The organism is Pseudomonas sp. P7759 (genome assembly GCF_013386445.1).
Classification (GTDB): Bacteria; Pseudomonadota; Gammaproteobacteria; order Pseudomonadales; family Pseudomonadaceae; genus Aquipseudomonas; species Aquipseudomonas azotoformans_A.
In genome coordinates this window covers 1-55921 of the sequence record NZ_JACART010000020.1, presented here as the reverse complement: position 1 = coordinate 55921, position 55921 = coordinate 1, and the positions used below count along the sequence as shown (strand labels likewise).

Sequence of the window (55921 nt, the reverse complement as noted above, 5' to 3'; positions counted from 1 at the left end):
ATCAGTGTGACCGGCACGGCACCCAACTCACACCGAACTTTGAGTGGCGCCAGGATGCCTGGCAGTCCGACAGCCGTTACCTGGGCCACAACTGGTCATGGCGTCCGTACTTCTATCACCTGTTGGCCGAGGGCTGGGAGGAGCGGCGCCTGACCCTGTCCTCGACCTACCGCGACGCCACCACCAACCAGTATTGCCTCACCGCCGGACAATTCTTCGATAACGGTCAGCGCTTGCTGTTAATCGATATCGACGCGGCCGGGCTGTAGATTTTCGCTTGCCCAGGCCGCGCTGAACCGGGAAGCTGGGAGGGTCATTCACCGCACGGAGAGTACCCGCCTTGGATTGGCCCACCCTGTTGACTCGCGAACGTCTTGGCAAACCGCTGCACAGCCCGGAAGAACTGGGGCGTAGCCCGTTTCACAAAGACCATGACCGTATTATCTTCTCCGGCGCATTTCGTCGCCTGGGCCGCAAGACTCAAGTGCACCCGGTTACCAGCAACGACCATATCCACACGCGCCTCACCCACTCCCTGGAAGTGAGCTGTGTGGGTCGCTCCCTCGGCATGCGCGTCGGCGAAACCCTGCGCAGCGCCCTGCCCGACTGGTGCGACCCGAGCGACCTGGGCATGGTGGTGCAGTCGGCCTGCCTGGCCCATGACATCGGCAACCCACCGTTCGGGCACTCCGGCGAAGACGCCATCCGCCATTGGTTCCAACAAGCCGCAGGACGTGGCTGGCTGGACGACATGAGCAGCGCCGAGCGCAATGACTTCCTGAATTTCGAAGGCAACGCCCAAGGCTTTCGGGTGCTGACCCAGCTTGAGTACCACCAGTTCGACGGTGGCACCCGGCTGACCTACGCCACCCTGGGCACCTACCTGAAATACCCCTGGACCGCCCGCCACGCCGACTCCCTGGGCTACAAGAAGCACAAGTTCGGCTGCTACCAGAGCGAACTGCCAATCCTCGAACAGATCGCCCACAGGCTCGGCCTGCCACAACTCGAAGAACAGCGCTGGGCCCGGCACCCGCTGGTGTACCTGATGGAGGCGGCGGATGACATCTGCTACGCCCTGATCGACCTGGAAGACGGCCTGGAAATGGAGTTGCTCGAATACGCCGAAGTCGAGTCGCTGCTGCTCAACCTGGTGGGCGACGACCTGCCCCAGACCTATCGCCAACTGGGCGCCCAGGACTCGCGCCGACGCAAGCTGGCGATCCTGCGCGGCAAGGCCATCGAGCATCTGACCAACGCAGCGGCACAGGCCTTCGTCGAGCAACAGGACGCCCTGCTCGCCGGCACCCTTCCCGGCGACCTGGTGGAACACATGCACGGCCCGGCCAAGCGTTGTGTGCTGGATGCCAAGGACATGGCGCGCAAGAAGATCTTCCAGGACAAGCGCAAGACCCTGCATGAGATCGGCGCTTACACCACCCTGGAAATTCTCTTGAATGCGTTCTGCGGTGCGGCACTGGAGCAGCATGGCGGGCGTACGCCGTCGTTCAAGAACCGGCGCATTCTCGATCTGCTGGGCAACAATGCGCCGAACCCTGAATGGCCGCTGCACGCGTCGTTCCTGCGCATGATCGACTTTATCGCGGGGATGACTGACAGCTATGCCACCGAGATGGCCCGGGAAATGACCGGACGTTCCAGCCCTCAGTAACGACCATGATCAAGCCGCCTGTTTCTTGAAAGGAATCGACCTACGACGGGAACAGAGCGGCCTGATCGAATTCGCACAACCACTCGATGAATAATCACGCACGCTCCGGGCGACCCTGGCGAACTGGTCCTACGCGCCCTCCCTCGATACTTGACTCACCGTGTGGCCCCAATGCCCATTTACTCGCTCCGTATCCTGCTGGTGGAGGATCACCCGTTCCAACTCCTCGCCACCCAATGCCTGCTCAGAAGCTTTGGCTTCGCACGACTGACGCCGGCCGAAAGCGCCGAGCAGGCAATCTGCTTGATGTCGCAGGCCGAGGTGCCTTTCGACATCATCTTGTGTGACCAATGCCTACCCGACTTGCCGGGACTCGAACTGATTGAAATCGCCAGTCGCCGACGCTTTACCACGACCGCCATCCTGTTGAGCGGTTTACCGGTGGCGGAACTCGCCAGCCTGATCACTCAAGCCATGGACCGCGGCCTGCCACTGCTTGGCTATTTATCCAAGCCGCTGAACAAGGATGAACTTGCACATTTGCTCTGCCCATTGTTCAAGTTAGAAATGTAGGAATTAAACATTATGAGCCGACGAAGGACGTCGATACCGCATCAGTTAAATCCATAGCTGCAGCATTTAGTCCACTCACGTCCAAAGCACTGACACATCGCTTCACCAAGCCTGAGCAACCGGTAGGCTATTACCTTTTTTATTGTAGGATTTTTCCTGTTTTATATCTACTCACCCCTCGACTCATGCTCCTCTCTCCTCTTCTGAGCTAATGTGCCCGCTTTATTTGCACTTGCACGGAATCTGATCATGAACTCAGTTTTTATTATCGATGACCACCCGGTTATACGGCTCGCCATCCGGATGTTGCTGGAACACGAAGGCTACAAAGTAGTGGGCGAAACAGATAACGGGTGCGACGCCATACAAATGGTCCGCGAATGCCTGCCGGACCTGATTATCCTGGATATCAGCATTCCCAAGCTGGATGGCCTAGAAGTGCTCTGCCGCTTCAACGCCATGAACACGCCGATGAAAACCCTCATACTGACCGCCCAATCGCCCACCCTGTTCGCCACACGCTGCATGCGTTCGGGCGCCGATGGCTACGTGTGCAAGGAAGGCGACCTGAGCGAGTTGCTGAGCGCCATCCGCGCAGTGTTATCCGGTTACAACTACTTCCCCAGCCAGGCACTGAATACCAATGGTGTCGATAGCGTCGAATCCCAGGAGCTTGAACTATTCAAGACCGTCAATGACCGGGAACTGATGGTATTGCAACTTTTTGCACAAGGACGTACCAACAAGGAAATTGCCAAGGGTATGTTCCTGAGTAACAAAACAGTAAGCACTTATAAAAAGAGGCTGATGCAGAAACTTCAAGCCAAGTCCTTGGTAGAACTTATCGAGATGGCAAAACGAAACGCGCTAGTGTGAGAAAGCGGATGCCCAGGCGTATAAAGGACTATCTGATTATATTGAGTGCCGGCTTGTGCTTCAGCACCGTGGTACTTGCGAACCCGCCAACGGGCCCGGAACATTTCGCCTTGTTGAGTCGTGCAGGCTCGGTTCAACTGGAAACCCACCTGAACAAGGCTCAACGCCAGTGGCTGCAAAACAAGCGCGAGTTGGTGCTGGGCACTGCGGCGCCTGATTACCCCCCCTTCGACCTCACGTCCAGCGGACGTGACTACGAGGGTCTCACCGCTGATTACGCCGGCCTGCTGTCCAAGGCGCTGGCCTTGCCGGTGAAAGTATTGCGCTACCCCTCTCGCGAGGCCGCGATCCGCGCGCTTGAAACGGGGGCTATCGATTTGCTGGGATCCTCCAACGGTTTTGAGGCGGCCAACCCAAACCTCACGCTGTCAGAGCCCTACGCGGTGGACCAGCCGGTCCTCGTCACCCGCGAAGGAGAAACCCGCAGCCTGACCAATGGCCTGGCCGGCATGCGCCTGGCGCTGGTGTACCACTACCTGCCGTTGAGCGAGGTGGAAAAGCTGTACCCCAAGGCGACCCTACGCGCTTATCCCTCTTATCAAAATGCCTTGAATGCGGTGGCGTTCGACCAGGCGGATGTATTCCTTGGCGATACCATCTCTACTCACTACATGATCAACAAGGGCTACCTGAAGAACATCCGCATGGCCAACTTCGGCAAACACGAAGCCTACGGGTTCAGCTTCGCCATGCCCCAACACCAGCAGACGCTATTGAGCATTGTCGACGCCGTATTGACGGCCGTGCCCACCAATGAACGGGAAGCGATCGCCAAACGCTGGAGCGCCGGCAGCGATATCTTGCTGACCGACCAGAAACTACAACTGACACAACGCGAAGAACGCTGGCTACAGGAGCATCCAGTGGTCAAGGTGATCGTGAACGAGACCTTTGCCCCGCTGTCGTTCTTCGACGCCGATGGCAACTTCCGCGGCATCACCGCCGACCTGCTGGAACTGGTTCGCCTGCGCACAGGGCTGCGTTTTGATATCCAACGTGAGCGTGTCGTTCAGTCAATGATCGAACAGGTCGACGCAGGGAAGGCCGACATCATTGGCGCCATCGTTCCCAGCACGGAACGGGAAGCCCGGTTGAACTTCAGCCGTCCCTACCTGGAAAACTCCTACGTAATGTTGACACGCAAGGAAAACCAGGCGGCGACCAGCCTGGAAGAAATGGAAGGCAAGCGCGTGGCCGTCACTGAAGGCAGCCCAATGGCAGCGTTTCTGCACGAGCACTTCCCAACCATTCAGTTGGTCGCAACGGGTGATAACTTCAAAGCCGCCGAGCTGCTGGTGCAAGGGCACGTCGACGGTGCCGTGAACAGCTTGGTCATCGCCAACTATTACCTCTCGTCCTCCATGTTTCAGGACAAGGTCCAGATCAGTTTCAGTATCGGCACCACGTCCGCTAAATTTTCGCTGGCCACCTCACGCAACGCCACCGAACTCAGCTCGATTCTCGACAAGGCCATGCTGAGCATCGCACCGGATGAGCTGGGGGTCATCAACAGTCGCTGGCGCGGTTACACCGCCGCCTCCGATAGCTACTGGCGCAACTATCACCAACTGATCGCGCGCATCATCATCGGCACCGGGCTTTTGCTGCTGATCTCCCTGAGCTGGAACGCCTACATGCGCCGTCAGATCAAGCATCGCAAAATGGCCGAGCGCGCCCTCAATGATCAATTCGAGTTCATGCGGGCCTTGGTCAACGAAACCCCGCACCCCATCTACGTACGTGACCGTAAAGGCTTGCTGCAGACCTGCAACGACAGCTACTTGCAGGTGTTCAACGTCAAACGCGAAGACGTGATCGGCAAAAGCGCCATCCAGATGAGCGCCGCCCTTGAAACCGATGCAACGCAATACCATGCCGACTACCAGCGCGTGATGGCCGAAGGTAACCCGCTGATCCTGGACCGCACGCTGCATATCCACGGGAAGAAACTGACGATCTATCACTGGATCCTGCCCTACCGTGACTCGACTGGAGAGGTGCAAGGCATTATTGGCGGCTGGATCGACATCAGCGAACGACGCCAGCTGTTCGATGAAATCCGCGCGGCCAAAGAACGCGCCGACGAAGCCAACCGGGCCAAGAGCACGTTCCTCGCCACCATGAGCCATGAAATCCGCACGCCGATGAACGCGGTGATCGGCATGCTCGAACTCACCCTCAAGCGCGCCGACCAGGGTCATCTTGATCGCCCGGCCATCGAAGTGGCGTACAACTCGGCCAAGGACCTGCTCGAACTGATCGGCGATATCCTCGACATCGCGCGCATCGAATCCGGCCGCCTGAGCCTCGCGCCGGAGCGTGTCAACCTGCGGGAGGTGATCGAGTCGGTGGTGCGCGTGTTCGACGGCCTGGCACGCCAGAAAACCCTCAGCCTGTCGCTTGAGTTCAACCCCAACCTGGATGACACCGAAGTGCTGATCGACCCGCTGCGCTTCAAGCAGGTGCTGTCGAACCTGGTCAGCAATGCGATCAAGTTCACCGAGCGTGGCCAGGTGAAAGTCAAGGTCGAGGTGCTGCCCACCGAGCTGGCGCAGCAGGTCGAGATGAAACTGGTGGTCGAGGACACCGGCATAGGAATCAGTCGGGATGATCAGTTGCGCCTGTTCGAGCCCTTTGCCCAGGCCGACAATTCCGGGCAGCTTGCCAGGAGCGGCGCCGGCCTTGGGTTGGTGATCTGCCGCAGCCTGTGCGCGATGATGGGTGGGCAATTGAGCCTCAGCAGCGTGCCGATGGTGGGCACCCAGGTGCATATCAGCCTGAACATGACCCGTCTTCAGCCGGAACAGCCGGTGCTTGAATACAAGCCTGAGGCACCTGCAAGCGCGCCAGTGCTGAACGTGCTGGTCGTGGACGACCATCCCGCAAACCGCTTGCTGATGTGCCAGCAACTGGGCTACCTGGGGCATCAGTTCAGCGCCGCCCAGAATGGCGCCGCCGGTTTCCAGGCCTGGCGCCAGGAGCGTTTCGACTTGGTGATCGCCGACTGCAACATGCCCATCATGAATGGCTATGAGCTGAGTCGCTCGATCCGCGAATACGAACAGCGCGAGCAACTGGCGCCGTGCGTGGTGTTGGGCTTTACCGCCAATGCCCAGCCCGAAGAGAAGCAACGTTGTGCCGACGCGGGCATGAACGACTGCCTGTTCAAACCGATCAGCCTCACTGCACTGGAACGGCAACTGGCAAAGATCGCCCCGCAAACCACTGACCTGCACCTGGACCTCGGCAACTTCGAGGCCCTCACCGGTGGCGACCCACAATTGAGCTGGCGTTTGCTGGAAGAACTGTTGAGCAGCAGTCGGCATGATCGCCAGGAACTGGCGGCGCTGATCAGCGCACATGCCCCGCTTCAGGAGATCACCGAGCAGGCGCACAAAATCAAGGGCGCTGCGCGCATTGTTCAGGCGACCCCATTGGCCAGGCAGTGCGAAACCCTTGAGCAGGCGTGCGCCCGTGAGGATGACTGGACGGCGATTGAAGCCGGGGCGAGATCCCTGGAAAAACTCATGCTGGAACTGGAGAGGTTGCTGCAAGGGCAGCTTCACGGCTTGGAGGGTCAGTGAAGGGGCGCGAGCCGCCCCTCCCGTGATCAGCAGTCGGTCAAGCGCAGGAAAATCGCCGCCAGCTGTTCAATACCCGCCTGGTCCTCGGGGGTGAAGCGCGCCAGCGACGGGCTGTCGAGGTCAAGCACGCCAATCAGTTGGCCGTCCTTGACCAGAGGCACCACCAGCTCGCTGTTGGACGCGCTGTCACAGGCGATATGCCCTGGGAACGCATGCACATCCTCCACGCGCTGGGTCTGCCGCGAGGCGGCCGCTGCACCGCACACGCCACGGCCAAACGGAATGCGCACGCAGGCGATCTGGCCCTGGAACGGGCCGAGCACCAGCTCTTCGTTACGGTTGAGGTAAAAACCGGCCCAGTTCAAGTCGTCCAACTGGTTGAACAGGAACGCAGAGAACTGCGCACTGTTGGCAATGAAATCCCGCTCATCGGCCAGCAGCGACTCCAGTTGCGCACAGAGCATGGCGTAGCCATCAAGGCCAGTGCCGGCGCTTTGTAGATCGATCATGGTTGCAGCTCCAGCAATTTGAGGCCTACCCAGTAACGGGCGAATTGATAGGCGCAACGACCGTTGCGGTTGCCGCGACCGGTGGCCCAGCGCACGGCCAGGATGTCGAGGGCTTCATCGCGTTGCCACTGCAAACCGGCCTTGCTTGCCAGCTCGCCGATCCAGTGCTCCACCACATCCAGGAAGTGTTCTTGCGTGAAGGGGTAGAACGACAACCACAAGCCGAACCGATCGGACAACGCGATCTTGTCTTCTACCGCTTCGCTTGGGTGCAACTCGCCGTCCACGCGTTTCCAATTGTCGTTGTCGCTCTGGTTTTCCGGCACCAGGTGACGGCGGTTGGAGGTGGCGTACAACAGCACGTTTTCCGGGGCCTGCTCCAAGGAGCCGTCGAGCACGCTTTTAAGCACACGGTAATCGCCTTCACCAGCCTCGAACGACAGGTCGTCGCAGAACAGGATAAAACGTTGCGGCAGCTTGAGCAGTTGCTCGACCACGCGCGGCAGGTCGGCCAAGTGGTCGCGTTCGATCTCGATCAGGCGCAAGCCGGCTTTGGCGTGCTGGGCCAGCAAAGCCCGAACCATGGACGATTTGCCGGTGCCACGCGAACCCCACAGCAACGCATGGTTGGCGGGAAGACCGTCGATGAATTGCTGGGTATTGCGCGCCAGTGTTTCACGTTGCTTGTCCACGCCGATCAGGTCGGACAGGCGCATGTCCAGGCTTACGTCCAGCGGCAACAGGAAACCCGTGCGGCCTTCACGCTGCCAGCGGGCAGCCAGGCAGTGGTTCCAATCGATGGCTTGGCGGGGCGCGGGTAACAAGGGTTCCAGGCGGGCGAGCACTGCATCGGCCCGTTCAAGAAACGCATTCAATCGAGAATCCACGATTATTCCTCTGGCAAGTTCTTGCAAAAGATGGCGTATTGGCAGCCCTGCGGCAGACCGCACGAGGCTGCGTAAAAAAACGATTCATGCCGGGTAAGCCAGAGCCTGTGGATGTTCAGCTATGCTTGCCGGGCGAAGGGAAACGTGAAGTGGTTCAACACTCGATGGATATCAAGTTCGCCCACCGCTTGTCTTATAAACAAGCCAGATTGACTGTGCTGGTCGGTTTCGTCTTGGGAACCTTGCTCAGCCTGATCCAAATCGGCATTGATTATGCCAGCGAAGACGCATCCATCAACCGTGAAATTCGCTCGTTGATCGAAATCAGCCACAACCCCGCCTCACGCATCGCTTATAACATCGACGCCGAACTGGCCCAGGAACTGACCCTGGGCCTGCTGCACTCCCCCGCCATCATTCACGCCCAGTTGATCGACAACAACGGCGCGGTACTGGCCGATGTCGACCGCCCGCGCAAAGAAAGTACCTACCGCCCCGTCAGCGACTTCCTGTTCGGCGCCAACCGCCAGTTCGAAGACCGGCTGTTCCTCAGCCATATGCCCAACGAATCCCTCGGCGTGCTGCGCCTGGACGTGGACACCTATGCCTTTGGCAGCCGCTTCCTGCGCCGTGCCGAGATCACCCTGCTCAACGGCTTCGTCCGTAGCCTCTTGCTGACCGGCATTCTGTTGGGCTTGTTCTACGTGATGCTGACCCAGCCGCTGGTGCGCATCATCCGCGAGTTGAGCAACCGCCGTCAGGCACGCCTGGACTGCCCGCCCGGCCATGAACACGACGAAATCGGCGTATTGGTGAACGTGGCCAACCAGCAGTTCGAAAACATGGAGACGGAAATCCAGCAACGCCGTCACGCCGAAGACCGGTTGACCGAATACCTGGGACAACTGGAAGACATCGTGTCCGCACGTACCCTGGAACTCAAGGCGAGCAACCAGCGGCTGAGCCAGTCCAACGATGAGCTGGAAGCGGCCAAAATGCATGCATTGGGCATGGCCCAGGCACGTGCAGCGTTCCTGGCCAACATGAGCCACGAAATCCGCACGCCGCTGAATGGCCTGCTGGGGATGATCGCGCTGTCACTCGACAGCCCACTCAATGCCGAGCAGCGTCAGCAACTGTCCATCGCCCATGACTCGGGCAAGGTGCTGGTGGAACTGCTCAACGATATCCTCGACCTGTCCAAGTTCGACGCCGGCCAGTTGGAGTTGGAACGCATCCCGTTCGACTTGGGCTCGCTGGTGGAAGACACCGCCAACCTGTTGTCACAGAACGCCGCGCCGAGCGTCGAACTGACGTGCCTGATCGACCCGCAGTTTCCCGCCCAGGTCCTGGGTGACCCGACCCGTGTACGACAGATTGTCAGCAATCTGCTGTCCAACGCCTTGAAATTCACGCGCTTCGGCCGAGTAGATGTTCGTCTCAGCGCGCGGGACGGCCAGGTGCGCATCGAGGTCTGTGATACCGGCATCGGCATTGCGCAAGAAGCCCAAGTGAAGATCTTCCAGCCTTTCACCCAAGCCGGTGCGGGTATAACACGCCAGTTCGGCGGCACGGGCCTGGGCCTGGCATTGACGCACAACCTGTGTGAAGCGATGAAAGGCCGGCTGAGCATCAGCTCGGAGGTGGGCTTTGGCAGCCAGTTCTGCGCCGACCTGCCGCTGCCGATCCATTTGCCCGCCGTCCAGCCACTGCCGCTCAAAGGCGAGGTCATCGCCATTACCAGTGCCGGCAGCGGCCTGACCGAACTGCTCACGACCTTGCTGCCCCACTGGGGGCTGACACCGCGCTGCTACCCACGTGATGAAGATTTAAGCGGGCAAACGCCGGACCTGCTGATCACCGATTGCCCGGAATGCCTGTTCCGCCTACGCCCTACCATCAACGCGCCGATCCTGCTGGTGACCGCCTACGGCAACTTCATGCCCAGCGAAGAAGTCGCCGCACTCGCGCCGCTGCAACAACAGGCACGCCCGTTGAGCCGCAATGCGCTGTATCAGATCCTGCAACGTAACTTGCGCAGCGACGCACAACTGATCCTCGACCCGATCCAGATGGAGGCCGCGCCCTTGGCACACCGCGCGCGCATCCTGTTGGTGGAAGACAACCCGGTCAACCAACTGGTGGCCAAGGGCATGCTCGGCAAACTGGGGTGTGAAGTGATCGTCGCAGCCCATGGTGGTGAAGCGCTCAAGTTTCTTGAAGAACAACACTTCGACCTGGTGTTGATGGACTGCAATATGCCGGTGATGGACGGCTATGAGGCCAGCCGGCAGATCCGTCGCAGCGGGCGCTGGCCGGACCTGCCGATCGTTGCCTTGACCGCCAATGCGCTGTCCGAAGAGCGCGAGCGTTGCCGGGCTGCGGGCATGAATGACTACCTGGCCAAGCCGTTCCGGCGTGAGGAACTCAATGGTTTGCTGGAGCTGTGGGTGCCGAAGACGACAAGTCTCTGATCTGCCGAAGCAACTGGTCCAAGCCCTCGCGCAGCGCGTCAGCCTGGTTCAGGTCGATACCGCTGTCGCACAGCAGCCGGGTCTTGAGGTCATGGGTCTGCTCGCGCAGTTGAACGCCGCTTTCACTCAGGCTCAAGTGCACTTCCCGCTCATCCTCGGCGCTGCGCTGGCGCTTGACCCACCCGAGCTGCTCAAGGCGCTTGAGCAGCGGTGTCAGCGTGCCGGAATCCAGCATCAAGCGCTCGCCCAACGCCTTGACCGTGGGTTGCACCGGTGTTGCGGCGTGCCACTCCCACAGCACCAGCATCGCCAGGTATTGCGGATAAGTCAGGCCCAACTGATCAAGCATCGGCTTGTACGCGCGCGTCACCGCCCTGGAGGCGGCGTAAAGTTTGAAACACAGCTGATGGTCGAGCGCCAGGGAGACGGTCATTTGAGCAGGGCTTCGATCTCTTGGGTCAGGTCCTGCGGCTTGGTGGTCGGCGCAAAGCGCTTGACCATCTGGCCGTCACGGCCGATGAGGAACTTGGTGAAGTTCCATTTGATGCCCTTGGAACCGAGCAGTCCGGGCGCCTGTTTTTTCAATTGTACGAACAATGGGTGGGCGTCGCTGCCATTCACGTCGATCTTCTTGAACAGCGGGAAGCTGACACCGAAGTTCAGCTCGCAGAACTCGGAAATCGCGCCTTCGTTACCCGGCTCCTGCTTGCCGAACTGATTGCAGGGGAAGCCCAACACCACCAATCCCTGGTCCTTGTATTGCTGCCAAAGCTGCTCCAGGCCCTTGTATTGCGGGGTGAAACCGCACTTGCTGGCGGTATTGACCACCAGGATGGCCTTGCCGGCGAAATCGGCCAAGGTCTTTTGCTCCCCCTTGATGGTGGTGCAAGGGATGCTCAGCAGGTTGTTGCTCATGGCAATGCCTCAGTAAGGTCTAAAGAAGCGTAAACATAGTAGGCAATTAAATTGTGTGCAATTGAATTGACCGGAATGATATCCCGCTATAGGGCGCTCCCGCGTTATCCGCAGGAGCGCTGGAAGACCTAGCGCGGCACCAGGTCCAGGCACACCGAGTTGATGCAGTAACGCAGGCCGGTCGGCGGCGGGCCGTCCGGGAACACGTGCCCCAAGTGGGCATCGCATTTGGCGCAGGTGACTTCAGTGCGGATCATGCCGTGGCTGACGTCACGGATCTCGATCATCGCGCTGTCGGCAATCGGCGCGTAGAAGCTGGGCCAGCCGCAGCCGGAGTCGAACTTGGTGGTGGAGTCGAACAGCGGCTCGTTGCAGCAAATGCAGCGGTACACGCCATCCGTCTTGGTGGCGTTGTACTTGCCGCTGAAAGGTCGCTCGGTGCCCTTGAGACGGCACACGTTGTATTGCTCCGGATCGAGCATCGCCTTCCATTCTTCAACGGTTTTCTGCAACTTTTCCATCGGTACACCTCGGCAACTGAAAAAGCCTGATCTGTGTCTTTTCCATGGATCAGGCGGCACGTATGATTGCGCCTCTTCAAAACGCCAGTCTGGCACCCGCGCTACCGGCATTCAAACGTATTTATGGGTGCGGGCCCCGCAGGATTCGCAGTACGGTAGTGTCCCCACCGTCTGGATCGTTCATTTTCAGGATCACATCGCCATGCAGGTCAGCAAATCGAACAAGCTCGCCAACGTCTGCTACGACATTCGCGGCCCAGTGCTCAAGCACGCCAAACGCCTGGAAGAGGAAGGCCATCGCATCCTCAAGCTGAACATCGGCAACCCGGCGCCCTTTGGTTTCGAAGCGCCGGACGAAATCCTCCAGGACGTGATCCGCAACCTGCCCACCGCCCAGGGCTACAGCGACTCAAAAGGCCTGTTCAGCGCACGTAAGGCGGTAATGCAGTACTACCAGCAAAAGCAGGTCGAAGGTGTTGGCATCGAAGACATCTACCTGGGCAATGGCGTGTCCGAGCTGATCGTGATGTCCATGCAGGCCCTGCTCAACAATGGCGACGAAGTGCTGGTACCGGCGCCGGACTACCCGTTGTGGACCGCCGCCGTGACCCTGGCGGGCGGCCATCCGGTGCACTACCTGTGTGACGAGGGCGCCGACTGGTTCCCGGACCTGGCCGACATCAAGGCCAAGATCACCCCGAACACCAAGGCCCTGGTGATCATCAACCCGAACAACCCGACCGGCGCGGTGTATTCCAAGGAAGTCTTGCTGGGCATGCTCGAACTGGCGCGCCAGCACAACCTGGTGGTGTTCTCCGACGAGATCTACGACAAGATCCTCTACGACGACGCCGTGCACGTGTGCACCGCCTCCCTGGCGCCGGACCTGCTGTGCCTGACCTTCAACGGCCTGTCCAAGTCCTACCGCGTGGCCGGCTTCCGCTCCGGCTGGATCGCCATCTCCGGCCCCAAGCACAACGCCCAGAGCTACATCGAAGGCATCGACATGCTGGCCAACATGCGCCTGTGTGCCAACGTGCCGAGCCAACACGCCATCCAGACCGCCCTGGGCGGCTACCAGAGCATCAATGACCTGGTCCTGCCTCAAGGCCGCTTGCTAGAGCAGCGCAACCGCACCTGGGAACTGCTCAACGCGATCCCGGGCGTGAGCTGCGTGAAGCCCATGGGTGCGCTGTACGCCTTCCCGCGGATCGACCCGAAGGTATGCCCTATCTTCAACGACGAGAAGTTCGTGCTCGACCTGCTGCTGTCGGAAAAGCTGCTGGTGGTGCAAGGCACCGCGTTCAACTGGCCGTGGCCGGATCACTTCCGTGTAGTGACATTGCCGCGCGTGGATGACCTGGACATGGCCATTGGTCGCATCGGCAACTTCCTCAAGTCCTATCGCCAGTAACGGAAGCGACGCTGTACGACCGACAATCGGTCGTACAGCGAGTATCTGGCAACACTTCTCTGGTTTTCCCCCGTACAGGCACTTCGCCGTGACTGAAAAAGCCTGCTACCCCCTGTATTCACGGGACTGCGAGTCACCGGCGAACCGATTCAGCCGTCTTTTCCCTATCGGAAATGCCCTTCGAGACTCTACATTCTGGCTGTAGGACACAGTTTGAAATAGTCGCTCGGTTGAATCACCCCATGCCGCACCTTATATACCCCGCAGTACGCGACATATTAAGCATGAGGAGAACTCTACAACCATGATGCGCATCCTGCTGTTCTTGGCCACTAACCTTGCGGTCGTGCTGATTGCCAGCATCACCTTGAGCCTTTTCGGCTTCAATGGGTTCATGGCGGCCAACGGGGTTGACCTGAACCTCAATCAGCTGCTGGTTTTCTGTGCGGTCTTTGGTTTTGCCGGCTCGCTCTTCTCGCTGTTCATCTCCAAGTGGATGGCAAAGATGAGCACCAGCACCCAGGTGATCACCCAGCCCCGTACCCGGCATGAGCAATGGTTGCTGCAGACCGTCGAGGAGCTATCCCGCCAAGCCGGTATCAAAATGCCAGAAGTCGGGATCTTCCCGGCTTATGAAGCCAACGCCTTTGCCACCGGCTGGAACAAGAACGACGCACTCGTTGCGGTGAGCCAGGGCATGCTGGAACGCTTCTCCTACGATGAAGTGAAGGCCGTGCTCGCCCACGAGATCGGCCACGTGGCCAACGGTGACATGGTCACCCTGGCGCTGGTACAAGGCGTGGTGAACACCTTCGTGATGTTCTTCGCGCGGATCATCGGCAACTTTGTTGACAAAGTGATCTTCAAGAACGAGGGCGGCCGCGGCATTGCCTACTTCGTCGCGACCATCTTCGCCGAGTTGGTGCTGGGCTTCCTGGCCAGTGCAATCACTATGTGGTTCTCTCGCAAGAGAGAGTTCCGTGCAGATGAAGCCGGTGCCCGCCTGGCCGGTACCGGGGCGATGATTGCAGCGCTGCAACACCTGCGCTCCGAACAAGGCTTGCCGGTGCATATGCCGGACAGCCTGACCGCCTTTGGCATCAACGGTGGCATCAAGCAGGGCATGGCTCGCCTGTTCATGAGCCACCCGCCGCTGGAAGAGCGTATCGACGCACTGCGTCGTATGGGCTGATAACTTGCAATGCAAAAAGGGGCGATTGAATCGCCCCTTTTTTGTGATGCCGATTCAGGCCTTGGTCAACCGGTAAACCCGCTCATCAAGCTGCGTGACACCCTCCTGCACGAACTTCCAGCTCTCCTGCAGAACGTCTTGCTCTTGCAGCGCTTTCAGGGTCCAGTCCGACCCGAACAACACCTTCACCTCCTCATCCGTCACCGCAAATGGCGGCCCGGCTTTTTGCGTCTGGTCGTAATCGAGTGTGATCAGCAGCCCCTGGCAACCCGACGGCAGCAAGCGGCTCAACTGCTCGGCGTACTGCGCACGCATCAGCGGTGGCAAGGCAATCAGGGCGGCGCGGTCATACAACGCAATGCACCCGATCAGGGCTTCGGCGTCCAGGGCAAAAAAGTCGCCGCACCATACTTCGATCAGGTCAGCCTGGTACACCGTAAAGGCATTGCGCCGAGTGATGCGTGGCACAAGGTTCTGCTCACTGAAAAACGCCTCGACGGCCTGTTCCGACAGCTCCACGCCCATCACCCGCAGCCCATGACTGGCCAGCCACATCAAATCCAGGCTCTTGCCGCACAGCGGCACCAATACCTTGGAGCCCTCGGCGAGCGCCAGCTGCGGCCAATGTCGTTGCAGGTAAGGGTTGACCTCGGGCAAATGAAAGCCGATCTGATTGCGCGCCCAGCGTTCCTGCCAAAACTTAGGCTCCATAGATCCTCCCTATAATTCGATCAAATAGTGCTAAAACTTATATTAGATTTAGATCAATGACCTGATTGAAGATGGGTCCATGTTAACGCTCAGGACCCCACTTATGTTGCCCAGCCTGTTTATCTCACATGGTTCACCCATGCTTGCCCTGCAACCCGGTGCCAGCGGCCCGGCCCTCCAACGTCTCGCTGCCGAGCTGCCACGCCCGAAGGCAATCGTGGTGGTGTCGGCACACTGGGAAAGCCACGAACTCTTGGTCAGCGGCAATGCCGCGCCCGAAACCTGGCATGATTTCGGCGGTTTCCCCCGCGAACTGTTTGCCGTGCAGTACCCGGCACCGGGCAACCCGCAACTGGCCGGGGAAATTGTCGAGTTGCTGAAGGCCGACGGCCTGAATGCGCGCACCGATGACCGTCGCCCCTTCGACCATGGCACCTGGGTGCCCCTGTCGTTGATGTACCCGGAGGCCGATATCCCAGTGGTGCAGGTGTCGTTGCCCAGTCGCATGGGCCCTGCCCTGCAAACCCGGGTTGGGTATGCGCTGGCCAGCCTGCGCGAGCAGGGCGTACTTCTGATCGGCTCGGGCAGCATCACCCACAACCTGGGCGAGTTGGACTGGCACGCAGGGCCTGAGAGCATCGAATCCTGGGCGCGAGACTTCCGCGATTGGGTGGTCGACAAGCTGGCCGCCGACGATCAAGAGGCGTTGCACGACTACCGCCGCCAGGCGCCGAATGCCGTGCGCAGCCATCCCAGTGACGAGCACCTGCTGCCGCTGTTCTTTGCGCGTGGCGCTGGGGGGGATTTCAGCATCGCGCACCAGGGCTTCACGTTGGGCGCGCTGGGCATGGACATCTACCGCTTCGGCTAACCCAGACACCTTAAACCGCAGGCAAAAAAAATCCCCGAACCAGTCGGGGATTTTTTATGTGCGATCAATCAGCCCAAGGGCGGATCAATCTTCGCGGTAGCGACGCAGCTTCAACTGCTTACCGGCAACGCGAGTGTCTTTCAGCTTGGCCAGCAGCTTTTCCAGGCCATCTTCCGGCAGCTCCACCAGGGAGAAGCTATCACGGACCTGGATGCGACCAATGGCTTCACGTGCCAGGCCACCCTCGTTGAGGATAGCGCCCAGCAGGTTCTTGGCAGCGATACCGTCACGCGCGCCCAGCGCGGTACGGCAACGAGCACGGCCTTCAGCCAATGGCACCGGAGCACGACGCTCACGATCACCACGGTCTGGACGGTCGCCAGTACGCTCTGGACGATCACCGCGTGGTGCGCTGTTCGGCACCAGTGGACGTTCTTTCTCGATGGCTGCCAGGGTCAGGGCCTGACCGTTGGTAGCTTTGCGCAGCAAGGCTGCAGCCAGGGCACGTGGGGTGCAACCGATATCGGCGGTCAGGCGGTCCAACAGGTCGCCGTGGGTCGATTCAGCGTCAGCCACCAGTGGCGACAAGCTGTTGGTCAGTTTCTTGATGCGGGCATCCAGAACGGCCTGGGCATCCGGCAGGCGGACTTCGGCAACTTTTTGACCAGTAACACGTTCGATCACTTGCAGCATGCGGCGCTCACGTGGAGTCACCAGCAGCAGTGCACGACCTTCGCGACCGGCACGGCCGGTACGGCCGATACGGTGAACGTAGGACTCTGGATCGTACGGCATGTCAACGTTGAACACGTGGGTGATACGTGGAACGTCGAGGCCACGAGCAGCTACGTCGGTCGCCACAACGATGTCCAGACGGCCATCCTTGAGGGAGTCGATCACGCGCTCACGCTGGTTCTGGGCGATGTCACCGTTCAGCGCAGCGGCTTTGTAGCCTTTGGCTTCCAGGGCACTGGCCAGGTCCAGGGTGGCTTGCTTGGTGCGCACGAACATGATCAGCGCGTCGAAGTCTTCGACTTCCAGCAGGCTCAATACAGCCGAGGTCTTCTGGTCAGCGTGAACCAACAGGTGAGCCTGTTCGATCGCGGTAACGGTCTGAGTCTTGGTCTGGATCTTGACGTGCTCCGGGTCACGCAGGTGACGCTCGGCGATGGCACGGATCGACTGTGGCAGGGTGGCCGAGAACAGCACGGTCTGACGGGTCGGTGGCAGCGCCTTGAAGATGACTTCCAGGTCATCCATGAAGCCCAGCTTCAACATTTCGTCAGCTTCGTCCAGAACCAGGTGGTTCACGGTCGACAGGACTTTCTCGTCACGACGCAGGTGGTCGCACAGACGGCCCGGAGTGGCGACAACGATCTGTGCGCCATTACGGATTGCTTTCAGTTGTGGGCCCATAGGCGCGCCGCCGTAAACGGCCACAACGGTGACGCCTGGCATTTGCTTGGCGTAGGTTTCGAAAGCGGTTGCTACTTGCAGCGCCAACTCACGGGTTGGCGCCAGGATCAGGGCTTGCGGTTCGCGCTTGGCAGGATCGATGCAGTGCAGGATTGGCAAAGCGAACGCGGCGGTTTTGCCGGTACCGGTTTGCGCCTGGCCAATCATGTCCTTACCGGCCATGATGATCGGGATCGATTGCTGCTGAATCGCCGAAGGCTCTTCGTAGCCAGTCGCTGCGACGGCTGCAAGAATATTCGGGTTCAGATTAAAAGCGGCGAAGCCGCCGGTTTCCTGGGTCATGGGTCTGCCTCTAAGTGCATCCGCAAAGACCCATGCTCCAAAGCTGCGCATGCCGTGTTGAGACTCAAGAGTCGCCCTGGCTGCTTTGTCGGCGGGGATTTGCGAAAACGAATGAATGAAAAAGATTCGTCAAGGGAGAGTCCGCTGTGCGGACGTGCAGCCGAAGCTGACTTCGGGGAATTGCGCTACCTAAACGCGGCCCGGTTAAAGGCCGGCGCGCACTATACCGGAAATAGCTGAAAAAGGGAGCTTTTTTTATCGGAAAGCACCGATAAACCGCGCTGTGTCACAGTCTTTGCAGATAACACCGGCAAGGTCTATTTTTCTAAGGCCCGGCCCTGTTGGTCATAACGCTTAAACGGTTCACCTGACCTTTCCGGCCCTTTGGTCCGAAACCCTTCCCCGCGCCCGAGGGCACACCCCGATGAATCAAGCCAGCAGCAGCCGCGTCAGTCGTGAACTCCAGGGGCATGTCTTGCTTTTAGGCCTGGACCGGGTCGCCAAACGCAATGCATTCGACCTGGACCTGCTCAATGAGCTGAGCCTGGCCTATGGCGAATTTGATCGAAATACCGACGCACGGGTCGCCGTGGTGTTTGCCCATGGCGATCACTTCACCGCCGGGCTGGACCTGGCCAACGTCAGCGGGGTGATGGCCGGCGGCTGGCAGCCTCCTCTGGGCGGTTGTGACCCCTGGGGTGTGTTTGCCGGCCCCCGTGTGAACAAACCGGTGATCGTCGCAGCCCAGGGTTACTGCCTGACCATCGGGATAGAGCTGATGCTGGCCGCAGACATCAACCTCTGCGCCAGCAACACGCGCTTCGCGCAGATGGAGGTACAGCGTGGGATCTTTCCGTTTGGCGGCGCGACGCTGCGCTTTCATCAGATCGCCGGCTGGGGCAACGCGATGCGCTGGCTGCTGACCGGCGATGAATTCGACGCCCATGACGCCCTGCGCCTGGGCCTGGTGCAGGAAGTGATGGCCAGCGAAGACCTGCTGCCCCGCGCCGTCGAACTGGCCAACCGCATCGCCCGCCAGGCGCCACTGGGCGTGCAGGCCACGCTGATGTCGGCGCGGTTGGCGCGGATGGAAGGCGAAACCGTTGCGGCAGCGGCGTTGCCGCCGATGGTGGATAAGCTGCTCAATAGCGAGGATGCCAAGGAAGGTGTACGGGCGATGATCGAGAAGCGGCCCGGCGTATTCAAAGGCCTCTAGCTCAGGTCGCCGGGCGGATCGCCTTGATCAGCGGCTGCAACGAATAACCCAATCGCGGTGCCAGGGCTTCGGCGCGAGCGGACAATGCCTGCAGGTCCAGTTCCTGATCCAACTCCGAAGGCACCAGCAAGATCACATTGCCCTCCTTCACCGGCAACTCCCAGTAATGCCGGTGATACAAGCCACGCAACAAAGCAGCGCCCAAAGGCTTGCCATCGTCGGTAGCCCACTGGTTGATCACCAGCCAGCCGCCGGGGTTGAGTTTCTTCTGGCAGTTTTCCAGGAAGGTCCAGGCCAGGTGCCCAACGCCGGGGCCGACGTCAGTGTAGAGGTCAACGAAGATCAGGTCGGCCGGCTCTGCGGTCTCCAGCAATTGCAGGGCATCGCCAATGCGGATGTACAGGCGCGGATCATCGTCCAGCCCCAGGTATTCGATGGCCAGGCGCGGCACATCCGGGCGCAACTCGATGGCTTCCACGTCTTCCAGCGGCAGGAACTTGAGACACGCCTGGGTCAGCGTGCCCGCGCCCAAGCCCAGGAACAGCGCGCTTTCCGGCTGTTCATGGCACAACGCGCCGATCAGCATCGCGCGGGTGTAGTCGTACTCCAGCCAGCTCGGGTCAGCGGTGAACACACAGCTTTGCTCGATGGCATCGCCGAACTCGAGAAAACGGTAATCGGCCACTTCGAGCACACGAATCATGCCGAAGTCATCATGGACTTCAGCCAGCAGGCGCTCGACACGCTCCTCGGTCATCACTACTCCTAAAGGGTTTACCGCACGGCAAAGGCGCGATTGTCGGCCAACCGGCGGCAACAGGTCACGCACTAATTGCTGATAACATTGGCGCCCCACCGTCAATCAGCCAATCGAGTTCATGATGAGCCAACCCTGGAGCCCCGACAGCTGGCGCGCCCTGCCGATCCAGCAACAACCCCAGTACCCGGACGCTGCGCACTTGCTGCAAGTGGAGCAGAACCTGGCCAGCTACCCGCCGCTGGTGTTTGCCGGGGAAGCCCGCGAGTTGCGCCGTCAGTTTGCCGAAGTGACCCAGGGTCGCGCCTTCCTGTTGCAGGGCGGTGACTGCGCCGAGAGTTTTGCCGAGTTCTCTGCCGCGAAGATCCGCGACACCTTCAAGGTGCTGCTGCAGATGGCCATCGTGATGACCTTCGCTGCCGGCTGCCCGGTGGTGAAAGTCGGGCGCATGGCCGGCCAGTTCGCCAAGCCGCGCTCGGCCAACGATGAAACCATCGACGGCATCACCCTGCCCGCCTACCGTGGCGACATCGTCAACGGCATCGGTTTCGACGAAAAAAGCCGCGTGCCGGACCCGGACCGCCTGCTGCAGTCCTATCACCAGTCCACGGCCACCTTGAACCTGCTGCGCGCCTTTGCCCAGGGCGGTTTTGCCGACCTGCACCAGGTGCACAAGTGGAACCTGGATTTCATCGCCAACTCCGCGCTGGCCGAGAAGTACAGCCAGTTGGCAGACCGTATCGACGAAACCCTGGCCTTCATGCGCGCCTGCGGCATGGACAGCTCGCCGCAACTGCGCGAAACCAGTTTCTTCACCGCTCACGAAGCACTGCTGCTCAACTACGAGCAAGCCTTCGTGCGCCGCGACAGCCTGACCAACGATTACTACGACTGCTCGGCGCACATGCTGTGGATCGGCGACCGCACCCGCCAGTTGGACGGCGCCCATGTCGAGTTCCTGCGTGGCGTGAACAACCCGATCGGGGTCAAGGTCGGCCCGAGCATGAACCCGGATGACCTGATCCGCCTGATCGACATCCTCAACCCGGACAACGACCCCGGCCGCCTCAACCTGATCGCGCGCATGGGCGCCGGCAAGGTCGGCGATCACCTGCCAGGTCTGATTCGCGCCGTACAACGTGAAGGCAAGCAGGTGTTGTGGAGTTCCGACCCGATGCATGGCAACACCATCAAGGCCAGCAGCGGCTACAAGACCCGCGACTTTGCGCAGATCCTGGGCGAAGTGAAGGACTTCTTCCAAGTACACCAGGCCGAAGGGACTTATGCCGGCGGGATTCATATCGAGATGACCGGGCAGAACGTCACCGAGTGCATTGGCGGCGCGCGGCCGATCACCGAGGATGGATTGTCGGACCGCTATCACACCCACTGCGACCCACGGATGAATGCCGATCAGTCGCTGGAGTTGGCGTTTCTGATTGCCGAGACGTTGAAACAGGTCAAGCGCTGAGATTTTAAGTCGCCTGCACTGACGCCATCGCGGGCAAGCCCGGCTCCCACATTTGACCGCGTCCTCCTGTGGGAGCCGGGCTTGCCCGCGATGAGGCCCTAAAGAACACCGGCCCTATCGAGCATCGCCGCCCTTAACCGGTCGGCACTTGGCCGCTGGCAATTGAGCTGGACCTGTTCCAGCCCGAGCCAGTCGGCCATTTGCAGCAGGTTCGACGCCAGCGCCGCCATCCCCTCATCATCCAAGCCCGGCTCTTCCTCATGCACGGCGTGTACCGCGAGGCGGCCGTTGGCGCGTTCGGCGCGCAGGTCGATGCGCGCCGCAATCCGCTCGTTGTGCAAAAACGGCAGCACGTAGTAGCCATACACCCGTTTGTCTTGCGGGGTGTAGATCTCCAGGCGGTAGCGGAAATCGAACAGGCGCTCGGTACGGCTGCGTTCCCATACCAGCGAGTCGAACGGCGAGAGCAAGGCGCTGGCCGGCACTTTGCGTGGCACTTTCGGATCGGGCAGGCAGTACGCCGGTTGTTTCCAGCCTTGCACTTGGCAAACCCGCAGTTGGCCGTCTTCCACCAGTTCTGCGAGACGGTTACGGCTGTCGGCCGGATCAAGGCGAAAGTAATCGCGCAGGTCTTTTTCAGTCCCCACGCCTAATGCCGTGGCGCTGTGCAGCAACAAGCCACGTTGGGCTTGGGCTTCAGTCACAGCGTTTTGAAGGATATCGCTGGGGATGACCCGCTCCGGCAAGTCGTAGAGCCGCTCAAAACCGCGTCGGCCGGCAACCGTCACCAGCCCGGCGGCAAACAGCCATTCCAGTGCGTGCTTTTCATCGCTCCAGTCCCACCAAGGGCCGGCGCGTTCCTCACGGGTCGACAAACTGCCAGCCCCCAACGCGCCTTGTTGCTCGACAGTCTGCAACACCCGCTGAATGGTGGCTTGCTGCTCACGGCCAAAACGCGCCATCTGCGAATAAATGCCCTGCCCCTGCTGCGCCCGCTGCATACGCCAGCGCATCAACGGGTAAAGCGCCATCGGCAGCAGTGAGGCCTCATGCCCCCAATACTCGAACAACGAACGCCGTCGACCCTGGCTCCAGGCAGCCTGTTCAAGGATCAACGGGGAGTAGTTGCCCAGACGGGAAAACAGCGGCAAGTAATGGGAACGTACCACGGCATTGACCGAATCGATCTGCAACACACCAAGACGCTCGATCATGCGATTGAGATGCGCAGCCTTGATCAAGGCAGGCGCCTGGCGCCCGGAAAAACCCTGGGCCGCCAGTGCCATGCGGCGTGCTTGCTTGAGAGAGAATGACAGATCGGCGGGCATGGGGTTCTCCGTGTGGGCGCGCCGACTACCCTACTGCATCCGCGATCATTTTCGCAGCGGGTCCTGCCAGAAATGCAGGTGGCGCTCGTGCTCGACGTCACCGCGGCTGATGCCGATATCCTTGAGCGCATCATCACTCAAGGTCGCCAGCATCTGGCGCTCCTCATGCAGCGCCTGCCAACGGGCAATCTTGTGAAACAGCCCGGCAAACGGACGTTTCGCCATCAATACAAAACCTCTTTGACCTTTCATCTTCTCGCCCTCCAGTGGGGATGGCGCAAGTGTGTGCCTGGGCTTAAGATCAATCCAACGAATGTTTCTTATGCAATACATCTCAGAGATTGATCAATTGTCCAGCTTCCCGAGCATCGACACCGAAGTGTTGCGCACCTTCGTCGCCATCGCCGACCAGGGCGGTTTTACCCGCGCGGGCGAATTGGTCAACCGCACGCAATCGGCGGTGAGCATGCAGATGAAGCGCCTCGAAGAAGACGTGTTGCAGCGCAAGCTGTTCGAGCGCGATGGCCGCCAGGTGCGGCTGACGCCTGAGGGCCAAGTGTTGCTGGGTTATGCGCGGCGCATCCTGAAGCTGCACAGTGAGGTGTTCAACACCCTGCGCGAGCCGCATATGGTGGGCCTGGTGCGCATCGGCACGCCGGATGACTACGTGATGCGGTTCCTACCGGGGATTCTCAAGCAGTTTTCCAAGGCCTACCCGCTGATCCAGATCGAGATGCACTGCGAGGCGTCAACGGTACTGATGCAGCGGCGGGATTTGGCACTGACCGTTGTCAGCCGCGAGCCTGGCAATGAGATCGGTGAACTGTTGCGCACCGAGCGCATGGTGTGGGCGGCAGCGCCGTGTTTCTGCACCGAAGAACACGACGCTCTGCCGCTGGCGATGTCCGGTACGGCCTGCCTGTATACCCAGTGGGCCTGCTCGGCACTGGACGCGGCCGGACGCGATTATCGCCTGGCCTACCACAGCTCCAACGTGTCGGCGATCCAGGCCGTGGTCAATGCGGGCCTGGCCGTGATGGTCAGCATGGAGAGTCTGGTAACCGAAGACCTGCGCATACTTGGCCGCGACGAGGGTTTCCCGCCGCTGCCATCAATGAATCTGCATCTGCTGCGTAACACGCGGATGAACTCGCCCATCACCGATTGCCTGGCGGAATACATCATCGAAGGCTTCAGACTTTAAAGGTCAGCATCACTGCGCACACCACCAGAAAGCCGCAGAACAGGCCGCGCAGTACGCGTTCTGGCAGCGCATGGGCGACTTTCACACCCCAACTGATACTGAGCAGGCCACCGACGGCCAAGGGCACGCCGATCATCCAGTCCACCTCTTGGTGCCAGGCGTAGGTGACCAGCGTCACGCCGGTGCTCGGCAATGCCAGGGCCAGGGACAGGCCTTGGGCAACCACCTGGGTGGTGCCGAAAACACTGGTCAGCACAGGCGTCGCGACCACTGCACCGCCGACGCCGAACAAGCCGCCCATGGAACCGGAGGCAGCCCCCAGCACCCCGAGCCATGGCCAGGAGTAACGCATCTGCGCCGTCGGCGGTGCGTTGCGGGTGAACATGCGCACCAGGTTGTAGGCCGAGAGCGTCAGCAGGAAGGCAATAAAGCCGATGCGCATCGCGCCCGCATCCAGGCCGACCGCCCAGATCGATCCGAGCCAGGCGAAACTGAACCCCATCACGCCCAATGGCAACGCATGACGCAGCTCGATACGGTTGCGCTGGTGATAGCGCCACAGCGCCAGCATCACGTTGGGCACCACCATGACCAGTGCCGTGCCTTGGGCCAACTGTTGATCGAGGCCGAATAACACGCCCAGCACCGGGATCGCGATCAGCCCGCCGCCAATGCCAAACAGGCCGCCCACTGTGCCGAGAGCCGCGCCCATTACCAGGTACATCACTAAATCCAACACCGCTTGTTACTCCGCAATCCCAGGCCTTGCATGCTACGCAGTCGGCTCTGGCGCGGAAACGCACAGCAACGCACAATGGCTGTGCCAATCTCGCATAAGCGTTTATTCGATGAACCCCAATACCCTGACCGATCAACTGAGCCTGTTTCTCGACGTGCTGGAAACCGGCAGTTTTTCCGCTGCCGCACGCCGGCATCCGCTGACGCCCTCCGCGGTGGCGCGGCGTATCGACAGCCTGGAGAGTTCGGTGGGCAGTCGCCTGTTCCAGCGCAGCACCCACGCGGTACTGCCGACCCCGGCGGGGTTGGCCTTTGCCGAACGGGCGCGGCGGATCGTCAGCGAATTGCAGTTGGCACGGGCCGAAGCGGTGTCTTTGAGCCATGCCCCGGAGGGCCTGATTCGGGTGGATGCCCCAGCGGCCTTCGGTCGACGGCACCTGGCGCCGGTGATTGCCGACTTCCTGAACGTCTACCCCGGGCTGGATGTGCACCTGCATCTGATCGACAGCTTTGTGGACATGCAAGGCGCACACCTGGGCAAGGTTGACCTGGTGCTGCGTGCCGGGCATCTCGTCGACACACGCTTGATCGCCACGCCCCTGGCGAGCATCGTGCGCGTCGCCTGCGCCAGCCCGGCCTACCTGAAAAGCCGAGGCACGCCCAGCCACCCTCGCGAGCTGAGCGAACACGACGGGTTGGACTGGGATGGCCTGGCGCCCACATTCGCCTGGCGCTTTGAAATGGATGGACGCCGTGCCACCTACCGCCCGCGTCGCATCCGCATGAGTGCGAATAACGCCGAGGCCTTGCTATCCGGCGCCTTGGCCGGACTGGGCATTGCCCACCTGCCGACTTGGCTGGCCAGTGAATACCTGGTGCGCGGCGAATTGCTGCCGCTGTTTTGTGAAAATGGCCTGCCCAGCCCGGAAACCACCGGGATCTATGCGCTGCGCCTGGAACAGCAACCCAACGCACGCAGCCGCTTGTTGCTGGAATACCTCAAGACCCGTTTCAGCCCGGTGCCGCCCTGGGACCTGGCCTTGCAAAGTGGCTTGGTCTGACCGCTCGGACAGAATTATCTGGCGCATTAAAGATTTGCCCGCTAGATTCCAGCCCAGATACATTTTCCGGAGGCACCGCCATGAGCAAAAACCCCGACCCGTGCGAATCCCTGATGCTGGACAACCAGCTGTGCTTCGCCCTGCACTCCACCTCGCTGCTGATGACCAAGGTCTACAAGCCACTGCTGCAGGCGCTGGGCCTGACCTACCCGCAATACCTGGCCATGATGGTGCTGTGGGAAGAGGATGGTTTGACCGTCGGCGAAATCAGCAGTCGCCTGCTGACCGATCCAGGCTCGCTGACACCGCTGCTCAAGCGCCTGGAAGTTGAAGGCCTGCTCAGCCGTACCCGCAGCCGTGAAGATGAACGCGTGGTGGTCGTGGAATTGACCGATGCCGGCCGCGCCCTGCAGGACAAAGCCATGGGCATACCCCAGTGCATCCTCGGCGCCAGCGGCCTGGAGCTGGAGCAATTGCGCAAGTTGCAAGGTGACCTGATTGCCTTGCGCACCAACCTGCAAGGCAGCCTTTAACCTATCCCATCTAGGGCGTCGCGTCCGCGGCGCCCGCAAAATATGACCGTTTGTCTGGGCCTCAGAATATATTTATAAATTTATCTTGCGCGCAAAACATTAGCGCTATACATTCGCCTCACCAACTACTTAGCGCACAAACATTTAGCGCTAACAACCGAGAGGAAAACACCATGCAAACGCTCTATACCGCAGTAGCTACCGCCACCGGCGGCCGTGATGGTCGTGCCGTTTCCAACGACAACATCCTCGACGTCAAACTCTCCACCCCCAAAGAATTGGGCGGCGCCGGTGGCCAGGCCACTAACCCTGAACAACTGTTTGCTGCCGGCTACTCGGCCTGCTTCATCGGCGCCCTGAAATTCGTCGCCAGCCAGACCAAACGCAAAATCCCGGATGACGCCTCGATCACCGCCCACGTCGGCATCGGCCAGATCCCCGGCGGTTTCGGCCTGGATATCGACCTGCACATCAGCCTGCCCGGCCTGGCTCAGGACGACGCGCAAAGCCTGGTCGACGCCGCTCACCAAGTCTGCCCGTACTCCAACGCCACCCGTGGCAACGTTGATGTACGCCTGCACGTGACTGTCTAAATGACCTCGGCCGCCCCTGGAGAACGCAATGAACACAATTGGTAAAGCACTCACCGGCACCCTGCTCGCCTTGTCCATCACTAACGCCTTTGCTGCAACCGGTGAAGTCGAACACAACACCCAGGCTTTTCTGGATGTGTTGAACGCCGGCACCGGCAAACCGATGGAACAACTGACGCCCAAGGACGCCCGTGCCGTACTGACCGGCGCTCAGGCGGGTGTGAAGCTGACCTTGCCGGCCGCAGAGGTGAGCCAGAAGACCATCCAGGTCGATGGCAAGCCGCTGGACCTGACCATCGTGCGTCCGGCCGGGGTCAAGGGCACGTTGCCGGTGTTCATGTTCTTCCACGGCGGCGGCTGGGTGCTGGGGGATTACCCGACCCATGAACGCCTGGTGCGGGACTTGGTGGCGGATTCGGGGGCGGTGGCGGTATTCGTCAACTACACGCCTTCGCCGGAAGCGCACTACCCGGTGGCGATCAACCAGGCCTACGGCGCTACAAAATGGGTGGCCGAGCATGGTCAAGAGATCAACGTCGATGGCAAGCGCCTGGCAGTCGCGGGCAACAGTGTCGGCGGCAATATGGCGGCGGTCGTCAGCCTGATGGCCAAAGACAAGGGCACCCCGGCCATCAAGTTCCAAGTGCTGTTATGGCCGGTGACCGACGCCAACTTCGACACCGGCTCCTACAACCAATATGCCGAAGGGCACTTCCTCACCCGCAACATGATGAAGTGGTTCTGGGCCAACTACACCACTGACGCCAAGCAGCGCGCCGAGATCTACGCCTCGCCACTGCGGGCCAGCACCGATCAGTTGAAAGGCTTGCCGCCCGCACTGATCCAGACCGCCGGCGCCGATGTGTTGCGTGATGAGGGCGAAGCCTACGCCCGCAAGCTGGACGCCGCCGGTGTTCCGGTAACTGCGGTGCGCTACAACGGCATGATCCACGATTACGGTTTGCTCAACGTGGTCAGCCAGGTCCCGGCCGTCCGCTCCGCACTGCTCCAGGCCTCGGATGAGCTGAAGCAACACCTCAAGTAAAAAGTAACGCCCATAAAAAAGCCCGACTCAAGGTCGGGCTTTTTTTCGTATCGGCAGGGCCAGAATTACTTCTTGGCGCGACCTTTGTACGAACCACCTTCGCGGGTGTCGATCTCGATCAGGTCGTCGATTTCGATGAAATCGGCCACTTGCAGTTCGGTACCGTTGCTCAGCTTGGCAGGCTTCATCACCTTGCCCGAAGTGTCACCGCGAGCGGAACCTTCGGTGTAGGCCACTTTACGCACGATGGTAGTCGGCAGCTCTACAGAAACCAGGCGCTCTTCGAAGAAAATAGCTTCGCAGACGTCTTCCATGCCTTCTTCGATGAACGGCAGAACGGCTTCGATATCTTCAGCGTTCAGCTCGTACATGGTGTAGTCGGTGGTGTCCATGAACGTGTAGGTGTCGCCGCTGATGAAGGACAGGGTCGCTTCTTTGCGGTCGAGGATCACGTCGTCCAGTTTGTCATCGGCGCTGTAGACGATCTCGGTCTTGTAACCGGTCAGCAGGTTCTTCAGCTTGGTCTTCATGATTGCGCTGTTACGACCAGACTTGGTGAACTCAGCTTTCTGAACCAGCCAAGGGTCGTTTTCGAGACGGATCACTGTACCGGGTTTCAGTTCTTTACCAGTTTTCATTGCATATATCCGAAATTTGGATGGGATTTACAAAATTCAAGGTGGCGTATCATATCCAACTTTCATAAAACTGCACCAGCGCCGTCGCAAGATCGGCCTGCAAGCCTTGTTCCAGACACCATGTTTCGGCGTGCAGATTCACTTCCGGCCAGTGTTCCAGCAGCATTTTCCACGGTTGGGCCATGTCGGCCTCGGTGTTCCAGGCTTGCCAGAGCCCGATAACGGCCGCCCTGGCCGCCGGTGATAAGTTGGCGGTGTACAGCGCCAGGAAGGCATCGAGCTTGTCGAGATGGATGTCTTCGTCCTGTCGGTAGATGTGCCACAACAGCGGACGCCCGGCCCATTGGGCACGCACGAACGAGTCTTCACCGCGCACGGCATTGAAGTCGCAGCACCACAGCAGGTGGTCGTATTGTTCCTGGCGCACGAAGGCGATGACTTGCACCGTCAGCGATCCGCGCTGCTGGATATCACCTGCGACCAGTGGGTCCACACCGAGCCAGCGCTGCACATCGCCCAAGATGCGCCCTTCGGGAACCAACAGATGAGTGGCACGCCCGTCCGTCGATAACACGTCCAGCCAACTGGCCAGCCCGGCGTTTTCGTAGGCGAACAGTGAGATAAGCCGTGCATCCACTGCCGGAACTATGCCCAAGGCTTGCAGGAAATCTCGCTGCGCACCGTCATCCTGCTGAAACGCCTTACGCCGCTCCAGCAACCCAGCTTCACGCAACAGGCCGCCAGTGCCGGGTCGGAACCCAGGAAAGAAGAAGTACTTCTGCACACCTTTGAACTTCACCGACGGCAACCGATGACAGCCCACCACCCACTCTTCGGCACTCAGGTAATCCAGGTTCATCCACAACGGCGCGCGTTCTCGCTCAGCCATGGCTTCCATATAGTCGGGCGGTAACTGACAGGCGAACGCGGCAATCACTACGTCCGCCGCCGGCACCTTCACCCACTCGGTCGGCCAATGGCGCACTTCGACGCCTTCCTGCCATTGCAGCGCTTGCCGCACATCGATTTCAGGGCACATGCGTTCGAAGGCGCGCAGGTCATCGACCCACAAGCACACATCGCAGGCGTGCTCCGCCACCAATTGCCGGGCCAGGCGCCAGGTCACGCCGATGTCGCCGTAGTTGTCGACGACGCTGCAAAAAATATCCCAGCGGGCTTTCATTCCCGGCTCCAACATTCAAAGGCTCGATTGTCCGCATAAATGCGCGGATGCAGAAGGCTTGATCGCGATTATTCTGCACAGTGGCTGTGCGACAATCGCCGCCACGCCGTTTACGCCTGCCAGGAGGCCATCATGTCTGATCGTCCGTTGTCGCTGTTCAAGCTCAGTGCTGCTATCGCGTTTGGCGTGTGGCTGGGGTTTATCGCCCTCGCGCTGACAGCGTGGCTGGCCTCGCGCTACCTGTTCCCGCAGAGCTTGGCACCAGTGGCCCAGGCCGTGCAGCAATTGGGCAAGCCTGCGGTGGTGGCGCCTGAACCGCCGAACCGCATGTTCGAGCAGTACCAGCAGAACCTGCAGAAGCAGGAACAGCAACAAACCCTGGACCAGGCCCGCAACAATGCGCGCAACCTGTCCAACCCCAAATGCCAGTTCTGGCTGCAACAGGACCAGAACGCCCCCAACGAAAAGTCCCGGGCCAATGTCCTGCAATTCTGCGATTGATGACCAATGAATAAACATGCCGTACACCAGCTTGTATTAGAGAAGCTCACCCTTGATCTCGATATTGCCCAACGCGCTGCGCAGACCGCCTACGAAACCGCGACCCACGAAGAAAACATCGCGGAAAACAAATACGACACCCTGGGGTTGGAGGCTTCCTACCTGGCGGCGGGGCAAGCCAAACGCGTGGAGGAGATCAAGCAGGCGTTGCTGCTGTGCCAGAACATGCCGCTGCGGGCTTACGATGATCAGCGCGGTATAGAGGTTGGCGCGCTACTGGGTCTGGAAGACGAGAACGGTCGCCAGCAATGGCTGTTTTTGGCGCCAGATGCTGCGGGCTTGAAAGTGGACGTGGTCGGGCAACCGGTAACCGTCATCACCCCGCGCTCGCCGCTGGGCAAAAGCCTGCTGAGCAAGTTCGAAGGCGATGAGGTGGAGATTCTGGTGGCGGGCGCTCGGCAACATTTTACGGTTACCGAGGCCAAATAGCCGACTCAGTGAACGGGCAATTCTACGCCGTCGAACAACTCTTCCAGTTCCTGCTTGTTGTGGCACTGGATCGCCTTGGCCATGACTTCACGGGTCAGGTGCGGTGCAAACTTTTCGATGAAGTCGCACATGAAACCACGCAGGAAGGTGCCACGGCGGAAGCCGATCTTGGTCACGCTGGACTCGAACAGCTCGCTGGCATCGAGCACCACCAGGTCTTTGTCGAGCGCCGTGTCGACCGCCATCTTGGCGACAATACCCACGCCCAGGCCGAGGCGTACGTAAGTCTTGATCACGTCGGCGTCGGCTGCGGTGAACACCACTTTTGGCGTCAGGCCGCGATGGCTGAAGGCTTCGTCGAGCTTGGAGCGGCCAGTGAAACCGAACACATAAGTCACGATCGGGTATTCAGCCAGGGCTTCCAGGGTCAGTTTTGGCAGCTTGGCCAACGGATGACCTTGAGGCACGACAACGCAACGGTTCCAGCGATAGCACGGCATCATCACCAGGTCGCCGAACAGCTCCAGGGCCTCGGTGGCGATGGCGAAATCGACGGTGCCATCAGCGGCCATTTCGGCAATCTGCATCGGCGACCCTTGGTGCATGTGCAGCGCCACGTCCGGGTACTGCTTGATGAAATCGCGGATCACCGGCGGCAATGCATAACGCGCCTGGGTGTGGGTGGTGGCGATGGACAGGGTGCCCTTCTTCTCATTGGAGAATTCCTGGGCGATCTGCTTGATGCTTTCGACTTTGCGCAGGATCTCACCGGCGGTGGTGATGATGCGCTCACCGGCCGGGGTAACGCGGGTCAGGTGCTTGCCGCTGCGTGCGAACACTTCGACACCCAGCTCGTCTTCGAGCAGGCGGATCTGCTTGCTGATACCGGGTTGCGAGGTGTAGAGGCTTTGAGCGGTAGCGGAAACGTTGAGGTCGTGGTGCGCCACTTCCCAGATGTAGCGCAGTTGTTGAAGCTTCATATGTGTCCCTCAAAGCAGATAGACGCCACGGGTATCAGCGACGGTATATAACTATATTAAAGGTTCGACGGATAAATCTAGAACTTTTTATCGTTTTTATCCATCACACGTCATCACTGCGTCGACGTTGCAACGAAGGCACCAGGTAAACCGGTACCGTAGACAGCTGCAGCACCCGTGCAGCGGTGCGCCCCAACGGAGTGGCCGCCGCAGTTGCATGGCTATGACTGCCTACGATCAGCAGATCCACGGACAGTTTGCGCAGTTGGTCGAGAATCACCTCGCACGGGTCCCCCTGGATCACCCGTACCGAGCGGATCAACTTCAGGTCTTGCTCGCCTTCCCCCAACTCCTCGCGAAAACTGTCCAGCACCCGTTGTTCGATGGTCGCCATCACCGTGGTCAACCCCTGGCTCTGCCATTCACTCAGGGCCTTTTCATCAAGGTAGCTCTGTAACACCGATTCGGCGAACAGCCCGATGGGCTCGACCACGTGAATCACATACAGGTCCGCCTTGAACGTTCGGGCCAGCGCCAGTGCATGTTGCATCACATAAGGCGCGTACAGACCGAGGTCTGTGGCGTAGAGCATCGAACGGATCATAGAACCCCCTGAGACTGCCAGGATGGCGGAGATGAAATCAGCTTAGCAGTGCCCAGGCGACTTGGATTGACTTAGATCTTCACCTCATTACTGATGCCATGGGGCACATGCCCGGTGGCGACGAACTCCATGGCTTTTTCGCAATGCCCGGCCTGGTCATCGAAAAATACGTCTGCCGCGAAGGCTTCCAGGAACGCCGATTTTTCCAGGCCACCGAGGAACAGCGACTCATCCAGGCGGATATCCCACTCACGCAAAGTACGAATCACACGCTCATGGGAAGGCGCCGAGCGGGCGGTGACCAAGGCGGTGCGGATCGGGCAGGCCTCATCCGCAAACTCGCGCTGCAACAAGTTGAGCGCCGCCAGGAAACCTTTGAAGGGACCGCCGTGCAAAGGCTGGCGTGCCGATTCCCGCTCATTGGCCTGGAACGCTTCAAGGCCGCCGGCCTGGTAAACACGCTCGGACTCATCGGAGAACAACACCGCGTCGCCATCGAAGGCAATGCGCAGCTCTTCGCTGGAGGCACGGTTCGGGCCACCGGACAAAATCGTCGCCGCCGCAAACCCGGCATCGAGGGCGCTGCGCACATCTTCAGCATGGGTCGAAAGAAACAGATGGCAACCAAAAGCAGCCAAATAAGGATACGGACTACGCCCGCCTACAAACGCGGCGCGGGAAATATCCAGGCCGTAGTGCTGGATCGAATTGAACACGCGCAGGCCGGTGTCGGCACTGTTGCGTGATACCAGCACCACTTCGACACGGGCGCGGCCCAGGCTGGCGTTCAAGCTCAGCAGCTTCTTCACCAGCGGGAATGCGTCACCGGGTTCGAGGATTTCCTCCTCGTGTTCGATCTGGTACTGGCGATAGGTCTCGACCCCTTCGGCCAGGTAGACCTTATGGCTTTCGCTCAGGTCGAACAGTGCCCGCGAGGAAATCGCCAACACCAGTTTGTCGCCCAATCCTTTTGCCACAGTACGCTCCTCGACTCAGCGGTTATGCCGATCAATAAAACTCAAGGCCTGGTACAGCACCTGCATCCGCGGCAACTCGCAACCGGCAGCCTTGGCGGCAGCGAGTGGCCGGGCGTAGATCGCCGCCAGTTCAAGCGGGCGCTTGTGCACGTGATCGTGGTACATGCTTGGCAGGTAGTCGTCCATGGTTTCGGTCATGGTGAACATCTGCTCGGCGTAACTCTTGGGGAGTTCATGGCCGCAGGCGTGAGCCCCCTGTACCACTTCAGCCATCAGCGCCTGGATCAGTTCGCGGCTGGATTCGTCGGCCATCATCGCCGTGGTGCCCGTACCGAGCAACACGGAGAGGCCATTGTAGGGCACGTTCCACACCAGTTTGTGCCAACGGGCCTGATGCACATTGGCCATGGCCTGGGACTCGATGCCCGCGGCGTGAAACAACGCGGCGCCGGCTTCGACAATCGCCTTTTGCGCGTCCTCGTCATTGGCCGCCGTGCCACTGTGATAACCCAGGTTGACCCGGCCTAACGCCTGGTGCTCGATCACGCCGGGGGCAGAGCGGTGCACGCCGATGTAGCACAGGCCGCCAAGCAAGTGCAGCGACGCGGGCAAGTGTTCACGCAGGCTGTCTTCGACATCGAGGCCGTTTTGCAGCAGCACCACCTTGGCACCGGGCGCGGCGACTTGGGCAATGGTCGGGGCCAGGTCGACGTTGCCGGTGGACTTGGTGCCCACCAGCAGCCAGTCGCACGGCGGCATATCGGCGGCGCGGGCATAAGCCTGCACCGGGTGCAGGTGCAAAGGACCATGCACCGTACTATTGAGGTGCAAGCCATGCTCGCTGACCGCCGCGTATTCACTGCGCAGCAGGAAGTGCACGTCGAAACCGGCGCGCGCCAGCATCAAACCGTAGAAGCCACCGATGGCGCCGGTGCCAATGATGCCAATGCGGGGTGATTGTACGGTCATGGCAGATCCTCTGGAGTGCGGGTAAGCGCTTGGTGGATAGAGTCGTTCAGGTCAGCACGCGTAAGACGCGTCTGCAATTGCCCGAGGAATTGACCCTCGCACACCGCGAACAACGCCGGCAAATGAAAGATCTGGTAGCGTTCGACCGCGCCACCGTTGTGCCCGGCATCCACCCAGCACACGCGGTCCACCGGCAGCGACCAGCCGGGTAACTGCTGGCGCGCCCAACGGCAACTGGAACACCCACTGCTGGTAAACACAACCAGCGAAATACCTGGTAATCCCAGCAATTGCTGGTCAATATCCAGGTCGGTCAATTCCAGTTCCTTCACTATACTGCTGCCACCGCCGTCAATTGGACGGTGCTCGGAGTCCGTGTACATGGGTCGTTTTTTACCTCACCCTGATGATGTCGCTGTCGAGTTAATCCAACGTCCCTCTCCTGCCATCCCCCGCCAACGCCTGCACACGGTCGGCCTGGGCGGCATCGCCTGCCATTGGCCACGCGCCTGGCGCGAAGGCACGGCGGTTGATCTGCTTATCCCTTCCCTGGGCGCCAGCGCGCGTTATCCAGGCTATGTGGCGTGGTGCCGCAAGGTGGAAAACGGCTACCGCGTCGGTGTCGCGTTTACCGATGAACATGCGCTGTTCGGTGCACGGATGGGTGAGCAAGCATGCCGGATAGAGCGCTACTGCCGCCAGCACGAAGACGCCGAACCGACACCCCAGCAACTCGAAGCCCTGGCCCGTGAGTGGGTATCGCGCCATGCCAGCGAGTTCTCCCATGAGGCCTTTGTGGCGCCAGCGCTGGATTAAAGCGGGCTTTGCCCATTGTCGCGGGCCCGTGTTACGCGCTAAGGTTCCTCCCCCCTGCATTCAAATCATGCTGTGCTCCGCCGCACGGGGATGGCTGGCGGCCGGCACCCGTGACCCTGACGAGTAACACGATGGCTGATTTACCGATCAATGACCTAAACGTCGAATCCAACGAGACCCTGATCACGCCCGATCAGCTCAAGCGCGAAATTCCTTTGAGCGACGCTGCCCTGCAGACCGTCACCAAGGGCCGCGAAGTCATCCGTGACATTCTCGACGGCACCGACCACCGCCTGTTCGTCGTCATCGGGCCTTGCTCGATCCACGACCTCAAGGCTGCCCACGAGTACGCCGAGCGCCTCAAGGTGCTGGCGGCGGAAGTGTCCGACACCCTCTACCTGGTGATGCGCGTCTATTTCGAAAAACCGCGTACCACCGTCGGCTGGAAAGGCTTGATCAACGACCCGTACCTGGACGACTCGTTCAAGATCCAGGACGGTCTGCACATCGGTCGTCAGTTGCTGCTGGACCTGGCCGAGATGGGCCTGCCCACCGCCACCGAAGCCCTCGACCCGATCTCCCCGCAGTACCTGCAGGACCTGATCAGCTGGTCGGCCATCGGCGCTCGCACCACCGAATCCCAGACTCACCGTGAAATGGCGTCCGGCCTGTCCTCGGCCGTGGGCTTCAAGAACGGCACCGACGGCGGCCTGACCGTGGCGATCAACGCGCTGCAATCGGTCTCCAGCCCGCACCGTTTCCTTGGGATCAACCAGGAAGGTGGCGTGTCCATCGTCACCACCAAGGGCAACGCCTACGGTCACGTGGTGCTGCGTGGCGGCAACGGCAAGCCCAACTATGATTCGGTCAGCGTTGCGCTGTGCGAGCAGGCACTGAACAAGGCGAAGATCAAGCCGAACATCATGGTCGACTGCAGCCACGCCAACTCCAACAAGGACCCGGCCCTGCAGCCGCTGGTGATGGAAAACGTCGCCAACCAGATCCTGGAAGGCAACCAGTCGATCATCGGCCTGATGGTCGAGAGCCACCTGAATTGGGGTTGCCAGGCGATCCCAAAAGACCTGGCCGACTTGCAGTACGGGGTGTCGATCACCGATGCGTGCATCGACTGGGCGGCCACCGAAAACACCCTGCGCAGCATGCATGCCAAGCTCAAGGACGTTCTGCCTAAACGCAAACGCACCTGACTTTAAACTGCGCACACGAAAACGCCGGGCTAAGCCCGGCGTTTTTCATGCTGCTGTTTACGGTTTACAGCTTTGCGGCATGGCGCTGGTGGCGCTCCATGTAACGTTCTACGTAGGAGCACGACGGGATCACCGTATAACCTGCCTCTTCGGCGAACTTCAGGGCTTCCTCGGTCAATGCCGCCGCAATCCCACGGCCCCGCAGTGCGTTGGGCACGAAGGTCCGATAGATATCCAGGGTCTGTTTGCCGAGGTCCATATAGGTCAGATAGGCACGATGACCGTCCACATTGGTCTCGAACTGATGACCAGCCTGGTCATGGTGGATGGACAACGCCTCGCTCATCACTACTCCTCGCGGGTCTTGGTTTCTGACCCCTACCTTACCGATGTTTGTCCGGCGAAGGAACATCTACGCCACCCCGTGCCGGTTTCGACATCGAGAAAACCCTGAGCGTTTACAACCAGCACGTAGGGAATAGTAGGCACCAATCCTGAAATTGCTCAAGGCGCGCTCGTCATCCCCAGCCGCTGGTGGATATAGAAAGGGCTCCGATCAACCTGGGATCGAAAGCCTGAACATTGCCGGCAGTTGAACCTTAAGACGAACAGGCGCTCTTAAAGTCACCTCTACATGCGCAAAAGATGCCGGGCAAAGCAAAGCCAAGCTGAACGTAAGTGTCAGCTTGGATATATAAATTTTCATCTGTTTACAAGGCTTAACACATGCGGGCCGGCCCTTTCAGCCTGGATCCAATTTTCGCCTGTTTGAAAAAAATTGGACGGTTTTTATACAAACCTCCAAAAGATTAGCCAAAATAGATTCGGCGCGAGAATTTTTTTTGCTTCTTGCGCTACGTCAGTTTACTTACTACAAGTAATGGGTAGTATGTACGCCGGCTATTAGCTCACCCTGGGCGAACTAGCCATCTAATAGAAAGTCCTTGAAGGGGAACACGATGAACAACGTTCTGAAATTCTCTGCTCTGGCTCTGGCCGCAGTTCTGGCTACCGGTTGCAGCAGCGTCTCCAAAGAAACCGAAGCTCGTCTGACTGCAACTGAAGACGCAGCAGCTCGCTCCCAGGCCCGTGCAGACGAAGCCTACCGTAAAGCTGATGAAGCTCTGGCTGCTGCTCAAAAAGCACAACAGACTGCTGACGAAGCTAACGAGCGCGCACTGCGTATGCTTGAAAAAGCTAGCCGCAAGTAATAATCCTTCGGGGTTGTTATCAAGCCGATCCATTTATGGGTCGGCTTTTTTATTGCCTGGGGTTTGCACCTGAATCGCGGGCAATAAAAAGCCCGCCGAAGCGGGCTGTTGATCACACAGCGTTACTGCTGCAGATCGATCGGCGTACTGACGGCCACCGAAGCTGCGCCAGGCACGCCGATTTCCGTCGGCAAGCCGTCTTCCGCCGCCACTACATCACGCACCTGGTCCCAGTTCACGCGCAATTGGTTGGCCAAGTCTTCACGCTTGAGCAAGGCGTTGATGACGGCGGTGTGCTTGTCGACCACTGACGGCGTCCCGTCATCATTCAATGGCGTATGCGCTTCAAGGTAGACCTTGCCACCACTGCGACCAAACTTGTAGGCATCGTTGATGATGCGCACCGACGTCCCCACCGGCACCATGCCCGCCATCTCCAGCACGTTGTTGTTGAACATGCGGAAACAACCGTGGCTTGTACGCGTGCCGATACCAAATTTCATGTTGGAACCATGGATCAGATAACCCGGCGTGCCCAGGGTGAACTTGAACGGCCCCAGCGGGTTGTCCGGACCGGCCGGCACCACGTTGGGCAGCGGGTCGCCGTTGGCAGCGTGCTCGGCCTTGATCGACGCAGGCGGCGTCCAGGTCGGGTTGGGGGTCTTGGCAATGATGCTGGTGTGGGCGATTGGCGACCCCCAGCCTTCACGACCGATCCCCAACGGGAACGTGTAGACCACGTTCTGGCCCTTGGGGAAGTAATAGAGTCGGTATTCCGCCAGGTTGATCACAATACCTTCGCGCGGGCCCGGCGGCAGGATGAAGCGCGTCGGCAACACGATCTCGGTGCCCGCCCCCGGCAACCAGGCATCCACGCCCGGGTTGGCCGCGACCATCTCCGAGTACCCCAGATCATAGGTAGTGCCCAGGTCGGCAAACGTATCTTCGTACTTGGCCTTGATCACCTGGACCTGGCCGACGATGTCTTCACCCGGTGGTGGCAAGGGCAACTGCAGGGCTGACGCCGAACCGGCCGCGCAGAGCGCAGCGAGAGACAGGCAGCAGGTGACGACGGAAAGGCGCGACAACATCCGGTAAATCCTTCGCAGAACGACGGGGAGGTAAACATCGATTGTATACGTGAAGCGCGCTTCTAGCTGCCCCCTACAACTCGAAACGCAGCTCCGGCCAGATCGGCGGCGTGCCGCGCTTCTGGGATTCCAGTATCGCACGGCACAAAGGGCACAGGCGCTGGTCCTGAAAGATCGAACGATCGACCCGCGACCAACGCGGTTGCGCAGGCAATAACGTGCCGCACAGCGTGCGATCAATGGAGCCGCCCAGTTCCAGTTGACGCGCCACCAGATGCACCCGCACTTCCTGGCAGGCGAACAGATCCAGCTGCTCGTCCGGCTCGATCAGTTGGTAGTTAAACAGGGACCAGGCAGGACGCGACATCAGGGGCTCCAAATCGGGGGGGCGCCACCTTAGCCGAAAGCCTGCCGGTAGAAAAGCGTCATAGCAGCGGTTTTAGCGTCGGCCAGACATTTTCCAGCAACTTGCCCTGGGCGCCGACCGCCGGATGCAGTTGATCAGCCTGCATCAGCTCCGGATGCCCGCCCACGCCATCAAGGAAAAACGGCACCAGCGGGACGTTTTTCTGTTTGGCCAGCACGCCATAGACCTCGGCAAACGCGGTGGTGTAGCGCGGGCCATAATTGGGCGGCAGTTGCATTCCCAACAGCAACACTTTGGCGCCGCCGGCCTTGGACTGGTCAATCATCGACGCAAGATTTTGTTGCAATTGAGCGGGTGGCTGGCCACGCAAGCCGTCGTTACCGCCCAACTCGATCACCACCACGTCCGGTTTATGCTCTGCAAGCGCCGCCGGCAGCCGCGCCAGGCCTCCGGCACTGGTGTCGCCACTGATGGAGGCATTCACCACTTTATCGTCGAAACCTTCCTGCTTGAGCCGTTGCTGCAACAGGGCAACCCACCCTTTGCTGGTATCCAGGCCGAAACCGGCACTGATACTATCGCCAACGATCAGGACTGTACCCGCCGCTGCGTTCTGGGCCATGCACATCAAGGCCAGGCCAGCACTCACAAACCACATTCGCATCGGATTCTCCATGGGCGCAAGCATTCTCACCGCGCGGAACCTTAGCAAAGTGGTTCCCAGCGCGGAAGGTGAACTGACTATCCTGCACGAACTGAGCCTGGAACTGAACAAGGGCGATAGCCTGGCTATCGTCGGTAGCTCCGGCTCCGGTAAATCCACCCTCCTCGGCCTGCTCGCCGGTCTCGACCTGCCCAGCAGCGGCGAAGTCACCCTTGCCGGGCAAGCCCTCAGCACCCTCGACGAAGACCAGCGCGCGCGCATCCGTGCCGAGCACGTGGGCTTCGTGTTTCAGTCGTTCCAATTGCTCGACAGCCTCAACGCGCTGGAAAACGTCATGCTGCCGCTGGAACTGGATGGCCGCAAAGACGCCCGCGAGCGTGCCCGGCACCTGCTGGAACGCGTGGGCCTGGGCAAACGCCTGACCCACTCGCCACGCCAACTCTCCGGTGGCGAGCAACAACGGGTAGCGATTGCCCGCGCCTTTGCCGCAGAACCGGACGTGCTGTTTGCCGATGAGCCCACCGGTAACCTCGACAGCCACACCGGCGAGCGCATCAGCGACCTGCTGTTCGAACTCAACCAAGAAAGCGGCACGACCCTGGTGCTGGTCACCCACGACGAGCGCCTGGCCCACCGTTGCCGACGCTTGATCCGCCTTGAAGCCGGCCTGATGGTCGCGCCCCTGGAGCCTTGATGGCACGTTTGCCGCTGTTGCGCCTGTTCAGCCTTGCCATGCGCCAATTGCTGCGCGACGCCCGCGCCGGTGAATTGCGCGTGTTGTTCTTCGCCCTGCTGGTGGCCGTCGCCGCCAGTACCGCCATTGGTTACTTCGGCGCGCGCCTCAACGGCGCGATGCTGTTGCGCGCCACCGAGTTCCTCGGCGCCGACCTGGTGCTCGAAGGCAGCTCCCCCGCCCGTCCCGAGCAAATCCAGTCCGGCACCGAGCTGGGCCTGGATCACGCCCGCGTGGTGGAGTTTTCCAGCGTCATTGCCACGGATAATGGCATCCAGCTCTCCAGCATCAAGGCGGTCAACGAGCAGTACCCACTGCGCGGTGAGCTGAAAAGCGCGGCTGCACCCTTTGGTGATGAAACCCCAGGCGGCGGACCAAAATCCGGTGAAGCCTGGGTGGAAGCACGGCTGCTGACGGCCCTGGACCTCAAGGTCGGCGACAGCATCGATGTGGGCATGAAGACACTGCGCCTGGCCCGCGTGCTGACCTACGAGCCGGACCGTGCCGGCAACTTCTACAGCCTCACGCCCAGGGTGATGATCAACCTGGCAGACCTGGACGCCACCGGTGTGGTGCAGCCCGGCAGCCGCGTGAGTTACCGCGAACTGTGGCGCGGGCCGCAGGGCAGCACCGTGCTGCAAACCTATCGTGACCTGGTCAAGCCGGGGCTCGCCGCCAACCAGCGCCTGCAAGACTCACGGGACGGCAACCAGCAGATCGGCGGCGCCCTGGGCAAGGCCGAGCGCTACCTGAACATGGCCAGCCTGGTGGCCGTGCTGTTGGCCGGTGTGGCCGTGGCACTGTCGGCCAATCGCTTCGCCACCCGACGCTTCGACGCCAGTGCCTTGCTGCGTTGCCTGGGACTGTCGCGACGCGAAGCCATGTTGCTGTTCAGCCTGCAACTGAGTGTGCTGGGGCTGTTGGCGAGCCTCACCGGCGCCCTGCTCGGCTGGCTGGCGCAGTTTGGCCTGTTCTATTTCCTTCATGACTTGCTGCCATCGGACGTGCCACCCGGCGGGCTGCTACCGGCAATCGCCGGGATCGGCACCGGGCTGGTCGCCCTCGCCGGTTTCGCCCTGCCGCCCCTGGCTGCACTGGGTCGCGTGCCACCGCTGCGAGTCTTGCGTCGCGACCTGCTGCCAATCCCTTCCAGCACCTGGATGGTCTATGGCGCGGCACTGTTTGCCTTGGGCCTGATCATGTGGCGCCTGAGCCTTGACCTGGTGCTGACCTTCGCCCTGCTCGGCGGTGGGGTAGTCGCTGCGCTGGTACTCGGCGGCCTGCTCCTGCTGCTGTTGCAAAGCTTGCGCCGTCTGCTGGCGCGCGCCTCGCTGCCCTGGCGACTGGGCCTGGGGCAATTGTTGCGTCATCCGCTGGCGGCGGCTGGTCAATCCCTGGCATTCGGTTTGATCCTGCTCTCCATGGGTTTGATCGCCCTGCTGCGTGGCGAGTTGCTCGACACCTGGCAAAACCAGCTGCCCAAGGACGCCCCCAACTATTTCGCCTTGAATATCCTGCCGGCTGACAAGGACGCGTTTGGCGCCCGCCTGCTGGAGTTGCAAGCGCAGTCCGCGCCGCTGTATCCGGTGGTGCCAGGTCGCCTGATCAGTATCAATGGCGAGCCCGTACAGGAAATCGTCAGCAAGGACTCCAGCGGCGATCGCGCGGTGCAACGCGACCTGAGCCTGACCTGGGCTGCCGACCTGCCGCCCGGCAACGCCCTGACCGCCGGCTCATGGTGGTCACAGCAACCTACCGATGAAATCCCCGGCGTATCGGTCGAGGCCAAGGTGGCGGAAAGCCTCAAGCTCAAGCTCGATGATCACCTGGTGTTCACCGTGGGCGGGGAAAACCGTGAAGCGCGGGTGACCAGCCTGCGGACTATCAACTGGGATAACTTCCAGCCCAACTTCTTCATGATTTTCCAACCGGGCACGTTGAAGGATCTACCCGCTACCTACCTGACCAGCTTCTACCTGGCGCCAGGACATGACCAGCAGATCGTCGACCTGTCCCGCGCTTTCCCGGCGGTAACCATCCTGCAGGTCGAAGCGCTGCTGGAGCAGTTGCGCAGTATCCTTGCCCAAGTGACCCTGGCGGTGGAATACGTGCTGCTGTTTGTGCTGGCGGCAGGGATGGCGGTGCTGTTCTCCGGCCTGCAAGCCACCCTGGATGAGCGCATCCGCCAGGGGGCGCTGCTACGTGCACTGGGCGCCGAACGCAAGCTGCTGGTCAAGGCCAGGCGTATCGAGTTCGGGCTGCTGGGCGCAGTGAGTGGTCTGCTCGCAGCGCTGGGGACCGAGTTGGTGACCTTTGTGCTGTATCGCTATGCGTTTGACCTGGCCTGGCAGCCTCACCCGTGGCTGTTGCTGCTGCCGGTGATTGGCGCCGTATTGATCGGCGGTGCCGGTGTATTCGGCACTCGCCGCGCACTCAACGCCAGCCCGTTGACCGTGCTACGCGAAGGTTGAAACCTGATCGGCCCGCGTTCATCACTGGACGCGAGCCGACCTCACTTACTTCACATATTCGATGCCGGTGATCCACCAGCACACATCTCCACCCGGGGTCTGCACGACGGCCTCATCGTCCACTTCCTTGCGCAACAACGCACGGGCCATGGGTGAGTCGATGGAGATGTAGTCCATCCGATCATAAATCTCGTCATAGCCGACGATGCGAAAACGCTTGGTCTCACCTTGCTCATTCTCGATGTCTACCCAGGCGCCGAAGAACACCTTGCCCTCTTGCTCGGGCATGTATTCCACAACGCGCATGTCCTCCAGGCGCTTGCGCAGGTAACGCACGCGACGGTCGATTTCACGTAGCAGTTTCTTGTTGTACTGGTAATCGGCGTTTTCGCTGCGATCTCCCAGCGAAGCCGCCCAGGTCACTTTGCGCGTGGTGTCCGGGCGTTTTTCGCGCCACAGATAATCCAGCTCCTTCTTCAGCGCTTCATGGCCTTCTTTGGTAATCAGCTTGGTACTCAAACGCTTGCATCCCCAGACAGTGTCCACAGGTGCCGATACGCCTGGGCTTCAAACCCAGCCCACGGCTGGCAGGCGTTGATGATAAATGAACTCGCGAAAGTAGCCAGGCCAGTCTAGCCATCCAACGCCTGATCCAGCTCAAGCAGCACACCCCGCAGGCTCTGCCGCAAACCCGAAACCTGCGACGTCATCACCTTCAGGGCCTCGGTTCTCTGGCTGACCGCAAGCGAATGATCATGCAGTTGAGTGGTGCGCCGTTCCAGTTCTAGAGCTTTCTCATCCAATAGTTTCTGCTCTTGCTGCAAGCGCGCCTGCCATTGCTCCAGTGCCGATTCCCGTTCGATGGCTGCCAGCTTTTGCTGGGTCAGCTCTTGAGCAACACGGGCCAGGTTGGTCAACGTGCTGTCCACTTCGAACAACGTACTGTGGTCGGCTGGAGGCGGGCGTTTCAGAGGTGTCGGCACATCGGGCTCCGCTTGGATGACCGTTGCGGCTTGCGCCATCATCAACGGAGCCTCGACAGGGGGTTGTCGAATCTCCTCAACGGGATGTTCATGCACAGGCGCCGGGAATGGCTCGGAAGGATTCATCGCCTTGGGAGATGAGCTCATTTGCGACGAAAAACGAATGGACGGTACGATCACTGAAGCGCTTTCGATCGCCGGCAGCGTCGGCGCAGACATGCCCAGGGTGATCACCTTCATCACCAGTGCCTTCTTGATGATCACTGAGTGATGGTCCTCGGGCCTGGCGGGCGGCAGCTTGCAGCCTTTCAAATCGACAAAATGATAGGGCACCTGGGTTTCCGTCACCCCGCCCGCCTTCATTCCCGAAGCAGCCAACGTCAGAATTTGCTTGAACACATGTAATGCCAACTGCAAATCCTCCCTGGACTCAACCCCACCCAGGAAATACCGATCAACTTTCTTACGTAACGCGGCGATATAGACCCTGGAACTTTCCGGTTCTACTTCCTCATCCAGGCTATAGACAAGAAAGTTGGAGGCCGTCTGACCCACGGCAAATCCACAGAGCAATGCACCATTAACCGGAGCATCTTGGCCATTACGCTCAAGAACAAGGGTACGTAGCAGCATCATGGTATTCAGGCCTCATTATGCAGTGCAGAAAGTTTATATAAACAACTAATAAACATTCAAAAATTGGACATTCCGAAACCTAACACATTGCTTCAGCGACCTGCCCAACCCGCACGTAGGACTTCTCTTATTACGCATTATCGACGTTCCCAAAAGCGATCGTTACCCGTACCCTTTTTTTCACGCCCCCTACGTCATACCAAACTTTTTCGGTAAAAAAATGATCGAAATAAGCAATCTGACAAAACACACGGGTAACACCGCTGTACTCAGCGACTTTTCGTTCATCGCCAATCAACAAGAATGCGTGGGATTATTCGGGCAAGATCATTCTACCAAAACAACCCTGTTCGATTTAATAGCCGGGTCAACAAAGCCCTCCAGCGGTCATATAAACGTCCAGGGTTTCGATATACAAACCCATGCACTTAAGGCAAGGCAACTCGTTGGTTATCAACTGTCCACGGACCTCGGCCATCCAACGATGTCCGTCAAAGCGTTCCTTGGCTTCATCGCTGCCGTTCGCGGCTTCTACGGCGCCGAAAAGCGCTCGCGGCTGGAACAGGTCATCGCACGATTGGATTTGTTTCCCGTGCTCGATGCGCCTCTGGATGCCCTCTCCATCGGTTGGAAACGTAAAGTCGCCCTTGCGCAGGCCATCGTGCATAGCCCAGTCCTGTTGCTGCTGGATGAACCCACCGAAGGACTTGCACCTGATCAAAAATATGCGTTCAGGTCGCTCATCCAATCTTTAACGCAAGAAATGACAGTCATCATCGCTTCTCGCCACTGCGATGAATTATCTGATTTGTGTACCCGAGCGTTAGTCATGGCAGGCAGTCGCCTGGTCGCCGATAACCCGCTGCCCGATCTACAACGCGACTCACGTCATTTCCAGGCCGTCACCCTGGCCGCGGACACACCATTGGACCTATTGGCCCTGGCCGTACTGCCCGGCGTGGCTGGCATCGAAGAACATCGACATGCCCCCGGCACGGTGACCGTTCTCGCCATGCCGGGACACACCATCTATCCCCATATCAATACGCTGATTGCCAGTCGCCGCTGGAAAATCAACTCGTTAAACCTGGAACCAGGTCGCCTGAATGATGTGGTCCATCACCTGAGCCAGGAGGCGCCCCGTTGAAATTATTACCTATTATTTTCAAGCGTCAGCTCGCCAGCTATGCCTGCACACCCAGTACTTACCTGCACATTGCCGTCTTTCTCATACTGTCCGTGGCATTGGGAAAGTACATAAGCCCGTGGCCGGAACAAAACATCAGTGACTTGCAGGTGTTCTTCCAGTTTCACCCCTGGCTGTATTTACTACTGATTCCCGCCTTGGCCACGCAACTATGGGCGGATGAGTCCAGTACAGGCTTTCTCGGGCTAATGAAAACCATGCCCATCACAACCTATGAATGGGTGATCGGAAAATTCCTGGCCGCCTGGTTCATAGCAGGGGCAGCCCTGTTTCTGATGTCTCCTCTCGTCATCATAGCCAACTACTTGGGCAGGGCCGATAACAGCGTTATTGCTTCGCAATTTTTCGTGAGCTGGTTGTTGGCAGGCAGTTACCTGTCCGTGGGTTGCTTTATTTGTGCCTTTGTACGCCAGCGCACTGTCATTTTCGTATTGACCCTTGGCCTGCTTCTGACAGCCAGTGGACTTTCTTCCATCCTGGATGCCCTTGAACACCAAGCCCCTATTGGCTTGATTGATAGCTTGGCCGCACTCAGCCCTACTTTGCGATTTAGTAATATCGACGATGGGAAACTCACACTTCGTGACACGCTCTACTTCATTAGCATGATCTTCGCCTTTCTCGCTGCGACGATAGTCACACTCAACTACAAACACAGCTGAGAAGGGAAACCCTCAATGCGGTCCTCGCTGCGCACCGGCATGACACTTACCGTCACCTTCCTGCTTTTCCTGGCGTTCAATCTGGTTTGGATAGGCAAATTTCCTGATATACGGTGGGACCTTTCTGAGCAAAAAGCTCACACCTTGACACCTGCGGTAAAACAGCTGCTCACCACACTGGAAGACCCGCTCGACTTGTATTACTTCAACTCCGCCAACGCCCCCAAAAGAAGCTACGCGGTGCAACGCTACAGCAAGCGTATTGAAGACCTGCTCAAGGAGTACGAGGAAACAGCCAATGGCATGATCAACCTGCACCTGATTGAACCAGCGCCTTTTTCGGAGGACGCCTACAAAGCCCGGCTCTCCGGGCTCGACGATAATGCCGGGTTTCTCGGTCTTATCGGCTCCCGAGCAGGTCACGGTGTGCGACGTATTGGTTCCTTCAGCCTCGACCAAGAGCCACTGCTTGAGTATGAAATCAGCCATCTGCTCTATAAATTGCAGAACCCCGAACGCCCGGTCATCGGGCTATTGGCGGGATTGGCGATGGACGGATCCGCAGGCCGGTTGTTGCAGGAGCTAAGGCAGGAATTCGACCTGGTCAATCTGGAGCCGACTGCCGCATCCGTTCCCCAGCCCATCAAAACCCTGATGGTCGTGCACCCTCAGGCATTGTCTGAGCGAACCTTGTATGCCATTGAACAATTTGTCTTGAGGGGCGGCAGATTAATGATGTTTATCGACCCTCTGACTGAGCAACGCCCAAACCTCCCCCCAGGCACCACTCAGCTGAGCGAGTTGCTGGCTGCCTGGGGTGTCCAAATGCCAGCGGACAAGTTGGTGGTTGACGACGTCTACACGCCAAGGGAGACACCTGGCACGCCCAATCAGGTCCGATTGAACCTGCCCCGACAGGCGATGAACACCCATGACATCAGTACGTGGAACCTCAATAGGGTGACGGTATCGAGTAGTGGCGCCCTCTCCCCACTGAGCAAGAGCCGCACAACCTTCACCCCGCTCCTGCAAAGCTCCGAACAGTCTGTCCTGTTGGACGCCAACGGCTTCACAAGCGCAGCCCGCATCGACTCATTGATTGAAGGGGCGTCAAAGCAGGAACGAACTCATGTGATCGCGGCGCGTATCAAGGGGCCGAGCTATTCGGTGTTTCCCGATGGCATCAAGGGGCAGCCGCCCGGTTTGCAGAAAGCGGCACAGATTCATGTCGTGGTGGTGGCTGACACAGACATGCTCATGGATAAGGTCAACGACTCGGCCCCCGACGGCAACGCGCTGTTTGTCTTGAATACGCTGGACAACCTGTCCGCCCCCGACACACTCGCCGCCATTCGCCCGCGTGTGCCGCAGGAAACGTCGCCGAACAGGTTGGAGAGCATGCGCACCGTCGCGAAACAGGCCTATCGCGTAAAAGCCAGCGAATTGGAACGGCGCCTACAGCGCACGGAGCAGGAATGGCAGCGGCTTAGCCCGTGGACAACCGCCCTTGGTACCCAGCCCGTGGACACCACCACTCGGCTGCAGGCACTCAACAAGGAACGCCTGCGCTTGCCCATGGAGTTGCATGCCCTGGAGGACGAGGCCTATGCCCAGGTGCGTCGACTGGAATGGGTGATAAAACTGACGGTGACTTTTGCGATACCCGTGACCTTATGCCTGATTGCCTGGCTGGTCTTTCTGGGCCAACGCCGTCGCCGGCTGAAAGCCGGCAGCGTCATTCACTGAACGCTCAACGACGGGCGATCAGCCCTTGCCGGGCAATACGGGTCAATTGACGAATAACCTCATCGGCGTCACCGGCAGTTGGCGCCTGGATAACCGCAAGGTCAAAGCTGTTGCTGGCAAACCGCGCAAGGGAATCGCCGTCTTCGACAAACTGGATCAGGAACGCCGAAGGTCGGCCCGTGCGACGCGGCCAGCCATCCAGGTAACGCAATAGCGTCGGCTGATGCTTGCCACCCAGGAGAATTTTTGGATTGCGTTGAGTGAGGTCCGCGGTGATCGGGGCCAGGCGTATCAGGGGGCGTAGTGCATTCATCGTGTCGTGTCTCTGCCTCAAAAGTCTGCGGGCAGGTGAGAGGCAACACCGAACCAGCGCTTTAGCGGAATTTCGAAGCATGGAACATGCTTCTGTCGGGACCGATAACGATCACCCATGGCGCCCCGCAATTAGCTGTTTAAATCGGCGCATGAGCGGCATCCTAGAGAAGCCGGTGGGGCGGTGTCAAGAATCCCGATCAGCAAAAAGCCCGCACAGAGCGGGCCTTTTGAGGGTTCTACGCAAATCAGTTGGCGATGGCGCGATCCGCAGACAGCTTGCCAGCACCTTCCAGCAGCACCGCCAGGGAACCGCCGAGCAAGGCCAGTGCGAACTCATAACCGTTGTTGGCCATGAACAGACCGTTATGGATATGCACCGAGAAGATCGCCACCAGCGACAGGATGGTCAGGCCCAGTGCCGCAGGACGAACCAGCAGGCCGATGATCAAGGCCAAACCCGCGAAGAACTCGGTGCCGCCCGACAACAGCGCCATCAGGGTACCCGGCGCCAGGCCGATGCTTTCCATCCACTGGGCAGTGCCCGCCAGGCCGTAGCCGCCAAACCAGCCAAAGAGTTTCTGCGAACCGTGAGCGGCAAAGATGATGCCGACAACAATGCGCAAAATGGTCAGGCCGTAACCGGCGCGGGTGGACAGGATGCTCTTGATCAGTGGGCTCATGGTGATAATCCTTTTCTAAATAGGGGTTGGTTGGCCGCTATATTAATCAGTTTAAACAATGATAAAAGCCGAAAAAATGCCTGATTAATATCGATAAAATCGATTACTTCCGTGAGGCGATTTTCGGCGCCGGCGGCTCCAGGGACTCCCGCTCCCGGTCAAACGCCAAATAGTACTTGTTGACGCTATTAACATAGCTGACGCCGCCCATCCCTACCTGCTCCATGGCAATGCGTTCAACCTGGAAGAACCACTGATTGGGGTTAAGCCCCCGGCGCTTGGCTTCAGTGCGCATGCCCTGCACCCGCTCCGGCCCCATATTGTAGGCCGCCAATACAAAGGCCATGCGCTCACGCTCATTGAGCTTGGGGCTGGCGAAGAACTTGCGACGGATCATCGCCAGGTAGCGCGCGCCCGCTTGCACATTACTGTCGAGACTCTCAATGTTATTGACCCCTACCCGCTGCGCTGCCGAAGGGGTGATTTGCATCAAGCCGGTGGGACCGCCGCTGTTGCGCGCGCCAGGGTCCAGAGCGGACTCCTTGAAGGCCAGTGCCGCCAGGTTCAGCCAATCCATGCCCTGCTCGCGGGCATGCTTTTGTAACACCGGGCGCAGTTTTTCCAGGCGTTGACGGTCAACGCGAGCCAGTGGATTGCGCACTTGATAGAGACGACGGTAGATACGCTGGAACGCCACATCCTGGTCGGAAGGGGTCCGGTAAGTCTTGAGGAATCGATCAATGCTGGCCCGCAGCATCGAAGCATCCTGGCGCACGAACCAATATTCGTCGCCCGGCTCGCTGATCGCCACCTGCTTATCGAAGCGCAACTTGGGCAAGATCTTCGACCAGCGTTCGGCAATCGGTTTTTCAACAATGGTCAGGTGAAAAATGCCGGCCTGGACCATCTCCAGCACATCCTCCACGGCCAGGGTCGGGTCCACCCACTCCACTTTCACCGGCGGTTGCTTGTGCAGCGCCAGCTTCTGATTGACCTGACTGATGGCATCCGCCGCCGCACTGCCGGTGGTCAACGCCAGTGTGCGGCCAGACAGTTGCTCCAATTTGGTGAACCGCCGCTCGCCCTTCACCCCCACCAACCACAGCGGTACATCGCTGACAATCGGGTCGCTGGTGCTGATCTTGTGTGCAGCCTTTACATCCAGCAACTCACCCGGAGCGACCAGGTCGCCTTCGCCACGGGCCAACGCGCCGAGCAACTGGTCCTTGGCCTTGGGAATGATCTTGAAGTTGATTTCCTGGCCATCGCGGGCATGACCATTAAGATATTGCTCGAAGGCGCGCAGGCGATGGTATTCGACACCGATGGCCTGGCCCTGGACCTCGCCGGAACTGTTTCGGCTCTGGTTGACCAATACACGCAGGGTGCGACTGGAGCGAATCTCCGCCAGGTCGCGTACCTTGCCGGGCTTGGTCACTTCCAGCGGCCCGTCCAGACGCGCGACCGCCGCCATGGGCAGCAGCAACGTCAGGCACAACATAAGCAACGCCGAGGGTCGGATCATCCGCTCTCCGGAAAAGAATACTGGCCAACGCCCTCGCGAAAAACGAGGCGCTGGGGGTCAGAAACAGAGCGCTTTATGCGCTGGCAAGGTACGCAACGGCGGCATGATGGCGGGCGACGAGCCAACCACGATGTCACTTGCGACGTTCAAAGACAGCTATAACTCGTTGTAGTTCTTCGTTTTTCTTATAAATCTACAGCTCTGATATGCTTTCCGGCCGCAGGCGGAGATAGCACCATGCAACTCATTGATATCGGCGTCAACCTGACCAACCCCAGTTTCGACGAGAAGCACCAGGCGGTGCTCGACCGCGCCTATGCCGCTGGCGTACAGCAATTAGTGCTCACCGGCACCAGCATCGAGGGCAGCGAACTAGCCCTGCAATTGTGCGAAAAACTAGATGAAAGCGGCCAGCGCCTGTTCAGCACCGCCGGCATCCACCCCCACTCCGCCAGCGACTGGAACAGCGACAGCGCCCATCGTCTGCGCGTTTTGCTCAGCGAGAGCCGCGTACGTGCGGTGGGTGAATGCGGGCTGGATTTCAACCGGGATTTTTCCCCGCGCCCGCAGCAGGAAAAAGTCCTCGAAGAACACCTGGCCCTGGCCGTCGAACTGAAACTGCCGGTATTCCTCCACGAACGTGACGCCAACCAGCGCCTGCTGGAGATCCTAAAGGACTATCGCGACCACCTTACCGCCGCCGTGGTGCATTGCTTTACGGGCGAACAGCAAGCGTTGTTCAGCTACCTCGACCTCGACTTGCACATTGGCATCACCGGCTGGATCTGCGACGAGCGCCGTGGGACACACCTGCACCCGCTGGTCAGGGAAATTCCCAGTGAACGTCTGATGCTGGAAAGCGACGCCCCTTATCTGCTGCCGCGCACCCTACGGCCAAAGCCGAAAAATGGCCGTAATGAGCCGGCGTATCTGCCGGAAGTCCTGCGCGAAGTCGCCCTGCACCGCAACGAAAGCCTGGAAGACCTGGCTCGACACAGCACTGCATGCGCCCGTCGCTTTTTTGGACTGCCCGAAGTGGATTGATGCGGCGCATTGACCCATGTCAAAACCGTTTCCCTGGATAGCGGCACAATAATGGCACCTTGCCAATGCTGTTTCCGCTATCAGAGAAAACCTTCCATGGGTGCCTGGCTTAGCAATATCTCGCTGAAGTACAAATTCTGGGCCGTCAACGCGGTCGCCTTCATCACCACCCTGCTGCTGGTGCTGTATGCCGTACAGCTTGAACAGCAGGCGCGCAGCACGGCGTCCCTCGCCTCGGCGCAAGAACAAGCGCGGCTGCTGAGTGCCTGGCCAGCGGGTGAGACGCTGCCTGAGAGCGACCATTGGCTGACGTTCAAGCGCGGCCAAGTCCCACAGCTGGCCGATCAGGATCTGTCAGCCCTGGGCAGCGCCACGGGTTGGGTCGAACTCAACCACATGCCTGTGTTCGGCGAGAATCCGTTGATGGGCGCTGAAGTCGTCGCCCGTCCTGAGGGTCAATACGTGGCCGTCCTTGCCTACGCGCCCAGCCTGAGCCAGGTGTTCGAAGAGCGCTTCGCCAACTATGCGGTGGCGGTCATGATCCTGATGCTGGCAATGCTCGGTGCCTCGCAATTGCTGATCCGCTTCCTGCTCAGTCAACTCAACACGCTCAAAGACGTGATGCTGCACGTAGAGAAAACCGGCGACCTGTCGGCCCGCGTGCCCTTGGCGTGCAAAGACGAAGTCGGCCAAATGGCCAGCGCGTTCAACGCGATGCAGGCCGGTTACCAGCGCGTGGTCAACACCGTGGCACGCACCGCACAGCAACTGGACGAGGGCGCCGCACGGCTGGCGAGCAGCATGAACGAGGTGCAGCATGGCATGCTCGGCCAGCAGAGCGAAACCGACCAGGCCGCCACCGCCATCAACGAGATGACCGCCACCGTCTATCACATCGCCCAGCACGCAGGCGCCACGAGGGATCTGTCCCAGACTGCCGATACCCTCGCCGGCAGCGGCAAGGAAGTGGTCAGCCGCGTACAGCGCTCGATTGCCGGCCTGTCCACCGGCGTGCAACAAACCGCCGAAATGATCCAGAAGCTCGCCGAGGACAGCCAGAAAATCAACGGTGTAGTCAGCGTGATCCACAGCATCGCCGAGCAGACCAACCTGCTCGCCCTCAACGCCGCCATCGAAGCCGCCCGCGCCGGGGAAATGGGCCGTGGCTTTGCCGTAGTCGCCGACGAAGTGCGCAACCTGGCCAAGCGCGTGCAAAGCTCCACTGACGAAATCACCCGCATGGTCTCGGCCCTGCAAGCCGGCACCCGCGACGCGGTGGACTTCATGCAGGAAAGCTCGTTCAAGGCCGACGACTGCGTGCAACAAGCCCAGGAAGCCGGCGTCGCCCTCGCCGAAATCACCGGCGCCGTGGCGCAGATGCGTGAAAGCAACACCCAGATCGCCGTCGCCGCCGAACAGCAAAGCCACGTGGCCGAAGAAATGAACCGCGCCGTCGTCAGCATTCGCGACGTGACCGAGAACACCGTGCAGCAGACCGTGGATTCGGCGACCACCAGCAATGAACTGGCCACCCTGGCCGGGGAGTTGAGCAAAGCGATTGGGCAGTTGAAGCTGTAGGACTGTTCACCCTGTAATCAACCGCCTACAACAAAGCCTCGGTTTACCCGAGGTTTTGGCGAAACGTCCTAGCCCTCCCAGCGAATAACGCCGACTTCTTTTCCCTACCAACCTCGCCAAAGTCTCTCGCCTGACCAATCAGCGCGAGGGACCGCCGATGCACCTTTCCTGTGCCCCACTCAATGGGGCCGTTTCATGATTCCGGTTATTGCGCAGTTCGTCCTCTCCCCCATGGATGCCGAAAAGCCGGACGTGGAAAGCGTCTTTCGGGACTTTCGCACGTGCCTGAACTCATTTGACGAATGGGCCGAAAGCTTCTGGAACGGCTCGGCGCTGGAGGTCGAGCAGGTATTCAAGGTCGGCAAAGACGTGTCCCTCGTCGCTCCCACGTCTTCCAAAGAACCCCATCGCACGCTGGCCGTTTGCAAGGCCCAGGGCTCGTTGACCCTGGTGCATATGTTTGAAAGCACGCAGTTTGTGCCCATCGGCAATACGCCGGTGATGTTGCAAGCCATTGGATCGGACGGCAAGCCATTCGGTGACCCTATCCGTCGAACCATCGATGCCAGCGGCATTCTTGAAGTCAACGATTGCATCCGCGACCAGCGTTACCAGATCACTTTTTATCCCAACGTTTCCAAGGCACACGTCAAGGCGCTGTATGCGTCTTATCAGTCGGTGATCGTCGGGCTGGAAGAACGCCTGAGTGACGAATGGACGAAGACCTTCAAGCCGCGATGGAAGGACTTCGCCAACGCCACGCCGTTCGAGCGCAGTGCGATGCAAGGCGTGGCGTTCGCGAGTGGGATTGGCAAGGCGCTCTACAACCTCTGGGACAATTTCACACAGCTGTACGACCTGTTGGCGGACCTTGAGGCCAATAGCGAGAAGTTACTGAAGTACATCACCCAGGTCGAGCTGGACGAGCTGCTGAAACTGGGCAAGGACGCCATCGCCCATGGCCTGCTGGTGCTGAGCGATGAGCCGCTGTTGTTCATCTATCTGTCGGCGATGGTCGCCTGGATACGCATGCTACCGCCGCCGGACATGTATGAACTGGTGGGCGAGATTACCGGCGAGGTGCTGATCAATCTGTTTTTGATCTGGGCGACGCGGGGCATGGGGGTACAGGTTCGGCTGGGTATGCAGGTGTTGGGGCATATCAAGTCGGGTCGGGTGCGTAAGTGGCTTGAGATGTTGGCCGATCAGTTGGTCGGGCCTCGGTTGGACGCGCATGTCGACGCGGCCAAGCCCATGTTGCTGGGTAGCTCGGCGACGCCGATTCGGACGGTTCCGGATGTGCCGTTGAAGGCTGGGGATCAGGTGGTTTCCAACGCGGTGCCGGTGGTGCGGGACAAGTCCAAGCGGACGGTGTTGGTGCGCCAGGAACATGTGGATGATGCGCCTGCTGTTGGGAAGAATCCGGCTGGGGATGCGGCGGCGTCGTCGGACAAGACGGCCACTAACGGCTGCCCGGTGTCGATGGTCACGGGCGAGGAGCTGCTGACGCTCACCGATGGCGCGCTGGACGGGATCTTGCCGTTTGAGTGGACCCGGTTGTATCGCACCAGCGCGGTGGAAGTGGATTGTGGGTTGGGGTTTGGCTGGAGTCACTCGCTGGCGCATCGGCTGAGTGTTTCCGGGGATTCGGTGGTGTGGACGGATCATGAGAATCGGTCGACTACCCTGCCCCTGCCTTCTGACTCTCGACCGGCGATTACCAACAGCCTGGCCGAAGCGGCGATCTACTTGGGGTCGTTGCCCGATGAGTTAGTCCTGTCTCAAGGGGCGCGCTTCTACCATTTTCGCGACGGTGTGCTGACGGCGATCAGCGATGCGTATGACAACCGGTTGCGCATTTCCCGGAATTATCTGGGGCAGATTGAGCGGCTGGATAACGGCGTCGGGCGCTCGTTGTTTTTGCGCTATGCGTTGGGTCGCATTGTGGCGATGGACTACCAGATTGAGCGGGCCGTCGATGACGGTCCGTTTGTCTGGGTGACGGAGCAGAACGTTGTTTCCTACGCCTATGACGTGGCGGGTCGGTTGGTTTCTGCGACCAATGCGGTAGGCGAAAGCGAGGTTTATCGGTACGACGAGCAGCACGTCATTCTTGAGCGTGGCTTGGCCGGTGGCGCGAGTTTCTTTTGGGAGTGGGAAAGGTCTGGCAAGTCCGCGCGATGTGTCCGGCATTGGGCCAGTTTTTCGCAGATGGACACACGCTATGCCTGGGACGATAACGGGCAGGTCACGGTGTTTAACGCCGATGGCAGCCAGGAAGTCTATGTGCATGACCAGCGGGCGCGGCTGGTGCAGCGGGTGGATCCTGACGGTGCTGAGCACTTCAAATCCTACGATGAGAAAGGCCGGCTGACGGTTGAGCAAGATCCGTTGGGGGCGATCACTGCCTACCAGTACGACGAAGCTGGGCGTTTGGTGGCGCTGTTTCCGGGGGACGATGAACCAACGTCCTACGAGCATGACAATGGGTTCGTACGGGTTGTAAGGCGGGGTCAGGCGGTTTGGAAGTATGAGCGTAATGACCAGGGCGATGTTACGCGTAGGAGCGGTCCTGACGGTAATTCGACTGAGTACAGCTACAACAAATACGGGCAACTGACACAGGTTTGGCTGCCGGATCACAGCTGTCACCGGCTGGTTTGGAATGAGCGTGGGCAGT

56 protein-coding genes (1 of these 56 cut by a window edge) are annotated in these 55921 nt (G+C 59.8%); 29 read left to right on the top strand and 27 right to left on the bottom strand.

Annotated elements, in window-relative coordinates:
• From HX823_RS17235 to HX823_RS17215, 5 genes are all read left to right on the top strand, one after another.
• Positions 1-269, top strand: the final stretch of a protein-coding gene (locus HX823_RS17235; RefSeq protein ID WP_038841974.1) for an EAL domain-containing protein. Its footprint begins 895 nt before the window's first position; 269 of the gene's 1164 nt are visible here — the last part of the coding sequence; its start codon lies beyond the left edge, outside the window; it ends in the stop codon at positions 267-269.
• A gap of 71 nt (positions 270-340) precedes the next feature.
• The gene (locus HX823_RS17230) at positions 341-1672 is read left to right on the top strand and encodes a deoxyguanosinetriphosphate triphosphohydrolase (RefSeq protein ID WP_038841971.1); all 1332 of its coding nucleotides are present in this window, start codon (positions 341-343) and stop codon (positions 1670-1672) included.
• Between the two features lie 171 nt (positions 1673-1843).
• A complete protein-coding gene (locus HX823_RS17225) occupies positions 1844-2245 on the top strand; it encodes a response regulator (protein WP_177075694.1) in 402 nt (133 codons plus the stop codon).
• A 249-nt stretch (positions 2246-2494) separates the two neighbouring features.
• Positions 2495-3121, top strand: coding sequence for a response regulator transcription factor (locus HX823_RS17220; RefSeq protein WP_038841965.1), 627 nt, complete (start codon positions 2495-2497; stop codon positions 3119-3121).
• Between the two features lie 8 nt (positions 3122-3129).
• Entirely contained in the window at positions 3130-6765 is a 3636-nt protein-coding gene (locus tag HX823_RS17215) for a transporter substrate-binding domain-containing protein (RefSeq protein WP_177075692.1), read from the top strand.
• Between the two features lie 26 nt (positions 6766-6791).
• On the opposite strand, the gene HX823_RS17210 is transcribed toward HX823_RS17215, so the two are convergent.
• Positions 6792-7274: a GAF domain-containing protein gene (locus tag HX823_RS17210; RefSeq protein WP_038841959.1), complete on the bottom strand. Its 483-nt coding sequence runs from the start codon at positions 7272-7274 to the stop codon at positions 6792-6794.
• Positions 7271-8161 (bottom strand): ATP-binding protein, encoded by an 891-nt coding sequence (locus HX823_RS17205; RefSeq protein ID WP_038841956.1) that lies wholly within the window; start codon positions 8159-8161, stop codon positions 7271-7273. The genes HX823_RS17210 and HX823_RS17205 overlap by 4 nt, the downstream gene beginning before the upstream one ends.
• 164 nt (positions 8162-8325) lie before the next feature.
• Between HX823_RS17205 and HX823_RS17200 the strand changes: the two genes are divergently transcribed.
• Entirely contained in the window at positions 8326-10635 is a 2310-nt protein-coding gene (locus HX823_RS17200) for a response regulator (protein WP_177075690.1), read from the top strand.
• On the opposite strand, the gene HX823_RS17195 is transcribed toward HX823_RS17200, so the two are convergent.
• The 3 genes from HX823_RS17195 to msrB form a co-directional block, all read right to left on the bottom strand.
• Positions 10589-11068: a MarR family winged helix-turn-helix transcriptional regulator gene (locus HX823_RS17195; RefSeq protein WP_038841950.1), complete on the bottom strand. Its 480-nt coding sequence runs from the start codon at positions 11066-11068 to the stop codon at positions 10589-10591. The genes HX823_RS17200 and HX823_RS17195 overlap by 47 nt on opposite strands.
• Positions 11065-11550 (bottom strand): glutathione peroxidase, encoded by a 486-nt coding sequence (locus HX823_RS17190; protein WP_038841948.1) that lies wholly within the window; start codon positions 11548-11550, stop codon positions 11065-11067. The genes HX823_RS17195 and HX823_RS17190 overlap by 4 nt, the downstream gene beginning before the upstream one ends.
• A 128-nt stretch (positions 11551-11678) precedes the next feature.
• The gene (gene msrB, locus HX823_RS17185) at positions 11679-12071 is read right to left on the bottom strand and encodes a peptide-methionine (R)-S-oxide reductase MsrB (RefSeq protein ID WP_177075688.1); all 393 of its coding nucleotides are present in this window, start codon (positions 12069-12071) and stop codon (positions 11679-11681) included.
• A gap of 202 nt (positions 12072-12273) precedes the next feature.
• On the opposite strand from msrB, the gene HX823_RS17180 reads away from it, so the two are divergent.
• Together HX823_RS17180 and htpX are read left to right on the top strand one after the other, a co-directional pair.
• Positions 12274-13485 carry a pyridoxal phosphate-dependent aminotransferase gene (locus tag HX823_RS17180; protein ID WP_017734399.1) on the top strand — a complete coding sequence of 404 codons (1212 nt, stop codon included), beginning with the start codon at positions 12274-12276 and terminating at the stop codon, positions 13483-13485.
• 304 nt (positions 13486-13789) lie between these two features.
• Complete coding sequence (gene htpX, locus HX823_RS17175) at positions 13790-14677, top strand: protease HtpX (protein ID WP_016978461.1); 888 nt, start codon at positions 13790-13792, stop codon at positions 14675-14677.
• A 54-nt stretch (positions 14678-14731) separates the two neighbouring features.
• On the opposite strand, the gene HX823_RS17170 is transcribed toward htpX, so the two are convergent.
• Positions 14732-15388, bottom strand: a complete 657-nt coding sequence (locus tag HX823_RS17170; protein WP_038841944.1) for a thiopurine S-methyltransferase — start codon at positions 15386-15388, stop codon at positions 14732-14734.
• Between the two features lie 103 nt (positions 15389-15491).
• Between HX823_RS17170 and HX823_RS17165 the strand changes: the two genes are divergently transcribed.
• A complete protein-coding gene (locus HX823_RS17165; protein ID WP_177075686.1) occupies positions 15492-16259 on the top strand; it encodes a class III extradiol ring-cleavage dioxygenase in 768 nt (255 codons plus the stop codon).
• An 84-nt stretch (positions 16260-16343) separates the two neighbouring features.
• Here HX823_RS17165 and HX823_RS17160 read toward each other — a convergent pair whose 3' ends face one another.
• Positions 16344-18017 (bottom strand): DEAD/DEAH box helicase, encoded by a 1674-nt coding sequence (locus HX823_RS17160; protein ID WP_028615656.1) that lies wholly within the window; start codon positions 18015-18017, stop codon positions 16344-16346.
• Positions 18018-18441: 424 nt separating this feature from the next.
• Here HX823_RS17160 and HX823_RS17155 point away from each other — a divergent pair, with 424 nt between their 5' ends.
• A complete protein-coding gene (locus HX823_RS17155) occupies positions 18442-19233 on the top strand; it encodes a crotonase/enoyl-CoA hydratase family protein (protein WP_038841939.1) in 792 nt (263 codons plus the stop codon).
• A 1-nt stretch (position 19234) separates the two neighbouring features.
• Here the strand turns inward: HX823_RS17155 and HX823_RS17150 are convergent, their stop codons facing one another.
• Positions 19235-19990 carry a spermidine synthase gene (locus HX823_RS17150; RefSeq protein WP_038841936.1) on the bottom strand — a complete coding sequence of 252 codons (756 nt, stop codon included), beginning with the start codon at positions 19988-19990 and terminating at the stop codon, positions 19235-19237.
• A 124-nt stretch (positions 19991-20114) separates the two neighbouring features.
• Between HX823_RS17150 and HX823_RS17145 the strand changes: the two genes are divergently transcribed.
• Positions 20115-21461: a class II 3-deoxy-7-phosphoheptulonate synthase gene (locus HX823_RS17145; RefSeq protein ID WP_016975387.1), complete on the top strand. Its 1347-nt coding sequence runs from the start codon at positions 20115-20117 to the stop codon at positions 21459-21461.
• 98 nt (positions 21462-21559) lie between these two features.
• Here the strand turns inward: HX823_RS17145 and HX823_RS17140 are convergent, their stop codons facing one another.
• Positions 21560-22789: a winged helix-turn-helix domain-containing protein gene (locus tag HX823_RS17140; RefSeq protein ID WP_177075684.1), complete on the bottom strand. Its 1230-nt coding sequence runs from the start codon at positions 22787-22789 to the stop codon at positions 21560-21562.
• A gap of 45 nt (positions 22790-22834) precedes the next feature.
• Positions 22835-23041 carry a DUF1127 domain-containing protein gene (locus HX823_RS17135; RefSeq protein ID WP_033901376.1) on the bottom strand — a complete coding sequence of 69 codons (207 nt, stop codon included), beginning with the start codon at positions 23039-23041 and terminating at the stop codon, positions 22835-22837.
• Positions 23042-23111: 70 nt separating this feature from the next.
• Between HX823_RS17135 and HX823_RS17130 the strand changes: the two genes are divergently transcribed.
• Positions 23112-23993 carry a LysR family transcriptional regulator gene (locus HX823_RS17130; protein ID WP_177075682.1) on the top strand — a complete coding sequence of 294 codons (882 nt, stop codon included), beginning with the start codon at positions 23112-23114 and terminating at the stop codon, positions 23991-23993.
• On the opposite strand, the gene HX823_RS17125 is transcribed toward HX823_RS17130, so the two are convergent.
• On the bottom strand, positions 23983-24732 hold the full coding sequence (locus HX823_RS17125) for a sulfite exporter TauE/SafE family protein (RefSeq protein WP_177075680.1): 750 nt from the start codon (positions 24730-24732) through the stop codon (positions 23983-23985). The two genes, HX823_RS17130 and HX823_RS17125, sit on opposite strands and share 11 nt — an antisense overlap.
• Positions 24733-24841: 109 nt before the next feature.
• On the opposite strand from HX823_RS17125, the gene HX823_RS17120 reads away from it, so the two are divergent.
• The 4 genes from HX823_RS17120 to HX823_RS17105 all read left to right on the top strand — a co-directional run bounded on the left by HX823_RS17120 (position 24842) and on the right by HX823_RS17105 (position 27963).
• Positions 24842-25792 carry a LysR family transcriptional regulator gene (locus HX823_RS17120; protein ID WP_177075678.1) on the top strand — a complete coding sequence of 317 codons (951 nt, stop codon included), beginning with the start codon at positions 24842-24844 and terminating at the stop codon, positions 25790-25792.
• 80 nt (positions 25793-25872) lie between these two features.
• Complete coding sequence (locus tag HX823_RS17115; RefSeq protein WP_177075676.1) at positions 25873-26325, top strand: MarR family winged helix-turn-helix transcriptional regulator; 453 nt, start codon at positions 25873-25875, stop codon at positions 26323-26325.
• A 173-nt stretch (positions 26326-26498) separates the two neighbouring features.
• Positions 26499-26918, top strand: coding sequence for an organic hydroperoxide resistance protein (locus HX823_RS17110; RefSeq protein WP_010211852.1), 420 nt, complete (start codon positions 26499-26501; stop codon positions 26916-26918).
• A 28-nt stretch (positions 26919-26946) separates the two neighbouring features.
• The gene (locus tag HX823_RS17105; RefSeq protein WP_177075674.1) at positions 26947-27963 is read left to right on the top strand and encodes an alpha/beta hydrolase; all 1017 of its coding nucleotides are present in this window, start codon (positions 26947-26949) and stop codon (positions 27961-27963) included.
• A gap of 65 nt (positions 27964-28028) precedes the next feature.
• On the opposite strand, the gene HX823_RS17100 is transcribed toward HX823_RS17105, so the two are convergent.
• Positions 28029-28601, bottom strand: a complete 573-nt coding sequence (locus HX823_RS17100; protein ID WP_003172723.1) for an elongation factor P — start codon at positions 28599-28601, stop codon at positions 28029-28031.
• 49 nt (positions 28602-28650) lie between these two features.
• On the bottom strand, positions 28651-29784 hold the full coding sequence (gene earP / locus HX823_RS17095) for an elongation factor P maturation arginine rhamnosyltransferase EarP (RefSeq protein ID WP_177075672.1): 1134 nt from the start codon (positions 29782-29784) through the stop codon (positions 28651-28653).
• A gap of 132 nt (positions 29785-29916) precedes the next feature.
• On the opposite strand from earP, the gene HX823_RS17090 reads away from it, so the two are divergent.
• Both HX823_RS17090 and HX823_RS17085 read left to right on the top strand, forming a co-directional pair.
• Positions 29917-30285, top strand: coding sequence for a hypothetical protein (locus HX823_RS17090; RefSeq protein WP_038848591.1), 369 nt, complete (start codon positions 29917-29919; stop codon positions 30283-30285).
• Between the two features lie 6 nt (positions 30286-30291).
• Positions 30292-30774: an elongation factor GreAB gene (locus HX823_RS17085; protein WP_038848589.1), complete on the top strand. Its 483-nt coding sequence runs from the start codon at positions 30292-30294 to the stop codon at positions 30772-30774.
• A 5-nt stretch (positions 30775-30779) separates the two neighbouring features.
• Here HX823_RS17085 and cysB read toward each other — a convergent pair whose 3' ends face one another.
• From cysB to HX823_RS17060, 5 genes are all read right to left on the bottom strand, one after another.
• Positions 30780-31754 (bottom strand): HTH-type transcriptional regulator CysB, encoded by a 975-nt coding sequence (cysB, locus tag HX823_RS17080; protein ID WP_012722988.1) that lies wholly within the window; start codon positions 31752-31754, stop codon positions 30780-30782.
• A 103-nt stretch (positions 31755-31857) separates the two neighbouring features.
• On the bottom strand, positions 31858-32358 hold the full coding sequence (locus tag HX823_RS17075; RefSeq protein ID WP_038848586.1) for a universal stress protein: 501 nt from the start codon (positions 32356-32358) through the stop codon (positions 31858-31860).
• A gap of 71 nt (positions 32359-32429) precedes the next feature.
• Positions 32430-33335 carry a 5'-nucleotidase gene (locus tag HX823_RS17070; RefSeq protein ID WP_038848583.1) on the bottom strand — a complete coding sequence of 302 codons (906 nt, stop codon included), beginning with the start codon at positions 33333-33335 and terminating at the stop codon, positions 32430-32432.
• A gap of 15 nt (positions 33336-33350) precedes the next feature.
• Positions 33351-34304: a putative 2-dehydropantoate 2-reductase gene (locus tag HX823_RS17065; protein WP_177075670.1), complete on the bottom strand. Its 954-nt coding sequence runs from the start codon at positions 34302-34304 to the stop codon at positions 33351-33353.
• Positions 34301-34687, bottom strand: coding sequence for a thioredoxin (locus HX823_RS17060; protein ID WP_177075668.1), 387 nt, complete (start codon positions 34685-34687; stop codon positions 34301-34303). The genes HX823_RS17065 and HX823_RS17060 overlap by 4 nt, the downstream gene beginning before the upstream one ends.
• On the opposite strand from HX823_RS17060, the gene HX823_RS17055 reads away from it, so the two are divergent.
• Both HX823_RS17055 and HX823_RS17050 read left to right on the top strand, forming a co-directional pair.
• Positions 34686-35120 (top strand): PilZ domain-containing protein, encoded by a 435-nt coding sequence (locus HX823_RS17055; RefSeq protein ID WP_033901460.1) that lies wholly within the window; start codon positions 34686-34688, stop codon positions 35118-35120. The genes HX823_RS17060 and HX823_RS17055 overlap by 2 nt on opposite strands.
• Before the next feature lie 131 nt (positions 35121-35251).
• Complete coding sequence (locus tag HX823_RS17050; protein ID WP_016975370.1) at positions 35252-36328, top strand: 3-deoxy-7-phosphoheptulonate synthase; 1077 nt, start codon at positions 35252-35254, stop codon at positions 36326-36328.
• Between the two features lie 64 nt (positions 36329-36392).
• Here HX823_RS17050 and HX823_RS17045 read toward each other — a convergent pair whose 3' ends face one another.
• Positions 36393-36674, bottom strand: coding sequence for a GNAT family N-acetyltransferase (locus tag HX823_RS17045; protein WP_003189869.1), 282 nt, complete (start codon positions 36672-36674; stop codon positions 36393-36395).
• Positions 36675-37287: 613 nt separating this feature from the next.
• Between HX823_RS17045 and oprI the strand changes: the two genes are divergently transcribed.
• Entirely contained in the window at positions 37288-37539 is a 252-nt protein-coding gene (oprI, locus tag HX823_RS17040; RefSeq protein WP_003172710.1) for an outer membrane lipoprotei OprI, read from the top strand.
• A gap of 122 nt (positions 37540-37661) precedes the next feature.
• Here the strand turns inward: oprI and HX823_RS17035 are convergent, their stop codons facing one another.
• The 3 genes from HX823_RS17035 to HX823_RS17025 all read right to left on the bottom strand — a co-directional run bounded on the left by HX823_RS17035 (position 37662) and on the right by HX823_RS17025 (position 39661).
• Positions 37662-38630, bottom strand: a complete 969-nt coding sequence (locus HX823_RS17035) for a L,D-transpeptidase family protein (RefSeq protein WP_038848576.1) — start codon at positions 38628-38630, stop codon at positions 37662-37664.
• Positions 38631-38703: 73 nt separating this feature from the next.
• Positions 38704-38997, bottom strand: a complete 294-nt coding sequence (locus tag HX823_RS17030; RefSeq protein WP_010211879.1) for a hypothetical protein — start codon at positions 38995-38997, stop codon at positions 38704-38706.
• A gap of 58 nt (positions 38998-39055) precedes the next feature.
• The gene (locus HX823_RS17025; protein ID WP_177075666.1) at positions 39056-39661 is read right to left on the bottom strand and encodes an arylesterase; all 606 of its coding nucleotides are present in this window, start codon (positions 39659-39661) and stop codon (positions 39056-39058) included.
• Positions 39662-39671: 10 nt separating this feature from the next.
• On the opposite strand from HX823_RS17025, the gene HX823_RS17020 reads away from it, so the two are divergent.
• A complete protein-coding gene (locus HX823_RS17020) occupies positions 39672-40355 on the top strand; it encodes an ABC transporter ATP-binding protein (RefSeq protein ID WP_038848570.1) in 684 nt (227 codons plus the stop codon).
• A complete protein-coding gene (locus tag HX823_RS17015) occupies positions 40355-42865 on the top strand; it encodes an ABC transporter permease (protein ID WP_177075664.1) in 2511 nt (836 codons plus the stop codon). The genes HX823_RS17020 and HX823_RS17015 overlap by 1 nt, the downstream gene beginning before the upstream one ends.
• A gap of 45 nt (positions 42866-42910) precedes the next feature.
• Here HX823_RS17015 and greB read toward each other — a convergent pair whose 3' ends face one another.
• Both greB and HX823_RS17005 read right to left on the bottom strand, forming a co-directional pair.
• Positions 42911-43384 (bottom strand): transcription elongation factor GreB, encoded by a 474-nt coding sequence (gene greB, locus HX823_RS17010; protein WP_038848564.1) that lies wholly within the window; start codon positions 43382-43384, stop codon positions 42911-42913.
• Positions 43385-43497: 113 nt separating this feature from the next.
• Positions 43498-44484, bottom strand: a complete 987-nt coding sequence (locus HX823_RS17005; RefSeq protein ID WP_038848561.1) for a hypothetical protein — start codon at positions 44482-44484, stop codon at positions 43498-43500.
• Between the two features lie 220 nt (positions 44485-44704).
• On the opposite strand from HX823_RS17005, the gene HX823_RS17000 reads away from it, so the two are divergent.
• From HX823_RS17000 to HX823_RS16990, 3 genes are read left to right on the top strand one after another with little or no spacing between them, the layout of a single operon-like run.
• Positions 44705-45631 carry an ABC transporter ATP-binding protein gene (locus HX823_RS17000; protein WP_177075662.1) on the top strand — a complete coding sequence of 309 codons (927 nt, stop codon included), beginning with the start codon at positions 44705-44707 and terminating at the stop codon, positions 45629-45631.
• A complete protein-coding gene (locus tag HX823_RS16995; protein WP_038848556.1) occupies positions 45628-46353 on the top strand; it encodes an ABC transporter permease in 726 nt (241 codons plus the stop codon). The genes HX823_RS17000 and HX823_RS16995 overlap by 4 nt, the downstream gene beginning before the upstream one ends.
• A 15-nt stretch (positions 46354-46368) precedes the next feature.
• Complete coding sequence (locus tag HX823_RS16990) at positions 46369-48099, top strand: Gldg family protein (RefSeq protein WP_177075660.1); 1731 nt, start codon at positions 46369-46371, stop codon at positions 48097-48099.
• Positions 48100-48103: 4 nt separating this feature from the next.
• Here HX823_RS16990 and HX823_RS16985 read toward each other — a convergent pair whose 3' ends face one another.
• The 3 genes from HX823_RS16985 to HX823_RS16975 all read right to left on the bottom strand — a co-directional run bounded on the left by HX823_RS16985 (position 48104) and on the right by HX823_RS16975 (position 50619).
• Complete coding sequence (locus HX823_RS16985) at positions 48104-48412, bottom strand: hypothetical protein (RefSeq protein ID WP_038848551.1); 309 nt, start codon at positions 48410-48412, stop codon at positions 48104-48106.
• Between the two features lie 247 nt (positions 48413-48659).
• Complete coding sequence (locus tag HX823_RS16980) at positions 48660-49094, bottom strand: DoxX family protein (RefSeq protein WP_038848549.1); 435 nt, start codon at positions 49092-49094, stop codon at positions 48660-48662.
• Positions 49095-49197: 103 nt separating this feature from the next.
• Entirely contained in the window at positions 49198-50619 is a 1422-nt protein-coding gene (locus tag HX823_RS16975; RefSeq protein ID WP_177075658.1) for a transglycosylase SLT domain-containing protein, read from the bottom strand.
• A 237-nt stretch (positions 50620-50856) separates the two neighbouring features.
• Between HX823_RS16975 and HX823_RS16970 the strand changes: the two genes are divergently transcribed.
• From HX823_RS16970 to HX823_RS16960, 3 genes are all read left to right on the top strand, one after another.
• Complete coding sequence (locus HX823_RS16970; protein ID WP_177075656.1) at positions 50857-51663, top strand: TatD family hydrolase; 807 nt, start codon at positions 50857-50859, stop codon at positions 51661-51663.
• Positions 51664-51759: 96 nt separating this feature from the next.
• Positions 51760-53241 (top strand): methyl-accepting chemotaxis protein, encoded by a 1482-nt coding sequence (locus HX823_RS16965; RefSeq protein ID WP_177075654.1) that lies wholly within the window; start codon positions 51760-51762, stop codon positions 53239-53241.
• Positions 53242-53436: 195 nt separating this feature from the next.
• Positions 53437-55921 (top strand): DUF6531 domain-containing protein (locus HX823_RS16960; protein WP_177075652.1); only part of this gene is annotated, 2485 nt, incomplete at its 3' end.

What these genes read in the sequence shown, in the direction of transcription:
- HX823_RS17215 (WP_177075692.1), top strand. Translation starts at nt 3,130, where the DNA reads ATGCCCAGGCGTATAAAGGACTATCTGATTATATTGAGTGCCGGCTTG.
- HX823_RS17150 (WP_038841936.1), bottom strand. Translation starts at nt 19,990, where the DNA reads ATGACCGAGGAGCGTGTCGAGCGCCTGCTGGCTGAAGTCCATGATGAC.
- HX823_RS16985 (WP_038848551.1), bottom strand. Translation starts at nt 48,412, where the DNA reads ATGAATGCACTACGCCCCCTGATACGCCTGGCCCCGATCACCGCGGAC.
- HX823_RS17145 (WP_016975387.1), top strand. Translation starts at nt 20,115, where the DNA reads ATGAGCCAACCCTGGAGCCCCGACAGCTGGCGCGCCCTGCCGATCCAG.
- HX823_RS17000 (WP_177075662.1), top strand. Translation starts at nt 44,705, where the DNA reads ATGATCGAAATAAGCAATCTGACAAAACACACGGGTAACACCGCTGTA.
- htpX (WP_016978461.1), top strand. Translation starts at nt 13,790, where the DNA reads ATGATGCGCATCCTGCTGTTCTTGGCCACTAACCTTGCGGTCGTGCTG.
- HX823_RS17135 (WP_033901376.1), bottom strand. Translation starts at nt 23,041, where the DNA reads ATGAAAGGTCAAAGAGGTTTTGTATTGATGGCGAAACGTCCGTTTGCC.
- HX823_RS17005 (WP_038848561.1), bottom strand. Translation starts at nt 44,484, where the DNA reads ATGATGCTGCTACGTACCCTTGTTCTTGAGCGTAATGGCCAAGATGCT.
- HX823_RS16975 (WP_177075658.1), bottom strand. Translation starts at nt 50,619, where the DNA reads ATGATCCGACCCTCGGCGTTGCTTATGTTGTGCCTGACGTTGCTGCTG.
- HX823_RS17195 (WP_038841950.1), bottom strand. Translation starts at nt 11,068, where the DNA reads ATGACCGTCTCCCTGGCGCTCGACCATCAGCTGTGTTTCAAACTTTAC.
- HX823_RS17115 (WP_177075676.1), top strand. Translation starts at nt 25,873, where the DNA reads ATGAGCAAAAACCCCGACCCGTGCGAATCCCTGATGCTGGACAACCAG.
- msrB (WP_177075688.1), bottom strand. Translation starts at nt 12,071, where the DNA reads ATGGAAAAGTTGCAGAAAACCGTTGAAGAATGGAAGGCGATGCTCGAT.
- oprI (WP_003172710.1), top strand. Translation starts at nt 37,288, where the DNA reads ATGAACAACGTTCTGAAATTCTCTGCTCTGGCTCTGGCCGCAGTTCTG.
- HX823_RS17015 (WP_177075664.1), top strand. Translation starts at nt 40,355, where the DNA reads ATGGCACGTTTGCCGCTGTTGCGCCTGTTCAGCCTTGCCATGCGCCAA.
- HX823_RS17045 (WP_003189869.1), bottom strand. Translation starts at nt 36,674, where the DNA reads ATGAGCGAGGCGTTGTCCATCCACCATGACCAGGCTGGTCATCAGTTC.
- HX823_RS17130 (WP_177075682.1), top strand. Translation starts at nt 23,112, where the DNA reads ATGCAATACATCTCAGAGATTGATCAATTGTCCAGCTTCCCGAGCATC.
- HX823_RS17225 (WP_177075694.1), top strand. Translation starts at nt 1,844, where the DNA reads ATGCCCATTTACTCGCTCCGTATCCTGCTGGTGGAGGATCACCCGTTC.
- HX823_RS17020 (WP_038848570.1), top strand. Translation starts at nt 39,672, where the DNA reads ATGGGCGCAAGCATTCTCACCGCGCGGAACCTTAGCAAAGTGGTTCCC.
- HX823_RS17200 (WP_177075690.1), top strand. Translation starts at nt 8,326, where the DNA reads ATGGATATCAAGTTCGCCCACCGCTTGTCTTATAAACAAGCCAGATTG.
- earP (WP_177075672.1), bottom strand. Translation starts at nt 29,784, where the DNA reads ATGAAAGCCCGCTGGGATATTTTTTGCAGCGTCGTCGACAACTACGGC.
- HX823_RS17105 (WP_177075674.1), top strand. Translation starts at nt 26,947, where the DNA reads ATGAACACAATTGGTAAAGCACTCACCGGCACCCTGCTCGCCTTGTCC.
- HX823_RS17050 (WP_016975370.1), top strand. Translation starts at nt 35,252, where the DNA reads ATGGCTGATTTACCGATCAATGACCTAAACGTCGAATCCAACGAGACC.
- cysB (WP_012722988.1), bottom strand. Translation starts at nt 31,754, where the DNA reads ATGAAGCTTCAACAACTGCGCTACATCTGGGAAGTGGCGCACCACGAC.
- HX823_RS16990 (WP_177075660.1), top strand. Translation starts at nt 46,369, where the DNA reads ATGCGGTCCTCGCTGCGCACCGGCATGACACTTACCGTCACCTTCCTG.
- HX823_RS16965 (WP_177075654.1), top strand. Translation starts at nt 51,760, where the DNA reads ATGGGTGCCTGGCTTAGCAATATCTCGCTGAAGTACAAATTCTGGGCC.
- HX823_RS17110 (WP_010211852.1), top strand. Translation starts at nt 26,499, where the DNA reads ATGCAAACGCTCTATACCGCAGTAGCTACCGCCACCGGCGGCCGTGAT.
- HX823_RS17220 (WP_038841965.1), top strand. Translation starts at nt 2,495, where the DNA reads ATGAACTCAGTTTTTATTATCGATGACCACCCGGTTATACGGCTCGCC.
- HX823_RS17055 (WP_033901460.1), top strand. Translation starts at nt 34,686, where the DNA reads ATGGGTCGTTTTTTACCTCACCCTGATGATGTCGCTGTCGAGTTAATC.
- HX823_RS17160 (WP_028615656.1), bottom strand. Translation starts at nt 18,017, where the DNA reads ATGACCCAGGAAACCGGCGGCTTCGCCGCTTTTAATCTGAACCCGAAT.
- HX823_RS17100 (WP_003172723.1), bottom strand. Translation starts at nt 28,601, where the DNA reads ATGAAAACTGGTAAAGAACTGAAACCCGGTACAGTGATCCGTCTCGAA.
- HX823_RS16970 (WP_177075656.1), top strand. Translation starts at nt 50,857, where the DNA reads ATGCAACTCATTGATATCGGCGTCAACCTGACCAACCCCAGTTTCGAC.
- HX823_RS17190 (WP_038841948.1), bottom strand. Translation starts at nt 11,550, where the DNA reads ATGAGCAACAACCTGCTGAGCATCCCTTGCACCACCATCAAGGGGGAG.
- HX823_RS17170 (WP_038841944.1), bottom strand. Translation starts at nt 15,388, where the DNA reads ATGGAGCCTAAGTTTTGGCAGGAACGCTGGGCGCGCAATCAGATCGGC.
- HX823_RS17025 (WP_177075666.1), bottom strand. Translation starts at nt 39,661, where the DNA reads ATGCGAATGTGGTTTGTGAGTGCTGGCCTGGCCTTGATGTGCATGGCC.
- HX823_RS17030 (WP_010211879.1), bottom strand. Translation starts at nt 38,997, where the DNA reads ATGTCGCGTCCTGCCTGGTCCCTGTTTAACTACCAACTGATCGAGCCG.
- HX823_RS17085 (WP_038848589.1), top strand. Translation starts at nt 30,292, where the DNA reads ATGAATAAACATGCCGTACACCAGCTTGTATTAGAGAAGCTCACCCTT.
- HX823_RS17075 (WP_038848586.1), bottom strand. Translation starts at nt 32,358, where the DNA reads ATGATCCGTTCGATGCTCTACGCCACAGACCTCGGTCTGTACGCGCCT.
- HX823_RS17165 (WP_177075686.1), top strand. Translation starts at nt 15,492, where the DNA reads ATGTTGCCCAGCCTGTTTATCTCACATGGTTCACCCATGCTTGCCCTG.
- HX823_RS17210 (WP_038841959.1), bottom strand. Translation starts at nt 7,274, where the DNA reads ATGATCGATCTACAAAGCGCCGGCACTGGCCTTGATGGCTACGCCATG.
- HX823_RS17060 (WP_177075668.1), bottom strand. Translation starts at nt 34,687, where the DNA reads ATGTACACGGACTCCGAGCACCGTCCAATTGACGGCGGTGGCAGCAGT.
- HX823_RS17140 (WP_177075684.1), bottom strand. Translation starts at nt 22,789, where the DNA reads ATGCCCGCCGATCTGTCATTCTCTCTCAAGCAAGCACGCCGCATGGCA.
- HX823_RS17155 (WP_038841939.1), top strand. Translation starts at nt 18,442, where the DNA reads ATGAATCAAGCCAGCAGCAGCCGCGTCAGTCGTGAACTCCAGGGGCAT.
- HX823_RS17120 (WP_177075678.1), top strand. Translation starts at nt 24,842, where the DNA reads ATGAACCCCAATACCCTGACCGATCAACTGAGCCTGTTTCTCGACGTG.
- HX823_RS17065 (WP_177075670.1), bottom strand. Translation starts at nt 34,304, where the DNA reads ATGACCGTACAATCACCCCGCATTGGCATCATTGGCACCGGCGCCATC.
- HX823_RS17090 (WP_038848591.1), top strand. Translation starts at nt 29,917, where the DNA reads ATGTCTGATCGTCCGTTGTCGCTGTTCAAGCTCAGTGCTGCTATCGCG.
- HX823_RS17035 (WP_038848576.1), bottom strand. Translation starts at nt 38,630, where the DNA reads ATGTTGTCGCGCCTTTCCGTCGTCACCTGCTGCCTGTCTCTCGCTGCG.
- HX823_RS17180 (WP_017734399.1), top strand. Translation starts at nt 12,274, where the DNA reads ATGCAGGTCAGCAAATCGAACAAGCTCGCCAACGTCTGCTACGACATT.
- HX823_RS16980 (WP_038848549.1), bottom strand. Translation starts at nt 49,094, where the DNA reads ATGAGCCCACTGATCAAGAGCATCCTGTCCACCCGCGCCGGTTACGGC.